The organism is Streptomyces sp. URMC 127 (assembly GCF_051386535.1).
In the GTDB taxonomy this organism is placed as follows: Bacteria; Actinomycetota; Actinomycetes; order Streptomycetales; family Streptomycetaceae; genus Streptomyces.
Window position 1 is genome coordinate 1 of record NZ_JBPQTW010000016.1, and the last position, 56,515, is coordinate 56,515.

Here is a 56,515-nt window from a genome sequence, read left to right on the forward strand (position 1 = left end):
CCCTCCCCCCCCACGCAGAAAATAAGGAGACCTCCGTGGCTCTCAAGGCTGTGACCGACAAGACCTTCGACGAGGACGTTCTCAAGAGCGACAAGCCCGTTCTGGTGGACTTCTGGGCCGAGTGGTGCGGCCCGTGCCGCCAGATCGCCCCCTCCCTGGAGGCGATCGCGGCCCAGTACGGCGAGAAGCTCGAGATCGTCAAGCTCAACATCGACGAGAACCCCGCCACCGCCGCCAAGTACGGCGTGATGTCGATTCCGACCCTCAACGTCTACAAGGACGGCGAGGTCGTCCAGACGATCGTCGGCGCCAAGCCGAGGGCCGCCCTGGAGCGCGAGCTGAGCGAGCACATCCACGCGTAAGCAGGAAGCACCATGCACCGGCCGCCCGGCGTTTTACGAGTACGCAAGGACGCCGCGGGCTACAACGGCCTCAGTGCGGGCTCCTTCTGCACCGCCCCCAGCAGACGGTCCAGCGCCAGCTCGACGTCCTCCTTCCAGGAGAGCGCCGTCCTGAGCTCCAGGCGCAGCCGCGGATAGCGGGGGTGCGGGCGCACCGTCTTGAAGCCCACCGCCAGGAGATGGTCGGCCGGCAGCACACAGGCCGGCTCCTTCCAGCGCGCGTCGGCGAAGGCTTCGATGGCCTTGAACCCCCGGCGCAGGACGTCCTTGGCCACGGTCTGCACCATGACCCGGCCGAGCCCCTGGCCCTGGAAGCCGGGTGTGAGCCAGGCCGTCATCAGCTGCACCGCATCGGCGGCGACGGGGCTGGTGGAGAAGGCGGCGGAGCGGGGTACGTAGGCGGGCGGCGCGTAGAGCACGAAGCCCACCGGCACCTCGTCCACATAGACCACACGGCCGCAGGATCCCCACTCCAGGAGGACTCCGGAGATCCAGGCCTCCTTCTCCAGCTCGGGCCGGCCCGCCTTCAGCGCGGCCTCACCGCTGACAGGGTCTAGTTCCCAGAAGACGCAGGAGCGACAGCGCTGGGGGAGGTCCGGGAGATTGTCCAGCGTGAGCGGTACGAGCCGACGCCCCATGGAGCCAGTTCCTCACTTCCCTCGTGTGCCATACCCCGGGAGGCGCTCAATGCGCTCCGATCCCGAAGGAGACTGCCGACGAATCCGCCGACTGCTCCCAGGCCGAAGCCTGTTGCCATCAGTCCGGTCCGGCCCACCCATCGCATGGCCCCGCCCCTCCGCGAACTGTGTCAACGTGGTTGCGCCATACCCCAACGCATCGTATCCGGGCAGGGATTGAGCGAACAGCGCGACAAGGCAAAGGGCGGGTGGTGTTTCACGTGAAACACCACCCGCCCTTTGCCGTCGGACCGGCTCAGTCCTCGTCGTCGGTGGAGAGCTTCTGCCCCAGGACCCGGCCCTCGCCCGGGGCGAGCGTGCCCAGGATGCGCTCCAGATCCTCCATCGAGGCGAACTCCACGACGATCTTGCCCTTCTTCTGGCCCAGGTCCACCTTCACCCGGGTCTCGAAGCGGTCCGACAGCCGGGTGGCCAGATCGGTCAGGGCCGGGGAGACGCGAGCGCCCGCGCGGGGGCCCTTGCTCTTGGCCTTGGCCTTCGTCTCCCGCTTCAGCAGGGTCACGATCTCTTCCACGGAGCGCACCGACAGCCCCTCGGCCACGATGCGCTTGGCGAGCTCGACCTGCTCCTCGGGGTCCTCGACCGACACCAGAGCCCGGGCGTGGCCGGACATCAGGACGCCGGACGCGACCTTGGCCTGCACCTCGGGAGAGAGCTTGAGCAGCCGCAGCGTGTTGGACACCAGAGAACGCGACCGTCCGATGCGGTCCGCCAGCTCCTCATGGGTGCAGTTGAAGTCCTTGAGCAGCTGGTCGTAGGCAGCAGCCTCCTCAAGGGGGTTCAGCTGCGCACGGTGCAGGTTCTCCAGGAGGGCGTCGAGGAGGAGCTTCTCGTCCTCGGTCGCCCGGACGATGGCCGGGATGGCCTTCAGGCCGGCCTCGCGGCAGGCCCGCCAGCGGCGCTCGCCCATGATGAGCTCGTAGCGCTCGGGACCCGTGCGCCGTACGACCACGGGCTGGAGCAGGCCCACCTCGCGGATGGAGTGGACCAGCTCGGCCAGGGCATCCGGATCGAAATGGTCCCTGGGCTGCCGCGGGTTGGGCGTGATCGCGTCCAGCGGCAGCTCCGCGAAGTAGGCCCCGGCTTCCCGGAGCTCCGCTTCCCGGAGCTCCTCCGCACCCGTTTCACGTGAAACGGCGACGTCCTTCACCGGCAGCGGCGTCACCTTGGCCGCCGCCACCCCCCGCTCCGGCGTGAGAACCGGCACCGCGGCGGGGGACGTGGCACCCGGCCCCACGGCCGGGCCGGCGCCCTCCGATGCCTTCGGCGCCGCTGGAATCAGGGCACCGAGCCCACGGCCCAGTCCTCTACGTCGATCGCTCACTGCAGCCCCTCCGACATGCTGTGCTGGTCTTGCTGTTGTTGGCGGCCCACCAGGTGAGCCCTACTGCCGTCGTAACGTACGCCCACCCCCCGCAGTGCGATCTCCCGGGCTGCCTCCAGATAGGAGAGCGCTCCGCTGGAGCCCGGGTCGTACGTCAGCACCGTCTGCCCGTAGCTCGGCGCCTCCGAGATGCGGACGGAGCGGGGAATGCTGGTCCGCAGCACCTCGTGGCCGAAGTGCGTGCGCACCTCCTCGGCCACCTGGGAGGCCAGCCGGGTCCGGCCGTCGTACATCGTCAGGAGGATCGTCGAGACATGGAGCTTGGGGTTGAGGTGCCCCCGCACCAGCTCGACGTTGCGCAGCAGCTGGCCGAGACCCTCCAGGGCGTAGTACTCGCACTGGATGGGGATCAGCACCTCGGCGCCGGCGACCAGTGCGTTCACCGTCAGCAGGCCGAGCGAGGGCGGGCAGTCGATGAGGATGTAGTCCAGCGGCTGCTCATAGGCCTTGATCGCACGGTCGAGCCGGCTCTCGCGGGCGACGAGCGACACCAGCTCGATCTCCGCACCCGCCAGGTCGATCGTGGCGGGCGCACAGAAGAGGCCCTCCACGTCGACAACCGGCTGCACCACATCGGCGAGCTTCTTGTTGTCCACCAGGACGTCGTAGATCGACGGGACCTCGGCGTGGTGGTCGATGCCCAGCGCCGTGGAGGCGTTGCCCTGGGGGTCGAGGTCGATGACCAGGACACGGTTGCCGTGCAGCGCCAGCGAGGCCGCCAGGTTCACGGTCGTGGTGGTCTTGCCCACGCCGCCCTTCTGGTTGGCGACCACCATCACCCGGGTCTGCTCCGGCCTGGGCATCGGGGGCGGCGTTTCACGTGAAACCGAGCTGGAAACGAGCTCGCCCCCCACGGGCAGGGACCCGGGATCAGCCAACGGTTGGGGGTCGGCGGGGCGGGGACCGGGGACCGGGTCGGCCATCGGCCCCGCGATATTGGCGTCGGACCGCAAGGATTCACTCTCCTCGACATCAGGCTCGCAATGGACAGAGCCTGCCATGCTTTCGGGGCTGTGAACCAGCGAGGCCCGTTCTCCTGTGGATGAATCCAGCGTTCCTGTGGATACACCGGGGTCACCGGCGCGCTCGGCCGTCCGCTGGCCGCGCGGTACGGCCGCGCGGCCCCGGTCGATGATTCCCTGCAGCAAGGAGCGTCGTTTCACGTGAAACACGATGCAGCGCACGCTCTGCGCCGCGATGACGACACTCCGCTACGGGTAGGTTTGGCAGGTTGTATGGAGCATCGTGCTGCTCCGGAGGGGTGAGTCCGGCGCTCAGCGCCGACGGCGCGAGCGGCCCGCCGCCTTGGCCCGCTTGGCGGCGAAGCGCACACCGCCCGGGCTCTCCCCCACCTCGACCCGGACCACCGTGGACAGCGGGTCCACGATGCCCTCGCCGACCTGAAGGATCGAGGTCCGGACGACGCCGAGCTTGCTGAGCGCCGCACGGGCCCCCTTCAGCTCCTCCTCCGCGGTGTCGCCCTTGAGGGCGAGCATCTCGCCGTACGGACGCAGCAGGGGCACGCCCCAGCCCGCGAGCCGGTCCAGCGGAGCCACGGCGCGGGCGGTGACGACGTGCACCGGCTGCACCTTGCCGAGCATCTCCTCGGCGCGGCCACGGACGACCGTGACGTGGTCCAGGCCCAGCAGCTCGACGACCTCCTGCAGGAACGTCGTACGGCGCAGCAGCGGCTCCAGGAGGGTGATCTGGAGGTCCGGGCGGACCAGGGCCAGCGGGATGCCGGGCAGGCCCGCTCCGGAGCCCACGTCGCACACGGAGACGCCGTCCGGGACGGCCTCGGCGAGCACCGCACAGTTCAGCAGGTGCCGTTCCCACAGCCGCGGAACCTCGCGGGGACCGATGAGACCACGCCGCACGCCCGCGTCCGCGAGCACCTCGGCGTACCGAACGGCCTCCGGCAGGCGGTCACCGAATACCTCCCGTGCCTCCGGGGGCGCCGGGGGGAGCTCCGCTGCCTCATCCACGGGAAACCGTCCTTCCGTACGACGTCTCTCTGAGAATCACTGAAAATCAGAGTCTGAATATCAGGCTGACAAGGATCGGCCCCGCCTGCGAGCAGACGGGGCCGGACACACCTAGAAGTGGGATCGGGAAAGCCGGGGGGACGCCTCAGGCCGGGAGGACGACGACGAAGCGCTGCGGCTCCTCGCCCTCGGACTCGCTGCGCAGACCCGCGGCGGCCACGGCGTCGTGGACGACCTTGCGCTCGAAGGGCGTCATCGGGTCCAGCTTGACCGGGCTGCCGGTGCTGCGGGCCTCGGCGGCCGCCCGGGCGCCGACCTTCGCCAGCTCCTCGCGCTTGCGGGCGCGGAAGCCGGCGATATCCAGCATGAGCCGGCTGCGGTCGCCGGTCTCCCGGTTCACGGCCAGCCGGGTGAGCTCCTGGAGCGCCTCCAGCACCTCGCCGTCACGGCCGACGAGCTTCTGCAGGTCACGGCTGGTCGAGTCGCTGATGATCGACACCGCGGCGCGGTCGGCCTCGACGTCCATGTCGATGTCGCCGTCGAGGTCGGCGATGTCGAGCAGACCCTCGAGGTAGTCGGCCGCGATCTCGCCCTCCTGCTCCAGGCGGGACAGGGTGTCGGTGCCCTCGGCGGCAACACCGCTGGTCTGGCGCTGCGTGTCGGTCACGGTGGACTCCTTCATCACTTCTTGGAGGGGTGCTTGGGCCGCTGCGGGCCGCCGCTCTTGCGCTGCCCGGGCTTGCCGCCCGCCTTGGCGTCCTTGGTGCCGCCGGCGGCCTTGGCGTCCGCTCCGCCCCCGTCGCCCTGCTTCTTCTCCAGCGACGGCTGCTGCTCGCCCGTGGCAGCGGCCGTGGAGCCGGCCACCTGGCGCTTGGCCTTGGTCTGGCGCTTGGGCTGCTGACGCTTGGCACGGGCGGCCTCGGCGGCCTGGCGCGCCTCGACCTCGGCCGGGTCCTCCTTGAGCTTGCCCTTGGCCCGCAGGCGCTCCTGGCGCTGCTTGAAGGCGAGGCTGCCCGGGGTGGGGTTGCGGCGGATGACGAACATCTGCTGGCCCAGGGTCCACACGTTGGTGGTCAGCCAGTACAGGAGCACACCCACGGGGACGTTGATGCCGATGACCGCGAAGATCACGGGGAACACGTACATCAGCATCTTCTGCTGCTGCATGAACGGCGTCTTCACCGTGAGGTCGACGTTCTTCGTCATCAGCTGGCGCTGCGTGTAGAACTGCGACAGCGACATCAGGACGATCATGATGATCGTGACGACGCGGACGTCGGTCAGCGTGGCGCTGAGGCTCTCCACCTTGGAGGCGGAGTCGAGGAACTTCACCGACAGCGGGGCGCCGAAGATGTGCGCCTCACGGGCGCTGGCCAGCAGCTCCTGGTCGATGAAGCCGACCGTCTTGCCCTGGGCGATGTGGTTCAGGACCTGGTACAGCGAGATGAAGAAGGGCGACTGGGCCAGGATCGGGAGACAGCTCGAGAGAGGGTTGGTGCCCGTCTCCTTGTAGAGCTTCATCATCTCTTCGGACTGGCGCTGCTTGTCGCTCTTGTAGCGCTCCTGGATCGCCTTCATCTTGGGCTGGAGCGCCTGCATGTTCCGCGTCGCCTTGATCTGCTTCACGAAGAGCGGGATCAGGCAGATGCGGATCAGGACCACGAGGGAGACGATGGACAGCCCCCACGCCCAGCCGCTGTTCTTGTCGAAGACAAGGCTGTACAGCGAATGAAACTGGACGATGATCCAGGAAACTGCGTAATAGAGGGGACCGAGGATCGTGTCCACGAATCAGGCTCCTTGGGCGTTGGGCTGAGTCTCGGGCTGTGCGGCGGGCCCCGCGAGGGGGTGCCCGCCCAGTCGGCTCCTCAGCCGCTGGTGCCAGACCGGACGCTTCCGGGGAGGAACGTGGTCGACGCCACCGAGCGACCACGGATTGCAGCGCAGGATGCGCCAGGCCGTCAGCGCCGTTCCCTTGACCGCGCCGTGCACGTCAATGGCGGTGTACCCGTAGTGCGAGCACGACGGGTAGTACTTGCAGACCGGGCCCAGGAGCGGGCTGATGGTCCACTGGTAGAGCTTGATCAACCACAGCAGCGGATACTTCACCGTGCGCTCCCTCCTTGGCTGGGGCCAAGGTCCCTGGGGGTCTCCCCGGGGGGATCGGAACGGCGCGGCGCCCCTCCCAACAGCCGCTGCAGTGCGGTGTCAAGATCACGGGCCAGCTCATCGTGGTCCGCCTCGCCCGAGCCGGGCAGGGCCCGTACCACCACCAGGCTACCGGCGGGCAGCTGATCGAGCCGGTCACGCATCAGGTGGCGAAGCCTGCGCTTCACCAGATTGCGGACTACTGCGACGCCGACGGCCTTGCTGACGACGAAACCCGCACGCACCGGGGGAACACTCTCCCCAGGTGTGTGCGGGTCCGTTGTACCGCTACGGAAATGGACGACGAGGAGCGGGCGGCCGGCCCTGCGTCCTCGGCGTACCGCGGTCGCAAAGTCCTCGCGCCGCCTCAGCCGATTGTCGGTAGGCAGCACGGCATGGACCTATTGGTCGTCAGGCTGCTCAGGCCGACAGGCGGGCGCGACCCTTGCCACGGCGGGACGCGAGAATCGCGCGGCCGGCACGGGTGCGCATGCGCAGGCGGAAGCCGTGGGTCTTCGCGCGACGGCGGTTGTTCGGCTGGAAGGTGCGCTTGCTCACTCGGGGGCTCCAGAAATGAATCGGTGGTGGCGGGACATCGCCTGGCTGTCACCGTGCGCCCACGAGAAGCTCGCAACGCCCGAGTGCACCGCTTCTTGACCACGTACAGATTCGACGCGATCTTTGCCCATCGGAGGCAGGCGGCAGCAGCCATCGACAACTCGACCTGGTCACGGTACGCGCGGCTACGCCATTCGGTCAAACCGGCAGCGCACCAGGGACAACCGTAGCCCGCCGCGGGCCGGTGGGACGACACGGCTCGCGCCATGGCACATTTGTACACACCCTGTGGACAACGACTTGAACCACGCACCGCGGGCTGACTACCGTGGCTGAACTCCGAATCCTTCCCGCCCGTCCCGAGAACCACACATTCGTGGGACTCACGGGGCGCCCCCAGTAACCGAGAGAGCGTGCCTCGTGGCTGACCTGCCTGCCGATCTTGCCGCAGTGTGGCCGCGCGTGCTCGACCAGCTCCTCGGCGAGGGCCGGGACAAGCGCGGCCAGGGCGTCGAGACCAAGGACGAGCACTGGATCAAGCGGTGCCAGCCGCTGGCCCTGGTCGCGGACACCGCCCTGCTGGCCGTGCCCAACGAATTCGCCAAGGGCGTGCTGGAGGGCCGGCTCGCGCCGCTCGTCAGCGACGCGCTCAGCCGCGAGTGCGGCCGCCCCATCCGGATCGCGATCACGGTCGACGACTCCGCGGGCGAGCCCCCGGCCGAGCGCCCGCAGGCCCCGCAGCAGTCCCGCTACGAGGAGCCGGGCCGCGGCGGCGGCCAGGGCCGCGACGCCTACGAGTCCCGGGACGGCTACGAGAGCTTCGACAACGGCGCCTACGAGGGCCGCGAGAGCTACGGCCGCCAGGCCGGGGCCGACGAGCTGCCGTCCGTGCGCCCCGCCTACCCCGACTACCAGCAGCAGCGCCCCGAGCCCGGTGCGTGGCCGCGCCACTCGGCCCCCTCGGGCCCCCCGGTGCCGCCCCCGGGCGACCGGGGCGACTACGGCTGGCAGCAGCAGCGTCTTGCCGGCTTCGCCGAGGGCGAACGCGATCCGTACGCCACGCAGCACTCCGGCGGCTACGAGCCCCAGGGCTCCGACTACCGCACGCAGCCGTCCGAGCGCATGCCGTACGAGCAGCAGCGCCACGACGTGCCGGGCCGCGAGGGCCCCGGCCGGGACGTGCCCGGCCGGGAGCTGCCGGAGAGCCACCCGCGCGGCGGCGAGCGCCCCGACCGGCCCTCGTCCGGCGGCGCCCCCGGCCCGCTCGCGGCGAAGCCGTCCCCGGCGCCGGGCCCGGGTGAGCCGACCGCCCGCCTGAACCCGAAGTACCTCTTCGACACGTTCGTGATCGGTGCCTCCAACCGCTTCGCGCACGCCGCCGCGGTCGCGGTGGCCGAGGCTCCGGCGAAGGCGTACAACCCCCTCTTCATCTACGGCGAGTCGGGGCTGGGGAAGACCCACCTGCTGCACGCCATCGGGCACTACGCGCGCAGCCTCTACCCCGGCACGCGCGTGCGCTACGTGAGCTCCGAGGAGTTCACCAACGAGTTCATCAACTCCATCCGCGACGGCAAGGCGGACGCGTTCCGCAAGCGCTACCGCGACATGGACATCCTGCTGGTCGACGACATCCAGTTCCTCGCGAGCAAGGAGTCGACGCAGGAGGAGTTCTTCCACACCTTCAACACCCTCCACAACGCCAACAAGCAGATCGTGCTGTCCTCGGACCGGCCGCCCAAGCAGCTGGTGACCCTGGAGGACCGGCTCCGCAACCGCTTCGAGTGGGGCCTCATCACGGACGTCCAGCCGCCCGAGCTGGAGACCCGTATCGCGATCCTGCGCAAGAAGGCGGTCCAGGAGCAGCTCAACGCCCCGCCGGAGGTCCTGGAGTTCATCGCCTCCCGCATCTCGCGCAACATCCGCGAGCTGGAGGGCGCGCTGATCCGGGTGACGGCCTTCGCGAGCCTGAACCGGCAGCCGGTGGACCTGGGCCTGACCGAGATCGTCCTCAAGGACCTGATCCCGGGCGGCGAGGACGCCTCGCCGGAGATCACGGCGCCGGCCATCATGGCCGCGACCGCCGACTACTTCGGGCACACCGTCGAGGACCTGTGCGGGGCCTCGCGCAGCCGCGTGCTGGTGACGGCCCGGCAGATCGCCATGTACCTCTGCCGCGAGCTCACGGACCTGTCGCTGCCGAAGATCGGTGCGCAGTTCGGCGGGCGGGACCACACGACCGTCATGCACGCGGACCGGAAGATCCGCGCGCTGATGGCCGAGCGGCGCTCCATCTACAACCAGGTGACCGAGCTGACCAACCGCATCAAGAACGGCTGAGGACACCGCACAGGACGCCCGAGGGCGCTCCGGGAGGCTTCCCGGAGCGCCCTTTTCGCGGTCCTGGGGCCGGTTGCGGCGTCTGCTTTCGCGGTCCTGGAGCCGTCGCGACGGCCCGCTTTCGCGGTCCTGGGGCCGCCCGCGGCGGTCGGCCGGCCGCATCCGGCGTCATCCGGCGTCCACAGCCGTGGACGGCTCTGTTCGAATTCGCGCCGCGTACCGGGGGTTCTCCACAGATTCCCTGCCGACCGGCCGTCCACACCCTGTGGGCTGCGAAGTTGTCCATACGCCGTCCACAGCGCAGGCTGTTGATAGCCCATCAGGCGAGGTCACGGGCGTGTGGATTTGTGGCTGACGGTCTTCCACAGGCTGTGGACAGACTAATCACCCACAAGGCCCCTTCGGCGTTGTCCACCGGTCGCCCACAGGGGAGTGGATGTTGTACACAGTCTTTCCACACCCCTGTCCACTGTTCGGCAACGAAACGCCCGGACTCACCGCACCGAGTGAAAGGCGTCACACCAAGGTGCCGGATTGGGCTGTGGGGAACCTGGGTAAACCTGGGGACAGGCCTGGGGAGAAGTGCGCCCTGCCTGTGCACCGCCTGTGCAGAACTTTCCGCGGTCCACAGACCACCCCGCTTATCCACTGCCCCCGCCCACAGGCCCGGTGGACAAAAAACCGGCGCTGACCTGCGCGAAGAGGGTTTTCCACGGTTTCCACAGGCCCTACTACTACGACCACAGAGATCAAGCGGGGAACTCGTTTCGAAGTGGGTCCTGTGCACAACTCGGCCGCGGGCCGCGCCACGCCCTCCGACCCGACTTGACCCCGAGACGCACCAGCTGTCAGCGGCGTGCGTCAGACTGGTCTCCGGCAAGCAGCCGACGAAGAAGCCAGCAGGGCGAGCCAGCAACAAGCAGGAGGCGGTTCCGGTGAAGATCCGGGTGGAGCGCGATGTACTCGCGGAGGCAGTGGCCTGGGCGGCCCGCAGCCTCCCGGCCCGTCCGCCGGTGCCCGTCCTCGCGGGCCTGCTGCTGAAGGCCGAGGACGGCTCCCTGAGCCTGTCCGGCTTCGACTACGAGGTCTCCGCCCGCGTCTCGGTCGACGCCGATGTGGAGGAGGACGGCACCGTCCTCGTCTCCGGCCGCCTCCTCGCCGACATCTGCCGCGCACTTCCCAACAGGCCTGTGGAAATCTCCACCGACGGTGTGCGCGTCACCGTGGTCTGCGGCTCCTCGCGATTCACACTCCACACCCTGCCTGTGGAGGAGTACCCGGCCCTGCCGCAGATGCCCACCGCCACGGGCACCGTCCCGGCCGAGGTCTTCGCCGCCGCCGCCGCGCAGGTCGCCATCGCCGCCGGCCGTGACGACACGCTGCCGGTGCTCACCGGTGTGCGCATCGAGATCGAGGGCGACACCGTCACCCTGGCCTCCACCGACCGCTACCGCTTCGCGGTCCGCGAGTTCATGTGGAAGCCCGAGACCCCGGACATCTCCGCGGTCGCCCTGGTCCCCGCCAAGACCCTGCTGGACACCGCCAAGTCCCTCAGCGGCGGTGACACCGTGGCGCTGGCCCTGGCCGGCTCCGGCGCGGGCGAGGGCCTGATCGGCTTCGAGGGCGCCGGCCGCCGCACGACCACCCGCCTCCTTGAAGGCGACCTGCCGAAGTACCGCACGCTCTTCCCCACCGAGTTCAACTCGGTCGCCGTCATCGAGACCGCCCCGTTCGTCGAGGCCGTCAAGCGCGTGGCGCTCGTCGCCGAGCGGAACACCCCGGTGCGGCTGAGCTTCGAGCAGGGCGTGCTGATCCTGGAGGCCGGCTCCAGCGACGATGCACAGGCTGTGGAGCGGGTGGACGCCCAGCTCGACGGCGACGACATCTCGATCGCCTTCAACCCCGGCTTCCTGCTGGAGGGCCTGTCGGCGATCGACTCGCCGGTCGCGCAGCTATCCTTCACGACGTCCACGAAGCCGGCGCTGCTCAGCGGCAAGCCGGCGCTCGACGCCGAGGCGGACGACGCGTACAAGTACCTGATCATGCCGGTTCGCCTGTCCGGCTGAGGATGACGGCGAAGGGCTCGCGGCCGGTCATCCGGCCGCGAGCCGTCGGCGGCCGGTCGCGCCCGCGCGGCGGAGCCGCGGAGCGGCACCTCCGTGACCCTTTGAGCGCCGTATCCCCACAGGTGTGCAGCGCCTCCCCGGCGTAGGCTCGGACCCAGGTACGAACCCACTCAAGGCATAGAGGATCACCCATGGAGCTCGGTCTCGTCGGTCTCGGCAAGATGGGCGGCAACATGCGCGAGCGCATCCGCCGCGCCGGCCACACCGTCATCGGATACGACCGCAACCCTGACCTCGCGGACGTCGGCAGCCTCAAGGAGCTCGTCGACTCCCTCCAGGGCCCGCGCGTCGTGTGGGTCATGGTCCCGGCCGGTGCCGCCACCCAGTCCACCATCGACGAGCTCGGCGAGCTGCTCTCCCCGGGCGACATCGTGGTCGACGGCGGCAACTCCCGCTGGACGGACGACGAGAAGCACGCCGAGGAGCTGGGTGCCAAGGGCATCGGCTTCGTCGACTGCGGCGTCTCCGGCGGCGTCTGGGGCCTGGAGAACGGCTACGCCCTGATGTACGGCGGTGACCCGGCGAACGTCGCCCGCGTCCAGCCGGTCTTCGACGCCCTCAAGCCCGCGGGCGACTTCGGCGCGGTGCACGCGGGCAAGGTCGGTGCCGGCCACTTCGCCAAGATGGTCCACAACGGCATCGAGTACGCCATGATGCAGGCCTACGCCGAGGGCTGGGAGCTGCTGGAGAAGGTCGACTCCGTCACCGACGTGCGCGAGGTCTTCCGCTCCTGGCAGGAGGGCACGGTCATCCGCTCCTGGCTGCTCGACCTGGCCGTCAACGCCCTGGACGAGGACGAGCACCTCGACAAGCTGCGCGGTTACGCCGCCGACTCCGGCGAGGGCCGCTGGACGGTCGAGGCCGCGATCGACAACGCCGTGCCGCTGCCCGCGATCACCGCTTCGCTCTTCGCGCGCTTCGCCTCCCGGCAGGACGACTCGCCGCAGATGAAGATGATCGCCGCGCTGCGCAACCAGTTCGGCGGCCACGCCGTCGAGAGCAAGTAACACCCCACACCACAGCAGCACCTGCAGTATCAGCAGTAACAGCGGAAGAGGTCGGCGCACCATGCATGTCACGCATCTGTCGCTGGCCGACTTCCGTTCGTACGCCCGGGCCGAGGTCTCCCTCGACCCGGGCGTCACGGCGTTCGTGGGCCCGAACGGCCAGGGGAAGACCAACCTCGTCGAGGCGATCGGCTATCTGGCCACCCTCGGCAGCCACCGGGTCTCCTCCGACGCCCCGCTGGTCCGGATGGGCGCCGAGCGCGCCGTGATACGGGCCGCGGTGGTCCAGGGCGAGCGGCAGCAGCTGATCGAGCTGGAGCTCAACCCGGGCCGCGCCAACCGGGCCCGGATCAATAGATCGTCCCAGGTCAGACCGCGTGACGTGCTCGGCATCGTGCGCACCGTGCTGTTCGCCCCCGAGGACCTGGCCCTCGTCAAGGGCGATCCCGGCGAGCGCCGCCGCTTCCTGGACGAGCTGATCACCGCGCGCACCCCGCGCATGGCGGGCGTCCGCTCCGACTACGAGCGGGTCCTCAAGCAGCGCAACACCCTCCTCAAGAGCGCGGCGATGGCACGCCGCCACGGCGGCCGCGGCCTGGACTTGTCCACGCTCGACATCTGGGACCAGCACCTGGCCCGGGCCGGAGCCGAGCTGCTGGCCCGGCGGCTGGACCTGATCGGCGCCCTGCGCCCGCTGGCCGACAAGGCCTACGAGCAGCTGGCCCCCGGCGGCGGCCCGGTCGCCTTCGACTACCGCGGACCGGCCGGCGCCGAGGGCGCCCACACCCGCGAGGAGCTCTACGAGGCGCTGCTCGCGGCGCTCGCCGAGGCCCGCAAGCAGGAGATCGAGCGGGGCGTGACGCTGGTCGGCCCGCACCGCGACGACCTCCTTCTCCGGCTCGGGCAGCTGCCGGCCAAGGGCTACGCGAGCCACGGCGAGTCCTGGTCGTACGCGCTGGCGCTGCGCCTGGCCTCGTACGAGCTGCTGCGCTCCGAGGGCAACGAGCCGGTGCTCGTCCTGGACGACGTCTTCGCCGAGCTGGACGCCCGGCGCCGGGAGCGGCTGGCGGAGCTGGTGGCCCACGGCGAGCAGGTGCTGGTCACCGCGGCGGTGGACGACGACGTGCCGGAGGTCCTCACCGGGGCCCGGTACGCGGTTTCCGGCGGCAAGGTCGAGCGCGTATGAACACGCCCCCCGCACCCTCCGAGCACCCGAAGCCGCCCGAGCCCTCCGGCGTGGACCTGGCGCGGGTCGCGCTGCGCGCGGCCAAGGAGCAGGCGCGGGCGCGGGGCGCGGCGGCCCAGCAGAAGAAGCAGGCCCGCCGCGGCGGCGGGCTGCGCTCCGGTGCGCGCGCCGACGGCCGCGACCCGCTGCCGCTGGGCGCCGCCATCAACCGGCTGATCACCGAGCGGGGCTGGGAGAAGCCCGCGGCGGTGGGCGGGGTGATGGGCCGCTGGCCGCAGATCGTGGGCGACGCGCTGGCCCTGCACTGCACCCCGCAGGGCTTCGACGAGGACTCGCACGTCCTGACGGTGCAGTGCGACTCGACGGCGTGGGCGACGCAGCTGCGCCTGATGGCGTCGCAGCTCGTCGCCCGGCTCAACGACGACCTCGGGCAGGGCACCGTACGGGCGATCAAGGTGCTGGGCCCGGGCGGTCCCGGCCGCCGCTACGGCTCGCTGCGCGCGCCCGGCAGCACGGGCCCGGGGGACACGTACGGCTGATCGCGGAGCCGGCCGCGGAGGGGTGCGGGACACGGGTCGACCCACGGGACGGGTGAGCCGGCGCTGAGACCCCGCTCACGGTAGCGGGCGGTTGACAGCCCGAAGCGCTGAGTGCCGCTGTGAGCCTCTCGGAGCCCGGGGGCGCATATAGGGAGTCGGCTGATGCCGGTTCAGGGCGGCACGTGCAGGCTCAGGCACCGCCAAACCCCCATTCATGTCAGCGCTACCGGTAGACTGGTGGCAATCCCGCCGGCTTGCGGGACTCGTCGACCAACGCAGAACGACGCAGCCGCTCCTGCCTGCCTCGGGTGGGGTCTCCCCGCCGCAGTCGGGGATGGCCTGTGCTGTGCCAGAAAGGGCGCTTCGTGGCCGATTCCGGCAACCCCAACGAGAACACCACCCCTGCTACGGACGGTGCGGCGGAGGCCGCACCCGGCGCCACGTCCTACGACGCCAGCGCGATCACCGTCCTCGAGGGACTGGACGCCGTCCGCAAGCGGCCCGGCATGTACATCGGCTCGACCGGTGAGCGCGGCCTGCACCACCTCGTCTACGAGGTCGTGGACAACTCCGTCGACGAGGCCCTCGCGGGCCACGCGGACACCATCGACGTGACGATCCTCCCCGACGGCGGTGTCCGCGTCGTGGACAACGGCCGTGGCATCCCGGTCGGCATCGTGCCCTCCGAGGGCAAGCCCGCCGTCGAGGTCGTCCTGACCGTCCTGCACGCGGGCGGCAAGTTCGGCGGCGGCGGCTACGCCGTCTCCGGCGGTCTGCACGGCGTCGGCGTCTCCGTCGTCAACGCCCTGTCCACGCGCGTCGCGGTCGAGGTCAAGACCGACGGCTACCGCTGGACGCAGGACTACAAGCTCGGCGTCCCGACCGCCCCGCTGCAGCAGAACGAGGCGACCGACGAGCACGGCACCTCGGTCACCTTCTGGGCCGACGGCGACATCTTCGAGACCACCGAGTACTCCTTCGAGACGCTCTCGCGGCGCTTCCAGGAGATGGCGTTCCTCAACAAGGGCCTGACCATCTCGCTGACGGACGAGCGCCCGGCCCACGTGGACGAGGACGGCAAGCCCCTGACCGTCCGCTACCACTACGAGGGCGGCATCTCCGACTTCGTCCGCTACCTCAACTCGCGCAAGGGCGAGGTCATCCACCCCACGGTGATCGACTTCGACGCCGAGGACAAGGAGCGGCTGCTCTCGGTCGAGATCGCGATGCAGTGGAACACCCAGTACACCGAGGGTGTCTACAGCTTCGCCAACACCATCCACACCCACGAGGGCGGCACCCACGAGGAGGGCTTCCGCGCGGCGCTCACCGGTCTGATCAACCGTTACGCGCGCGACAAGAAGCTGCTCCGCGAGAAGGACGACAACCTCACGGGCGACGACATCCGCGAGGGCCTGACGGCGATCATCTCCGTCAAGCTGGGCGAGCCGCAGTTCGAGGGCCAGACCAAGACCAAGCTGGGCAACACCGAGGCCAAGACCTTCGTGCAGAAGGTCGTCCACGAGCAGCTGACGGACTGGCTGGACCGTAACCCCAACGAGGCCGCGGACATCATCCGCAAGTCCATCCAGGCCGCCACCGCGCGCGTCGCGGCCCGCAAGGCCCGTGACCTCACGCGCCGCAAGGGCCTGCTGGAGACGGCGTCGCTGCCGGGCAAGCTGTCCGACTGCCAGTCGAACGAGCCGGCCAAGTGCGAGATCTTCATCGTCGAGGGTGACTCCGCCGGCGGCTCGGCCAAGTCCGGCCGGAACCCGCAGTACCAGGCGATCCTCCCGATCCGCGGCAAGATCCTCAACGTCGAGAAGGCCCGGATCGACAAGATCCTGCAGAACCAGGAGATCCAGGCGCTGATCTCCGCCTTCGGCACCGGTGTGCACGAGGACTTCGACATCTCGAAGCTCCGCTATCACAAGATCATCCTGATGGCGGACGCCGACGTCGACGGCCAGCACATCAACACCCTGCTGCTCACCTTCCTCTTCCGCTTTATGCGTCCGCTGGTCGAGGCCGGGCACGTCTACCTCTCCCGCCCCCCGCTCTACAAGATCAAGTGGGGCCGGGACGACTTCGAGTACGCCTACTCCGACCGCGAGCGCGACGCCCTGATCCAGCTCGGCCGGGAGAACGGCAAGCGGATTAAGGACGACTCGGTCCAGCGCTTCAAGGGTCTCGGCGAGATGAACGCCGAGGAGCTGCGCGTGACCACCATGGACGTCGACCACCGCGTCCTCGGCCAGGTCACCCTGGACGACGCCGCGCAGGCGGACGACCTGTTCTCGGTGCTCATGGGCGAGGACGTCGAGGCGCGGCGCTCCTTCATCCAGCGCAACGCCAAGGACGTCCGCTTCCTCGACATCTGAGCCTGTCGGCCCACCCCGAGACAGCCGCAGCGCGAAAGGACTTTGAACAGCAATGGCCGACGAGACCCCTGAGACCCCCACCGCCCCCGTGCCCGAGGTGACCCCCGAGGGCGCGCCCGCCCCGCTGGAGGGCGTGGGCCTGCGCGTCGAGCCCGTCGGGCTCGAGACGGAGATGCAGCGCTCCTACCTCGACTACGCGATGAGCGTGATCGTCTCGCGTGCGCTGCCCGACGTGCGCGACGGCCTCAAGCCGGTGCACCGCCGCGTGCTCTACGCGATGTACGACGGCGGCTACCGCCCCGAGAAGGGCTTCTACAAGTGCGCCCGTGTCGTCGGTGACGTCATGGGTACGTACCACCCGCACGGCGACGCCTCCATCTACGACGCGCTCGTCCGCCTCGCCCAGCCCTGGGCCATGCGGATGCCGCTGGTGGACTCCAACGGCAACTTCGGTTCCCCGGGCAACGACCCGGCCGCCGCCATGCGGTACACCGAGTGCAAGATGGCGCCGCTGTCCATGGAGATGGTCCGGGACATCGACGAGGAGACCGTCGACTTCCAGGACAACTACGACGGCCGCAACCAGGAGCCGACGGTCCTGCCGTCGCGCATCCCCAACCTGCTGGTCAACGGCTCCGCCGGCATCGCGGTCGGCATGGCGACCAACATCCCGCCGCACAACCTCCGCGAGGTCGCCGAGGGCGCCCAGTGGTACCTGGCCAACCCGGAGGCCACGCCCGAGGAGCTGCTGGACGCGCTCATCGAGCGCATCAAGGGCCCCGACTTCCCGACCGGCGCCCTCGTGGTGGGCCGCAAGGGCATCGAGGAGGCCTACCGCACCGGCCGCGGCTCGATCACCATGCGCGCGGTGGTCGAGGTCGAGGAGATCCAGAACCGCCAGTGCCTGGTGGTCACCGAGCTGCCCTACCAGGTGAACCCGGACAACCTCGCGCAGAAGATCGCCGACCTGGTGAAGGACGGCAAGATCGGCGGCATCGCCGACGTCCGCGACGAGACCTCCTCCCGCACCGGCCAGCGCCTGGTGATCGTCCTCAAGCGGGACGCGGTCGCCAAGGTCGTCCTGAACAACCTCTACAAGCACACCGATCTGCAGACCAACTTCGGCGCCAACATGCTGGCCCTGGTCGACGGCGTGCCGCGCACCCTCTCCCTGGACGCGTTCATCCGCAACTGGGTGACGCACCAGATCGAGGTCATCGTCCGGCGCACCCGCTTCCGGCTGCGCAAGGCCGAGGAGCGCGCCCACATCCTGCGCGGCCTGCTCAAGGCCCTGGACGCCATCGACGAGGTCATCGCGCTCATCCGGCGCAGCGAGACCGTCGACGTCGCCCGCGAGGGCCTGATGGGCCTGCTGCAGATCGACGAGATCCAGGCCAACGCGATCCTGGAGATGCAGCTGCGCCGGCTGGCCGCCCTGGAGCGGCAGAAGATCGTGGCGGAGCACGACGAGCTCCAGGCGAAGATCAACGAGTACAACGCGATCCTGGCCTCGCCGGAGCGGCAGCGCCAGATCATCAGCGAGGAACTCACGGCGATCGTCGAGAAGTTCGGCGAGGACCGGCGCTCGGCGCTGGTGCCCTTCGACGGTGACATGTCCATCGAGGACCTGATCGCCGAGGAGGACATCGTCGTCACGATCACGCGCGGCGGCTACGTCAAGCGCACCAAGACCGACGACTACCGCTCGCAGAAGCGCGGCGGCAAGGGCGTACGGGGCACGAAGCTCAAGGAAGACGACATCGTCGACCACTTCTTCGTCTCCACCACGCACCACTGGCTGCTCTTCTTCACCAACAAGGGCCGGGTCTACCGCGCCAAGGCCTACGAGCTGCCGGACGCCGGGCGTGACGCCCGCGGCCAGCACGTGGCCAACCTGCTGGCCTTCCAGCCGGACGAGAAGATCGCCCAGATCCTCGCCGTCCGCGACTACGAGGCCGCGCCGTACCTGGTGCTCGCCACCAAGTCCGGCCTGGTGAAGAAGACCCCGCTCAAGGACTACGACTCCCCGCGCTCGGGCGGCGTCATCGCCATCAACCTGCGCGAGACCGAGAGCGGCGCCGAGGACGAGCTGATCGGTGCCGAGCTGGTCTCCGCCGCGGACGACCTGCTGCTGATCAGCAAGAAGGCGCAGTCCATCCGGTTCACCGCTACGGATGAAGCCCTCCGTCCGATGGGCCGGGCCACCTCCGGCGTCAAGGGCATGAGCTTCCGCGAGGGCGACGAGCTGCTCTCCATGAGCGTCGTGCGCCCGGGGACGTACGTCTTCACCGCGACCGACGGCGGCTACGCGAAGCGGTCGAACGTGGACGAGTACCGCGTTCAGGGTAGGGGTGGCCTCGGTATCAAGGCGGCCAAGATCGTGGAGGATCGGGGCTCGCTGGTCGGCGCGCTGGTGGTCGAGGAGACGGACGAGATCCTTGCCATTACGCTCAGCGGCGGCGTGATCCGCACACGGGTCAGCGAGGTCAGGGAGACGGGCCGTGACACCATGGGCGTCCAGCTGATCAACTTGGGCAAGCGCGATGCCGTCGTGGGCATCGCGAGGAACGCCGAGGCCGGTCGCGAGGCTGAAGAGGTCGACGAGTTGACCGACGCAGCCGAGGGCGACGGGGTCCAGGGCGCCGAGGGCGCATCCGCCCCGGCAGGAAACACCGAGGAGTAAGTCGTGAGTCGAGCCACGGGCGCCGCGGCAAGCGGTGCAGGTGCCGAGCGCAGCACTACCGCCGCACCTGCTACCGATCAGGCCGGCGCCCGTGGCTCCGCCGCGGACGCCGACTCCCGAGGGGGCACGTTGACGGAGACCCGAGAGCCGAAGCCGTATCACCCGCCGCAGGCCTACGAGCCTCCGGCCGGTGCGGCGGGCGCCGCTGCGGCCGAGGCCGGTAAGCCGGCCAAGGGGACCAAGGCGGAGAAGGCCGCGGGCTCCAAGACGACGCAGTCCGAAGACGTGAAGCCCGCCGGGGCGGGGAAGGCTGCATCCGTGGCAGACGAGGCCGAGAGCGCAGACGCCGGGAGCAACGGAAGCAAGCCCGTTGCCAAGAGCGCGGCGAAGGGTTCCACGGCCGACCCGCGGAACGCGGTCAAGGCTCCGCCCCGGGTCCCCGGCCAGAGCGGCTCCAAGCCCGCTGCGGGCGCCCTCAAGAAGGGTGCGCCCAAGGCGTCCCAGGCGGTCCGCACGGCCCCGCAGGAGGCCGGGAAGCCCAGCGGGGCTGCCGGCTCCGTGCCGGGCCCGGCAGCCCCGCAGGGCGCCGCGCCGCGCCCGGCCGCGCGGCCCGCACCCCGTTCGCGCACCGCGCGGCTGCGGGTGGCCAAGGCCGACCCGTGGTCGGTGATGAAGGTCAGCTTCCTGCTGTCGATCGCGCTGGGCATCTGCACGATCGTCGCGGCGGCCGTCCTGTGGACGGTCATGGACGCCATGGGCGTCTTCTCGACCGTCGGCGGGACGATCAGCGACGCCACGACCTCCAGCGACGGCGGCGGCTTCGACCTGCAGTCGTTCCTGTCGCTGCCGCACACCCTGCTCTTCACGTCCGTCATCGCCGTGATCAACGTGGTCCTGGCGACCGCGCTGGCCACGCTGGGGGCCTTCGTCTACAACCTCTCGGCGGGCTTCGTGGGCGGCGTGGAGCTGACCCTCGCCGAGGACGAATAGCCGGGCGCGGGGGCCCGGCCGGGCAGGATTTTGGTCCCGGGCCCCAAGTGCGCTAATCTTTCGGTGTCGCGCGGGGCTATAGCTCAGACGGTTAGAGCGCTTCCCTGATAAGGAAGAGGCCACAGGTTCAAGTCCTGTTAGCCCCACCGCACGATCGGCCCGGACGGAGATTCTCCGCCCGGGCCGATCTGTTTTCCCGGGGGCGGTTTCCCCGGGCGGTTTCGCCAGGTGGTTTCCCCAGGTGGGCAGTTGGGTGCGTGACCGGCCGGCGAAGGCGCCGCGGAACCGGGCGCCGCACAGGTCACCGATCGGTATCGGCCGGTGTGTATCATCGGCCACCAGAGGTCCCCTTACGTCAAGGAAAGACGAGGTCGCGCGGTGAAGAAGCTCCTCCTGGTCGCACTGGCCGCCATCGGCGGGCTCCTCGTGTACCGCCAGATCCAGGCGGATCGCGCCGAGCAGGACCTGTGGACGGAGGCGACCGACTCCGTGCCCGCAGGTTCGGGTGTGTGAGACAAACGAGTCCTGAGCAGGGCCCCGGCCGACACGGCCGGGGCCCTGCTATTTTCATACGCAAATGATTTATTTGCGGAAGCAATCTAGCCGGCGCTGAGCGCCCAGATGCCGATCCCCAGGCAGAGCAGCGCGACGATCAGCACGGGCACGGCCACCTTCGCGGGCGGCCCCGCCGGTGGCCGCGCGGGCTGCGGAAGAGACCGCGGCAGGGGCTGCTGCAGGGGCTGCGGAAGACCCCCTGCGAGGGGCTGGTGAACGGGCTGCTGCTCGTACGGCTGCTGCCCGTACGGCGACGTGTACGCGCGCGTAGGGACCGGCTGGAGCGTCTGCGGCACGGGAGACGCCGGAGGCGCCGGAGGCGGCGGATAGGCCGGCAGCAGCGGCGGTACCGGCTGGGCAGGGCGTTGCGGGCCGTCCGGGCCGAAGCCGGCGGGCAGTGGCCCGAGCTGGTCGAAGACCTCGATGGGCTCCTCGTCCGCGCCGGGCGGGCCCAGCATCTCCACGGCGGCGGCGAGCGCCTTGCGCGCGCCCGTGGCCGTACGGAAGCGCAGCCCCGGATCGGGCTGCAGGAGGCCCGCGATCACGTGCCAGAGGGGCTCGGGGACCTCGTCCGGTGCCCCGGGCGTGCCGTGCTCGGCGAAGCGCTCCACGAGCGCCTCGGCGTCGGGTTTGCGGCCGGTGAGGAGATACAGCGCGGTGAGGCCGACGGCGTAGAGGTCGGCGGGGAAATCGGGCTCGTCGCCCAGCATTTGCTCGGGGGCGAAATAACCGGGGGTGCCCATCACGAAGTTGGTGTCCGTCAGGCGCGGCTCCCCCTTGCGCATGGCGATGCCGAAATCGGAGAGCCGGACGTGGGGCCGGCCGGTGCCGGTCGCCTCCAGGAGGACGTTCGCGGGCTTGATGTCCCGGTGCACCACGCCCTCGGCGTGCACCGCCGCGAGGCCGGACAGCAGCTGGTCCAGCAGGACGCACACGTAGTGCGGCGGCAAGGGCCCGTAGTCGCCGATGAGATGGGCGAGCGAGCCGCCGCTCACCACGTCCATGGTGAACAGGACCTTGTCGTCGTCGGCGGCCCAGCTCATCGGTGCCACCACGTGCGGGTGGTCGATCCGTAAGCCCTGCTCGCGGACGAACCTCAGCAGGGTGTGGGCGTCGCTCTGCTGGAGGACCTTGGCCGCCACGTAGCGGCGCCGGCGCCGGTCCCAGGCGCGCCAGACGGCGCCCACCCCGCCGCGGCCGATCGGGTCCACCAGCTCGTAGCGCCCGGCGAAGAGCTCACCCATCGCGTGCGCGCGGTCAGCTCTGGTGGGCCTCGTAGTGCGCGACCGCCTCGGCGGTCCGCCCGGCGCCGTACACCCGCAGGAACTCGGCGAGTTCGGGATGGGTTGGGGCGAGGCTCTGGGCGGCCTCGATGATGTCGCCCGCCCCGGCGACGGAGCGCAGCAGGGACTGGATCTCGCGGACCACCCGGCGCACGGTCGGCGCGCCGCTGCTGGCCGTCGTCTGCGTGGAGTTGAGGACGGAGCCGCCCGAGCTCTTCTTGACCTCCTCCATCCGGTCGGCCGCCTCGGCGGCGCTCACCGTGCCGTCGGCGACCTGGCGGGAGAGCTCCTGCAGCGCCTGGACCCGCTGGACCACGGCGGGGTTGCCGATCTTCGCGCGCTGGCCGCTCATCAGCTGGGAGAGCATGGGGGCCGACAGGCCGAGCACGGAGGCGAGCCGCGCCTGGTTGAGGCCGAGGTCGTCGATGAGACGGCGGAAGAGCGCCCCCAGCGGCTCTCCGTACCAGCTCCGCTGCAGCTCCCGTGCGCGGGCGGTGGCTTCCTGCTGTGCTGCGTCCATCTCGCTCTCCCCTTCGCTTCGCTGCAGCGAATCTTGCGGTGCATCCTACGGAGAGTGCTGGGCCCCGGCGATACCCGGTCGGAAAAGACCGCGGGCACCGGGTAGTCTGGTCGGCGACGGGGCCTTAGCTCAGTTGGTAGAGCGCTGTCTTTGCATGGCAGATGTCAGGGGTTCGACTCCCCTAGGCTCCACGGATATCCCCTCCGACCTGCGGAAACGCAGACCGGAGGGGATTTTTTCATGAGCCGGTGGCACACGGTCCGGCGCTCGGCCGCAGCGCCTCAGCCGTCCAGCAGACCGGCGCGGCGGGCGTAGCTTCCCGCCTGGAAACGGCTCTGTGCGCCGAGCTCGGCGCACAGCTCGGTGACGTGGCGCCGGTAGGTGGTGACCGACATGGCGAGCCGGCGGGCCGCCATCCCGTCCTTCATGCCGGACTCCAGGAGTTCGAGGACGGAGCGGCGCAGTTCGTCCCTGGCCGGAGCATCGCCGGACGTCCCGGTGAAGGGCCGCGCGGACTCCCAGGCGCTCTCCCAGGAGCGGTGGAGGAAGCGCACGAGCGAGGGGTCGCGTACGGCGAGCGCGCCCTTGCCGTCGCCGGGGGAGCTGCCGTGGTCGGCGAGGACGGCGGTCGCGGCGTCGAAGAAGAGGACCCGGTCGGGCACGTGGGCGGTGGTGCGGACCTCGGCGCCGAGCGCCACCATCCGGCACAGGTGCTGCCGCACGCGGGCGTGGGTGAGGACGGAGTGGGGATAGAGGGTGCGCACGCGCGCGCCGCGGCCGAGCGCCTCGGTGGTGCGCCGCAGCCCCTCTTCCAGGGCCGCGGGCGCCGGCACGTCGGGGTGGGCGGCGGCGATCTCCGTGCGGGCGGCGGCGGAGAGGCGTTCGAGGGTGGAGCGGACGGCGTCGGGCAGGGTGAGGTACTCGATGGGCGTCCGGGCGGATTCGCCCTGCCAGGACTCCTCGAACACCGGCTTCATGGCCAGCACATGACTGCTCATCCGCTCCGACTCGCGGTGCAGCTGCTGGATCCTCGCCTCGATCGGGCCGGTCACGTGGGTGACGGCGGCGTCGGGGCTGCGGGCGGTGTACTCGGTGTCGAGGCCGGCGCCGGCGGGGTGCTCGCCGGGGGACCGGGCGGGGCGGTGCCCGTCCTCCGCGGGGTGCAGCAGGTGCAGGCGGGAGAGGTCGGCCACGGCGGCGCTGACGTCGGCGCCCGGGACGTCTAAGCGGCGGGCGGCCGCCGACGGCCGGAGCCTGCCCTGTTCGAGTGCCATGCGGTAGAGCAGCACATGGAGGTCACCGAGAGGCGAGAGCGACGGCGCCTCCGTAGCGATTTTTTCCATTCTCTTCTCATTCGTCGGGCCTGGTGGGGGGTGCCTGACGCGCCACCGCATAACCGGGGGGATTTCACATGAATTTCAAGTCCGCTTTTTGTTTCCCCATCGTCTCTCCCGGTATTGCCCGGGCGGCCGGACCGGGTCCGGCCCCTGCGGGGCAACGGCTGCGCGTCGGCAACACGGGGGCTGCCGCCCATGGAAACGAAGGCGAGGGTGCGTCATGACCCCGCCAATCAGCCTTCTCGAACTCTACCGGCGGTGTTTCCGAAAAGGAATGGCAATATCCTGCGGGTAACCGCCGCCGCTCTTTGAGTAACGGGCTCCGCTTACGTGCCGCAGCGGGCCCGGCCGACCGGATTCCCATTCCCGGGAAGTGGCCGGAAAACACGTCCGCGCCGGGCCCGGGAGGGCTCGGCGCGGACGTGGGAAGGGGTGCCGGCGCTGCTTACGGGCGCCGGCGCTGCTTACGGGGCCGCTACGGCCGGTCGCCGCCGGAGCCGTCGTTGTCCGGAGAGGACTCGGCCTCGGCCTGCTTGGCCTGGACCTCCGGGTCGAGCGGCGAGGACGAGCTCTCGGGCCCCGTGCCGTCGACCGACGTCAGCGGAGGCCGGTCCCGGACCTCCGTGGCCTCGGGCGGCTCGACCAGCCAGTCGGGGTTGGCCTGCTTGTCCCACCACTTCCAGGCGGCGTACGCGCCGCCGGCGATCAGGCCGGCCAGGGCGAAGCGGCGGAGCATCCGCCCGGCCCGGCAGCGCCGGTCGCGCCGGGCGACCAGCTTCTCGATGTCCTTCGGGCTCACCTGGCCGCGCAGCGCGGCCAGGGCGGCGGCGCTGCGCGCGACGGCCTCGTCGCGGACCGGCTCGACGGCCGTGCGGGCCCGCACGGCGGCCTGGTCGATCTTCGGCGGCAGGGCGCCGCGGGCGTGCTCGATCCGGGGCTGGAGATGTGCGTCGTACTGGGAGCGGGCCTGGTGCGCGGCCAGGTGCGCGGCCTCCGCGACCTTGGGGGCCAGTCGCGTACGGGCCTCATGCGCATAGTGCACGGCGGTGTCCTTGGCCGTGCCGGCGTAGGGCGCCACCACTTCCGCGGCGTGCCGGACGCTGTCCTTCGCCGAGCCGGCCGCGGCGCGCACGCTGTCCTTGCGGGTCACGAGATCCTCCTCCTCGGTGGCGTATGTTTTGTCGCCTTTCCACCCAGTGAAAAATCATGCCTGTGGACGGGCGGTCCGGCATGTGCGGGCGGGCATCCGGGTCATCGGGACATGAGCGAGGGGTGAACGGGGCATGAGCCCCGGGTCGACCATGCCACGGTTTCGCGCGGCGCGCGGGCGTTTGTCCGCTACTCGCCGCCAACCCGTACGTGCAAGGATCGTTAGCCGTCAGTGAGGACTAGGGAAGGTAGACCGTGGCAGAGCAGCTTTACGCCACCCTGAAGACCAGCCAGGGCGACATCGAGATCCGGCTCCTTCCGGACCACGCCCCGAAGACGGTGAAGAACTTCGTGGAGCTCGCGAAGGGCGAGCGCGCCTGGATCAACCCGGAGACGGGCGAGAAGACCACCGACAAGCTGTACGACGGCACGGTCTTCCACCGCGTCATCGAGGGCTTCATGATCCAGGGCGGCGACCCGCTGGGCAACGGCACGGGCGGCCCGGGCTACAAGTTCGCCGACGAGTTCCACCCCGACCTGGCCTTCAACAAGCCCTACCTGCTGGCCATGGCCAACGCCGGCCCGGGCACCAACGGCTCGCAGTTCTTCATCACCGTCTCGCCCACCGCGTGGCTGACGGGCAAGCACACCATCTTCGGCGAGGTCGCGGACGAGGCGTCGAAGAAGGTCGTGGATGCCATCGCCACCACCGACACCAACCCGCGCACCGACCGGCCGGTCCACGACGTGGTCATCAAGTCGGTCGTCATCGAGACCCGCTGACGGCAGGACTTCACCTCTGACGGCAGGACTTCACCTCCCTCGTCCGCGCGAGAACCGCGTGAGACCCGCGTGAGGGAACCCGGCGCCCCGCTCGTCCGTATATGACGGGCGGGGCCGCGCGTCCCGGACAGGCCCGCCCGACACCGGCGCAAGGGGAACGCATGAACGACCAGGCCGTGGGCTGCTACCGGCATCCCGACCGGGAGACCGGCATCCGCTGCACCCGCTGCGAGCGGCCGATCTGCCCGGAGTGCATGGTGAGCGCATCCGTCGGGTTCCAGTGCCCGGCCTGCGTCGCCGGCGGCTCCGGCACGGGGCATCCGCCGCAGGCCACGGCGCCGCGCACCCTCGCGGGCGGCACACAGGCCGCCGACCCCCGGCTGGTGACCAAGGTCCTGCTCGCGGTCAACGTCGCCCTGTGGATCGCGGTCATGGCCACCGGCGACGGCCTGCTCGACGAGCTGGAACTGTTCGGCCGCGCCGTGCTCGCGGGCGAGCCGCAGGGCGTCGCCGAGGGCCAGTGGTACCGGCTGCTGACCTCGATGTTCCTGCACCAGGCGCCAATGCACATCGCCTTCAACATGCTGTCGCTGTGGTGGATCGGCCCGCCGCTGGAAGCGGCCCTGGGCCGGGCCCGCTACCTCGCGCTGTACCTGCTGTCCGGCCTCGGCGGCTCCGCGCTCACCTTCGTCGTCGCCGATCCGCGCCAGCCCTCGCTCGGCGCGTCCGGCGCGATCTTCGGCCTGCTGGGCGCCACCGCGGTGATCATGCGCCGGCTGAACTACGACATGCGGCCGGTCGCGGCGCTGCTCGTGCTCAACCTGATCTTCACGTTCACCTGGCACAACATCGCCTGGGAGGCCCACATCGGGGGGCTGGTGGTGGGCGCTGCCGTCGCGTACGGGATGGTGCACGCCCCCCGCGAGAAGCGGGCGCTCGTCCAGGGCCTCACGTGCGGCGTGACCCTGGCGGTGATCGTCGCGGCGGTGATCGTGCGGACGGCGACGCTGCCGGAGCTCTTCGCGTTCCCCGGCTGACCGGCAGCTGCCCGGCGGCTGACCGGCTGCCCGGCGGCTGACCGGCGGGTTTGCCCCACGGGCTCCGCCCATCGGCGCGGTCCGCCGGCTTGTGGTCAGGCTCTGTCAGCCTCTGTCCACCGGCTTTGTCCACAGCGCGTACAAGATCTTGTGCACGTCGTGGGGAACACGTGTCCGCGCTCGTACAAAGCTGCGTTTCCGCTGGTGGACGGGGCCGCCAAGCGGCCCCACGCGCTTGTGATCAGTCACACCGGCGTCAACGCCGGGGAAGTTATCCACAGATCTTCTGAGTTTTTCCCCACTGTGGACGAGGGTGTGGATAACTCCCCGGAAGGCTCCCCGGAGGACTTGCTACTTCCACTGTGTGGAGACTACGAACCCCGCCGCGATGAAGCCGAAACCGACCACGATGTTCCAGTTATGGAGGGACTCGATGGGCATGTCGCCGCTGGTCACGTAGAAGACGACGATCCACGCCAGCCCGATCAGGAACATCGCCAGCATCAGCGGCGCCACCCAGCCACGCCCACTGCTCAGCTTGATGCTCTGCTGCTTCGCCGGCGGCGGCGTGAAGTCGTCCTTCTTGCGGATCCGTGACTTCGGCACGAGGAACTCTCCTGTCGATGCGCTGCGTGACCGCGCTGGGGCTGCATGGGGCGGGACAAAAGGCTGGTCCGAGGCGGCGAGCGGCAGGAACGCCACCTTCGCTCGGGCGTCCGTTAGCGTAGTGCTTCCGTGGCGCCGGAGAGGATAAGGGTACGTTGAGTAATTCTGCGGACTCCACCAGCAGGCCTTCCCGGCGCTTCAAGCCCGTCCGGCTGCTCACCGGGGGCGTGTTCGCGCTGGCCGGCCTCATCTTCTGGATGAGCTTCAACACCGCCCACGGCACCAACATCCGCACCGACGACTCCATGCTCCGGCTCTCCGACCTCATCCAGGAGCGCAGCCGCAAGAACGCCGACCTGGACGAGAGCGCCGCGGCCGTCCGCTCCCGGGTCGACGCCCTCGCCCGGCGCGACAACGGCAACACCGCCGCGCAGAACAAGAAGCTGGCCGACCTCGCGGCGGCCGCCGGCACGCAGAAGCTCAGCGGCCCCGGCCTGACCGTCACCCTCACCGACGCCCCGCCGAACGCCACGGCGAAGATCCCCGGCGTCCCCCAGCCGCAGCCCAACGACCTGGTCATCCACCAGCAGGACCTGCAGGCCGTCGTCAACGCCCTCTGGCAGGGCGGCGCCAAGGGCATCCAGGTCATGGACCAGCGGCTGATCTCCACCAGCGCGGTCCGCTGCGTCGGCAACACCCTGATCCTGCAGGGCCGCGTCTACTCCCCGCCGTACAAGGTGACGGCCGTCGGCGACCGCGGCGCGCTCCGCAAGGCCGTCGACTCCTCCCCCGCGATCCAGAACTACCTCCAGTACGTCAACGCGTACGGGCTCGGCTGGAAAGTCGACCAGCACGACGCGCTGACTCTTCCGGGCTACTCGGGCACAGTGGACCTCCACTACGCCAAGCCCGTGGACTAACGCCGCGGGCGCGCCCCGGAGTCACGCCCGGAGGAGGCCAACGGTGAGGCCGAGGACCGTCGTCCGCACGCTCAGCGAACTGTGCGTCACCACCGGCGCGCTGCTCGTCCTCTTCGTCGTCTACGTCCTCTACTGGACGGGCGTGCGCGCCGACCGCGCCATGGACGAGGAGCTCGGCCGGCTCCAGGAGCGCTGGTCGAGCGGGGCCGTGGGCGCGGCCGCCGCGCCGGGGGAGCCGGGAGAGGCAGCATCGGAGCCGCAGCCCGGGGATGCGCCGCCCGGGCCCGGCGCACCGCCCGGCCGGCCGGGGGCCCCTTCGGCCTCTTCCGCCCCTTCCACCCCTTCCGCCCCGGCACAGCCCGGAGCTCCCTCCCGCACCGCGCCCCGCACGGGCGCCGCGGGCCAGGCGCCCCGGGCCGGCCGGGCCTTCGCCGTCATGTACGTCCCCCGCTTCGGCGCCGGCTGGGCCAAACCCGTCCTCGAAGGCACCGGCACCGAGCTCCTCAAGAAGGGCCTCGGCCACTACGAGGGGACCGCCCGCCCCGGCGCGCCGGGCAACTTCGCGGTCGCCGGCCACCGCCGCACCTACGGCGACCCCTTCAAGGACCTCGACGAGCTCCGCGCGGGCGACGCGGTGGTGATCAACGACGGCACCACCTGGTTCACGTACCGCGTGGACGGCCGCCCGTACCGCACCCGGCCCGACGACACGGGCGTCATCGACCCCGTGCCCGCCGCCTCCGGCTTCCGCGGCCCCGGCCGCTACCTGACCCTCACCACCTGCGAGCCGGAGTGGGGCCACAGCCACCGGCTGATCGTGTGGGCGCATCTGGACGCCACCTCGCCCGTCGCACAGGGGCGGCCCGGCGCTTTGTCCGGCTGACCCCCTCGGACCGTGCCCGCCCCTTACTCTGGTGCTGCAATTTCGACTACGTCATCGGCAAGTGGGGACAGCATGTACGGCTGGATCTGGCGGCATCTGCCGGGCAACGCGTGGGTACGGGCACTGATCTCGCTGGTGCTCGTCCTGGCGGTCGTCTACGTCCTCTTCCAGTACGTCTTCCCCTGGGCGGAACCGCTCCTGCCGTTCAATGACGTGACGGTCGACAACGGAATGGCGGTCAACCAGTGAGTGCGCGCATCCTCGTCGTGGACAACTACGACAGCTTCGTCTTCAACCTCGTCCAGTACCTCTACCAGCTCGGTGCCGAGTGCGAGGTGCGGCGCAACGACGAGGTCGAGCTCGGCCACGCCCAGGAGGGCTTCGACGGCGTCCTGCTGTCCCCCGGGCCGGGAGCGCCCGAACAGGCCGGTGTCTGCATCGACATGGTGCGGCACTGCGCGCAGCACGGCATCCCCGTCTTCGGCGTCTGCCTGGGCATGCAGTCGATGGCCGTCGCGTACGGCGGCGTGGTCGGCCGGGCGCCCGAGCTGCTGCACGGCAAGACGTCGCTGGTGACGCACGAGGGCGCGGGCGTCTTCCAGGGCCTGCCCTCGCCCTTCACGGCCACCCGCTACCACTCCCTGGCCGTCGAGCGGGAGAACTGGCCGGACGAGCTGGAGATCACCGCCTGGACGGAGTCGGGCATCGCCATGGGCCTGCGCCACCGCGACCTGCCGGTCGAGGGCGTGCAGTTCCACCCCGAGTCCGTGCTCACCGAGTGGGGGCACCGGATGCTCGCCAACTGGCTGGTCGCCTGCGGTGACGCCACGGCGGTGGAGCGATCGGCGGGCCTGGCCCCGGTGGTGGGCAAGACCGGGGCGGCCGGGGCGTGACCACGCCCCCGCGGGTCGTGTCGCAGCCCCTGCCGCCCGAGGACCGGGCGACGATGGAGCTGCGCAGGGTGGAGGTGCCGTCCGAGGCGGCGCCCCGGCCCGTACGGACCGGGGGCCGCGCCGCACGGCGCCAGGCGGCGCGGAAGGCGCGGCGCAGCAGCGTGGGCGTGCTGTTGTGCCGTCTGACGGGCGAGCTGTTCATCACCGCGGGCCTGGTGATGCTGCTCTTCGTCGCCTACCAGCTGTGGTGGACGAACGTCCGCGCCCTGCACCAGGCGGGCGGGGCGACCCACCACCTGCAGAGCCGCTGGGACGAGGACGGCCAGGGCGCCGACCGGGACGCGGGCGCGTTCTCGCCGGGCGAGGGCTTCGCGATCCTCTACATCCCGTCCCTGGACGTGAAGGCCCCCATCGCCGAGGGGGTGGGCAAGCAGAAGGTGCTCGACCACGGCATGGTGGGCCACTACGGAGACGGTGGCGCCGCTGCCCTCAAAACGGCGATGCCGTGGGACAAGGAGGGCAACTTCGCGCTCGCCGCCCACCGCAACACCCATGGCGAACCGTTCCGCTACGTCAACCGGCTGAAGCCCGGCGACAAGATCGTCGTCGAGACGCGGAGCGCCTTCTACACGTATGAGATGACGAGCCGTCTGGACCAGACGTCACCCGCGAACGTCGCGGTCATCGCCCCCGTGCCGGCCGGTTCGGGCTTCCGCGGCCCCGGCCGCTACATCACCCTCACCACCTGCACCCCCGAGTTCACCAGTACCTACCGTCTGATCGTGTGGGGCAAGATGGTCGACGAGCGGCCCCGGAGCAAGGGAAAGCCGGACGCGCTCGTCAACTGAGACACGCGGGAACAGTGAGCGGGGTACGAACGTCAGTGGCACGGACTGACCGGGGACGGGGGCGCCTCGCCGTCGCCGTGGGCGTCATCGGCGAACTGCTGATCACAGCGGGCCTCATCCTGGCCCTCTTCGTCGTCTACTCCCTGTGGTGGACGAACGTCCTCGCCGACCGCGAGGCGAAGCGGCAGGGCCACCAGGTGCGCGACCGCTGGGCCAAGGGCCCCTCGGGCCCCGGCGCCCTGGACACCAAGGACGGCATCGGCTTCCTGCACGTGCCCGCCATGAAGAACGGCGAGGTCCTGGTCAAGCGCGGCACCGGCACCGACGTCCTCAACGAGGGCGTCGCCGGCTTCTACACCTCCCCCGCGAAGTCCGCCATGCCGTGGGACAAGGAGGGCAACTTCACGCTGGCCGCCCACCGCGACGGGCACGGCGCGAAGTTCCACAACATCGACAAGGTGAAGACGGGGGACCCGGTCGTCTTCGAGACCCGCGACGTCTGGTACGTCTACAAGGTCTACGCCGAGCTGAAGCAGACCTCGAAGTACAACGTCGACGTCATCGACCCCGTCCCGAAGGAGTCCGGCAGGACGAAGCCGGGCCGCTACCTGACCCTGACGACCTGCACGCCCGTCTACACCTCCGACTACCGCTACATCGTGTGGGCGGAGCTGGAGCGGATGGAGAAGGTGGACGCGAAGCGGACGCCTCCGGCGGAGTTGCGGTAAAGCCCTTTCCTTCCGCCGCGACGGCGCGCAGCCGGCGCGGCGGATTCCGGCGGTGCCGAGCCGGGCGGAGGCGAGTCCGGCACCGCCGGGAGACGCCGTTTCGGTTGCTCGCCGCTGCGGCGGCAGTGTGTTCCGCCGCGACGGCGAGGTACCAGAACGGCGAGGGTCCGGCGGAATGTGTTTCCGCCGGACCCTCGCCGTTGTTTGCTGTCTGACCGCCGGAGGCGCTAGTGGCGGCGACCCCCGATGAAGCCGCCCCCGATGAAGCCCGTGTTGCCCGTCGCGCCCTGGTCGCCGCCCGTGGCGGTGCCGGGGTTGCCCGTGTCGGAGCCGGGAAGGCCCGCCGTGGTCGTCAGGTCGACCGCGGAGCCCTTGGCGACCTGGTTGCCCGGGAGCGGGTTGGTCGTCTGCACGACCGCGTTGTCGTCCTGCGGGCCGATGACGTTGCCGACCTTCAGGCCGGCGCCCTCGATCTCCTTCTTGGCGTCCTTCAGCTTGTGCGTCAGGACCGGCGGCACGGTGACGTTCTGCGGGCCCTTGGCGACGGTCAGGGTGACCATGGAGCCCTGGGCGGCCTGGGTGTTGCCGTCGGGGCTCTGCTTGGTGACGGTGCCCGGAGGCTGCGTGGAGTCCTCCTCCGTCACCGACACCTGGAAGCCGTTGTCGGACAGCTGCTTCTTCGCCGCCTCGACGTTCTGGCCCACCACGGACGGCACCGTCTTGGTCGGCTTGGCCGTGGCGACGGTCAGCGTGACCTCGGAGCCCTTCTCGGCCTTCGAGCCGCCCTTCGGGTCCTGGTCGGTGACCGTGTCGGGCGCGACGCCCTCGGCGGCCGGCTTGGCCTTGGTGTTCACCTGGAAGCCCTTGGCCTCCAGGATCTGCCGGGCGCTGTCGAGCTTCTTCTCGGTGACGTCCGGCACCTCGACCTTGGCCGCGCCCTCGGAGAGCTTGACCTTGACCTCGCCGCCCCGGTCGATCTTGCCGCCGCCCTGCGGGTCCTGGCTGCAGATCTTGCCCTTGGGCTGCTCGCAGGTCTCCGTGCCGTTCTGGACGACCTTGAAGTCGCCGTTGACGCCCTGCTGCTGGGCGTCCTTCAGCGTCTGCCCGACGAGGTTCGGCACGGACACCTTGGAGGCGTTGCCGCTGCCGCTGAACAGCGACTTCCCGATGAAGATCGCACCGACCAGCACCAGGACGCCCGCGACGACCAGCAGGATCGTCGACAGGTTGCTCTTGCGGCCGCCGCCCCCGCCGCGCCGCCGGCCGTTGCCGTCGTCGTAGCCGCCGTACCCGCCGTCGTCGTCCCGTACGGGCGGCAGCATGGACGTCTGCCCCGGGCCCTGGGGGGCCTGGGGACGGAGCATGGCGGTCGGGGCGTCGGCGCCGTAGCCGACGGCGTTCAGGGAGGCCGTGGCGGCGACGGGCTGGCCCTCCAGGGCCGCCTCGATGTCGGCGCGCATCTCGTCGGCCGACTGGTAGCGGTAGTCCGGGTCCTTGGCCAGCGCCTTGAGGACGATGGCGTCCATCTCGGGCGTGATCTCGGGATCGTGGACGCTCGGCGGGTTCGGCTCCTCCCGCACGTGCTGATAGGCGACGGCCACCGGCGAGTCGCCCACGAAGGGCGGCCGGACCGCCAGCAGCTCGTAGAGCAGGCAGCCGGTGGAGTAGAGGTCGGAACGCGCGTCGACCTGCTCGCCCTTGGCCTGCTCCGGGGAGAGGTACTGGGCGGTGCCGATGACGGCCGCGGTCTGCGTCATCGTCATGCCGGAGTCGCCCATCGCGCGGGCGATGCCGAAGTCCATGACCTTGACCTGACCGGTCCGGGTCAGCATGACGTTGGCCGGCTTGATGTCGCGGTGGACGATGCCGGCCCGGTGGGAGTACTCCAGCGCCTGCAGGACGCCGATGGTCATCTCCAGCGACCGCTCGGGCAGCAGCTTGCGGCCGGAGTGCAGCAGCTCGCGCAGCGTCGACCCGTCCACGTACTCCATGACGATGTACGGGATCGAGACGCCGTCGACGTAGTCCTCGCCGGTGTCGTACACGGCGACGATCGACGGGTGGTTGAGCGAGGCGGCCGACTGGGCCTCACGGCGGAACCGGGCCTGGAAGGACGGGTCGCGGGCGAGGTCCACCCGCAGCGTCTTCACGGCGACGGTGCGGCCGAGCCGGGTGTCGTGGGCGAGGTAGACCTCGGCCATGCCACCGCGGCCGAGCACCGAGCCCAGTTCGTACCGGCCGCCGAGGCGACGCGGCTCTTCCATAGCTCCAGCCCTTCCGTTTTCCTGACCGCACCTTCACTACGTCCGGCGGTGTGCTGTCCGGCATACGGTACCCGGCACGTCACGCCCCTTCCGGCCGCGACGGCCACCTGATACACGACCGGTACCGACATCCGCGGCGCCGGACGGCGAAGGTGAGCCGCGTCACTTCGCCGTGCTGAGCACCGCCTCCATGACCTTCTTCGCGACGGGCGCGGCGAGGGCGCCACCGGCGATGTCGTCACGCAGCGTGTCCGAGCTCTCGATCACCACGGCGACGGCGACGGGCGAGCCGTCGGTGCCCTTGGCGTAGGAGATGAACCACGCGTACGGGTTCGCGCTGTTGTCGACGCCGTGCTGGGCGGTTCCGGTCTTGCCGCCGACGGTGACGTTCGGGATCTTGGCCTTGGTGCCCGTGCCCTCGTTGACCACGGTCTCCATGATCGACTGCAGCTTGCGGGCGTTGTCCCGCGAGACCGGCTGGGACATCTCCTTCGGCTGGTGCGTCTCGATCACGTTGAGGTTGGGGGCGCGCACCTTGTCGACCATGTACGGCTCCATGAGCTTGCCGTCATTGGCGATCGCGGCGGCCACCATGGCCATCTGCAGCGGCGTGGCGCGGTTGGAGGCCTGGCCGATGCCGTCCATGGCGTTCTGCGGACGGTTGTCCTTGGGGTAGACGCTCGTCGCGGCGCGGACCGGCGTGTCGACCTTGTCGTTGTTGAAGCCGAACTTCTGCGCCTCTTCCATCATCTTCTTGTTGCCCAGGTCGGCGCTGACCTTGCCGAAGACGGTGTTGCAGGAGTACTGCAGGGCCACCCGCAGCGAGGCGTCCTTGCAGGGGATGTTGCCCTCGTTGTCGAGGGTGACCCGGGTGTCCGGCAGCGTCCACGGCAGCGGCGAGTCGGTCTTGGAGTCGACGTCCTTGTACAGGCCGTTCTCCAGCGCGGCGGCGGCCGTCACGACCTTGAACGTGGAGCCCGGGGGGTACGTCTGGCGCAGCGCCCGGTTGAGCATCGGCTGGTTCTTGTCCTTGTCCAGCGTCGTCCACTCCTTGCCGTCGTTGGCACCCGCGATCTTCGACGGGTCGTACGACGGGGTGGACGCCAGGGCGAGGATCTTGCCGGTGCGCGGGTCGATGGCCGCGACCGCGCCCTTCTTGTCGCCCAGGCCCTCGAAGGCGGCCTTCTGGGCCTTGCTGTTCAGGGTGGTGATCACGTCACCGCCCTTCTTGCCCTTGCCCGTGATCATGTCGACGGTGCGGTTGAAGAACAGGCGGTCGTCGTCGCCGATGAGGACGCGGTCGTAGAGCTTCTCCAGCTGGGTCGCCCCGTAGACCTGCGAGGAGCGGCCGGTGACCGGCGCCCACATGGGGCCGTCCACGTACGTCCGCTTGTACTTGAAGTCCACGCCGCCGGTCTCGACCGAGCCGGTGATGGCCTGGCCGTCGACGATGATGTTGCCGCGGGGCTGGCTGTAGCGGGCGATGTCGACGCGGCGGTTGTTCTTGTGCGTCTTGAGCTCGTCCGCCTGGACGAACTGCAGCCAGTTGTCCCGGAGCAGCAGGGCCAGAACGAGGAGGCCGCAGAAGATCGCGATCCTGCGTACGGGCTTGTTCACGGGCGGACCACCTGGGTCATCTCGGCGTCGGTGGACGGTGCGGGGGCCGGGGCCGGGCGCCGTGCCGTGTCACTGATCTTTATCAGGATGGCGATGAGCGCCCAGTTGGCGATCACGGACGAGCCGCCCTGCGCCAGGAAGGGCATGGTCATACCGGTCAGCGGGATGAGGCCCATGACGCCGCCGGCCACGACGAAGACCTGGATGCCGAAGGCGGCGGCGAGGCCGGTGGCGAGCAGCTTGCCGAAGGGGTCGCGGGCGGCGAGGGCCGTCCGCATGCCGCGCTCCACGATCAGGCCGTAGATCAGCAGGATCGCCATGGCGCCGGCCAGGCCGAGCTCCTCGCCGTAGGAGGCGAAGATGAAGTCGGAGTTGGCGGCGAACTGGATCAGGTCGGAGGCGCCCTGGCCCCAGCCGGTGCCGAAGACGCCGCCGGAGCCGAAGGCGAACATGGCCTGGGCGATCTGCTCGGTGGTGGCCCAGGACGGGCGCGGGTTGTCGTAGACCGCGAAGGGGTGCAGCCAGGCCATCACACGCACCTTGACGTGCGGCTCGACGGAGCCGACGACGGCCGCGCCGCCCGCCGACATCAGCAGGCCGAAGACGATCCAGCTGGTGCGCTCGGTGGCGACGTACAGCATGACGACGAACATGCCGAAGAACAGCAGCGAGGAGCCCAGGTCGGTCTCGAAGACGAGGATGACGAGGCTGAGCGCCCAGACGGCGAGGATCGGGCCGAGGTCGCGGCCGCGCGGCAGGTACAGGCCCATGAAGCGGCGGCTGGCCAGGGCCAGGGCGTCGCGCTTCACCATCAGGTAGCCGGCGAAGAAGATCGCCAGGATGATCTTCGCGAACTCACCGGGCTGGATGGAGCCGAGGCCCGGGATCGTGATCCAGATCTTGGCGCCGAACTTGCCGGGGAAGAACACCGGGGCGACCAGCAGGATCAGCGCGACCACCATCGAGATGTAGGTGTAGCGCTGCAGGATGCGGTGGTCCTTGAGGAAGATCACCACGCCGACGAACAGCGCGATGCCCAGGGCGGAGAACATCAGCTGGTTCGGGGCGGACGCCTGGAACGTGAAGCCCTGGGCCTTGGCCAGCCGCGCCAGCCGCTCGGACTGGTCGAGCCGCCAGATCATCACGAGGCCGAGGCCGTTGAGCAGGGTGGCCAGCGGCAGCAGCAGCGGGTCGGCGTACTTGGCGAACTTGCGCACCACCAGGTGGCCGACGCCGCCGAGCAGGCCGAGGCCGAGGCCGTAGCCGAGCATTCCGGAGGGCATCTCGCCGTTGAGCGCGAGGCCGACGTTGGCGTACGCGAAGCACGGCAGGATCACCGCGAACGCGAGCAGCGCCAGCTCGGTGTTGCGCCGGCTGGGCGGGCCCACGGTGCTGATCGTGGTCGTCGCGGTCGTGCTGCTGCCCGCGCTGGATGGCATGGATGGCATGGCTGACATGAGTTGATGGCCCCCTACGGCTTTACTGCTGAGCGCTGCACTGCGGGACCAACTTCTGCTCTTCCTCGGTGAGGGTGGGGCCCGGGCTCGGCACCGGGGTGGCTTGGGCGGCGAGACCGGAGGCGCCCGGCTTGGCGTCGCCCGCCTTCGGGTCCTTCGGATCCTTGGGGTCCTTGGGCAGGTCGCCCACGGAGCCCACCCGGTCGCCGTTCTGCTTCTCCTTGTCCCGCTGCGCCTGCTCGGCCTTGCGCCGCTCGTCCTCCTTCTTGCAGGCGCCGGCGAGGAGGCCGAGGTCCCTGGCCTTCTGCTCCGCCTTCGCGCGGCTGTCGAGCGCGATGGTGTCCTCGACCCGGCTGCGCTGGTCGACGGGAAGGTACTTGAGTTCGATCTCGGGGTGGTCCTGGTAGAGCTTGCTGAGGCTCACCCACGCCAGGTCCTGGTTGATGCCCTGGTAGACCGCCACGTGGTTGTTGTCCTTGGCGCCCACGTAGTACTGCGTCTGGGTCCAGCTGTAGCCGCCGTAGAGGCCGCCCGCGACGACGCCGAGGACGAGCCCGAGGATGAGCGTCCGCTTGAGCCACCGGCCGCGCCGGGGCTCCTTGACGAAGTCCTCGTCCATGAAGGCGCCGAACGAGCCGTCCGGGGTGCCCGTGCCGTCGCCGCTGCCGGGCGGGCCGAAGGCGCCGCCGGGGGCCTGCGGGGGCACCGGCCGGTTGGCGCGGGCGTGCTCGGCGGCCCGGCCGGCCGGGGTCTGCATGGCGCCGTCGACGCCCAGCTGCAGCTGGTTCTCGGCGACCGCGCCGACGATCACCGGCGTGTCGTTGAGCTGCTGGGCGAGGGTGTCGCCGCCGTCCACGTCGAGGACGTCGGCGACGATGCAGGTGATGTTGTCGGGGCCGCCGCCGCGCAGGGCGAGCTGGATCAGCTCCTGGACCGTCTCGTGCGGGCCCTGGTAGCTGGCGAGCGTCTCCTCCATCGTCTGGTGGCTGACGACGCCGGAGAGGCCGTCGGAGCAGATCAGATAGCGGTCGCCGGCCCGCACCTCGCGGATGGACAGGTCCGGCTCGACGTGGTCGCCGCTGCCCAGCGCGCGCATCAGCAGGGAGCGCTGCGGGTGGGTGGTGGCCTCCTCCTCGGTGATCCGGCCCTCGTCCACCAGCCGCTGCACCCAGGTGTGGTCCTGGGTGATCTGGGTGAGGACGCCGTCGCGCAGCAGGTACGCGCGGGAGTCGCCGACGTGCACGAGGCCGAGGCGCTGGCCGGTCCACAGCAGGGCGGTCAGGGTCGTGCCCATGCCCTCCAGCTGCGGGTCCTCCTCGACCATGACGCGCAGCTGGTCGTTGGCGCGCTGCACGGCGGAGCCGAGGGAGGTGAGGATGTCCGAGCCGGGGACGTCGTCGTCGAGCTGGACGAGGGTGGAGATCACCTCGGAGCTGGCGACCTCGCCCGCGGCCTGGCCGCCCATGCCGTCGGCGATGGCGAGCAGGCGCGGGCCGGCGTAACCGGAGTCCTCGTTGCCCTCCCGGATCATGCCCTTGTGCGATCCGGCGGCGAAGCGCAGTGACAGACTCATGCGCACCTCGCCCGTCGGCTCCGGGTACAGCCCCTTCCCAGCCACGCTGCCCACCCTCCGGTCGTCATGGTCCTACTACTTCCGCAGCTCGATGACGGTCTTGCCGATGCGGATCGGCGCGCCGAGCGGGATCGGGGTCGGGGTGGTCAGCCGGGTGCGGTCGAGATACGTGCCGTTGGTCGAGCCGAGGTCCTCGACGATCCACTGGCCGTCGCGGTCCGGGTAGATCCTGGCATGCCGGCTGGAGGCGTAGTCGTCGTCCAGCACGATCGTGGAGTCGTGGGCACGGCCCAGCGAGATGGTCTGGCCCTGCAGGGCGACCGTGGTGCCCGCGAGGGAGCCCTCGGAGACCACGAGCTTGGTGGGGGCGCCGCGGCGGCCCCGGTCCGCGCGCCGGTCGGCCCGGCGGCCGCCCGTCTGCTGCTGGCGCTGCTGCGGGGGCGCGGCCTGGGCCTGCGCGCGCTGCGGCCGGCCCTCGCCGCCGCCCCGGCGGGAGCCACGCTGGGTGACCCGGGTGCCGAAGAGATCACTGCGGATGACCTGAACGGCCACGATCACGAACAGCCACAGTACGGCGAGGAAACCCAACCGCATGACCGTGAGGGTCAGCTCTGACATTGCCCCCGCTTCACCCTTCGGCTTGCCGATAAACGATGGTGGTGCTGCCCACGACGATCCGTGAGCCGTCGCGGAGCGTAGCGCGAGTGGTGTGCTGTCCGTCCACCACGATGCCGTTGGTCGACCCCAGGTCCTGGATGGTGGCGGGGGTGCCGACCCGGATTTCGCAGTGCCGGCGGGAGACGCCGGGGTCGTCGATCCGTACGTCCGCCTCGGTGCTGCGGCCCAGCACGAGGGTGGGCCGGGAGATCTGGTGGCGGGTGCCGTTGATCTCGATCCAGCGCCGGGTCTGGGCACCGGGCACGCTCGCGGGACCGCCCGCGCCCGCGCGCGGCGCGGGCCGCCCGGGGGGCGCGGAGGGCGGCGGCGACGCGGGCATGGGCGGCAGCCCCGACGGGGGCGCCGGATAGCCCGCACCGTGCGTGACGGGGCCGCCCGGGCGCGGGCTGCCGGGGCGCTGGCTCGGCTGGCCTTGGTGGTCCTGCGACTCGCTGGCGGCGAGGGTGCGGCTGCGCACCCGGTACAGGCCGGTGTCGAGGTCGTCCGCCTTCTCCAGATGGACCTTGATGGTCCCCATGAAGGTGTACCGCTGCTGCTTGGCGTAGTCGCGGACCATGCCGGACAGCTCGTCGCCGAGCTGGCCGGAGTACGGGCTGAGCCGCTCGAAGTCCGGGGTGCTCAGCTCCACGATGAAGTCGTTCGGGACGACGGTGCGGTCGCGGTTCCAGATGGTGGCGTTGTTGTCGCACTCGCGCTGGAGCGCGCCGGCGATCTCGACCGGCTGCACCTCGGACTTGAACACCTTGGCGAAGGTGCCGTTCACGAGACCCTCGAGACGCTGCTCGAAGCGCTTCAGTACTCCCACGGGGCACCTCCTTCCCTCAGTGACGTTCCTGATGCTCGGTGTCGTTCCTGATACTGCTTACTGATCGTATCCACGCGCTGGGGAAACGGCCGGTTCCCCTTCGGGGCCAGGAGTGACGAGTGTCGCCCCGGCCCTCCGGCACGACCCTCCCCGTCCCCTTCATAGGGATCGTAGAGGCGGCCGGGAGCCAGTGTCCCGCAACCGGCGGGGTCCCCACCGGTCCCGGCGGCCCGGGCGGGCCTCCTGCGGACCCCGGGGAACCGTCGCGCGCCCTCCGCGGAGCCCTCCGGGCCCCGGCCGGGAAGAACGAGTGTGAAGGCACCCGCCAAGGCGTGCTAATGTTCTCGATGTCGGAAGGCGCACGGCGCAGACACCGGAAGGGCAAGCCCCCCGGAAGAAGCCCGGAAGCCCGAGGACGACACCCATGCGCGGGTGGCGGAATAGGCAGACGCGCTGGATTCAGGTTCCAGTGCCCGCAAGGGCGTGGGGGTTCAACTCCCCCCTCGCGCACAGTGAGGACAGACCCCTCTCGGTGACTTCGGTCACTGTGAGGGGTCTGTCTCGTTTTGCCGTGCTTGCCCTGCTTATCCGGTGCGACTTCGGGGCCCACGTGGCCCTTGTGCTCCCCTGAGCTTGGCCGGAACCTGGCGCGCCGTAGTGGCTGGAGTGGGAACATCATTCCGTAGTCGCACCGGGGCGCTGTGTGATCCGGAATGGGGGACGCGGGGTGGCTGGTGACCAGACGTCCGTTTTTTCGGAATGGATCCTGCCCGCCCTCGTCTGCGCGCCCGTGACCTGGGTATGCCTGGTGCACCGCTTCCGCGGGCAGGGAAGGCTGCTGGGGACGGTGCGCTCGGCCGCGTCGGCGCTGGCCGTGGTGGTGTGGACGGCCGGGATGGCGGCGCTCGCCAGCGGTCTGCTGTTACCGCACGCCTCCGCGGTGCCGCCCGCGGCGGTCGGCATCGTCGCGGGGGCGGGCCTGGTGCCCAAGCGGCGGACCGAGCAGGCCGAGCATCCCGTGATGGCGATTCTCACACTCGGCCATTCCCTGCTGATCAACAACCTGATGGACCGCCTGCAGACGGACCGGGCCGAGTGGTGCGCCCGGCTGGCCGACGGCTTCGACAACTGCTGGGAGCTGGATGTCTTCGCCGACCGGGTTGCGCGGCACCTGAAGTCGCGGGTCGAGGTCCCCGGGCGGCCGGCCAGGGGCAAGAGCAGCCCGGCGACCTCGATCGAGACGCGTTACGAAGAGGTGCGGGCCGCGGTGCAGCGGGCGGACACGCTGGAGACCGAGATCGAGAAGGCCTGCTCGGTCGAACAGCGTGCGCGCACGCGCGAGGAGATCGGCCGGACGCTGCGGGCGTTCGGCGAGGCCGAGCACCTGTGTGCGCGGCTGCTGGAGCTGGCGCACGCACACGGCAAGCGCAGCGACGACAAGAAGATCCTCGCACTGCGGCAGCAGCCTCTCTACGGCGCGCCGGCTCAGTGAGCGGGCTCAGTGGGCGGGCCCAGTGAGCGGGCGCGCGGGACGTCAACTCAGTGATACGTCTTGGCCAACGCTCTGTGTGCGGGCTGTTCCCGGCATTCGGCGGAAGAGGTCTCCGTGAACGAGATCTCCATCTTGACGTCGAGCGCATCGGCCACGGCGGCGAGCGAACGCATGGTCAGATTCTCGTCGCCGGAGAGGATTTGACTCACCCTGCCCGGGGAGACGCCCATGCTCTCCGCCAAGTCCTTGCGGCTCATGCCGCGTTCGGCGAGGAGACCTGCCAGGGATGCCGTCGCGTGGCGTGCCAGCCGGCCTCCGGCCTCGTCGGCCGTCCGTCCATGATCGCGTCTGTCGCGCCACGTCATCGCTACCCCCTGGAACCAAGAACTCGCGGTGCCCTTGGACACCTTCCTCTCACAGGATGCCACCTTTAGGGCTAACTAAAAGCTCGCATCCGGCTAAAGAATGCCGGCTCAAGGGCGAGTTCACCTTTTGATCAATCTGTGACCAGGAGTGATGAGGCAATCGGTCGAATCCGGCCAACGTTTTTATCTGTCCGTTACGGGGGCCTCCGTCCGGTCGGCGGGCGCCCGCGGTGTGCGCCCCGGGGTGCGGTGTGCGCCCCGGGGGCTGCGGGGCCGGACCGGGACCGCGGCGGGGCGTGGGTGCTGCAACGTTCAAGCATCAATAGAAACCACGCGGTCGGTTTGGTACGGTCGGGCGCCAGTCCGGTAGCCAGGCAGCCAGCTCGTGGGGAGATCCGATGGACGTCAGATCCGCGCAATCCGGCCCGGTGCCCAGCCGGGCGACGGCCCTCGCCGACCGCTGGGACGTGGAGCCGGAGCTGTTCGCCTCCCTCGCGCGGAACGACCAGCGCCGGATGGCGGAGCAGTACGTGCGCGGCCTGCTGGCGGCCGAGGGCCGCAAGACCCTGCGCAACGTCGCGGAACAGATCGGCGGGAAGGCGCTCCAGCAGAGCGTTCACCACTTCATCACCGCGTCGTCCTGGAACTGGGCGCCCGTGCGGGGCGCGCTGGCGCGCCTGGCGGACGAGGTGGTGCGCCCCCAGGCGTGGGTGGTGAACTCCACGGTCATCCCCAAGGCGGGCATCCACTCGGTCGGCGTCGACCAGCAGTTCCTCCCCCACCTGGGGCAGACCGTCAACGGGCAGCGGGCGTTCAGCGCGTGGAGCGCCTCGGAGCGGATGAGCGTGCCGTTCAACTGGAGCCTGGTGCTCTCCAGGAACTGGCTGGAGGACCCGGCCCGGCGCAGCCGCGCGCACATACCGGCCGCCAGCCGCGTCGTCTCCCTGGAGGAGCACGCCGGGTCGGTCGCCGTGGAGGCGGCCGACGCCTGGGGCCTGCGCAGGCGCCCCGTCGTCGTGGACGTGGACGGTCTCGACGCGGGCGCGACCGTGGGGCGCTTCGCCCGGGCGGGCGCCTCCCTGATCCTGCGCATCGACGGCGCGACGCCGCTGCGGGTCGACGGCTCCCTGCTGCAGGGGTACAGCGACAAGGAGGTGCCCGCGGTGAACCTGATCTCCTCGATGAAGCGGATGCGCCGCCAGGTCGAGTGGTCGGACGTGACGGGGAGCCGGGTCCACTTCGGCGTGGTGAGCGCCATCCCCGTGCTGCTGGCGTGCCAGGCGCCCGGCGGCGGCAACGCGGCCGTGCACCACCGGCCGATGCTGCTCATGGGCGACTGGCGTTCCTCGGACCGGTGGCCGTCCCGCCTGTGGCTCACCGACGCCCGGCGGCTGCCACTGATCACCCTGCTGCGGCTGACCCGCCTCACGGACGTCGTCGAGCGGGACTTCGCGGAGATCTCCGAGCACACCGGCATCCGGGACTTCGCGGGCCGCTCGTTCCAGGGCTGGCACCGCCACATCACTCTGGCCTCGGTCGCCCACCTCGTCGCCGCGCGGGCGGGGGCGCGCCGGTACGCGGCGCGGAGGCGGCGCGCGGCGGGGTCCGTCACGCCTCTGTGCGCGTGAGCTGATCCGGGCGCGGGAGCCGTTCCGTGCGCCCGGAGCGTTCGGTGTTTTCGGAGCGTTCGGTGTGCTCGGGCCGGGTTCTGCCGCGCCTCTACGGTGACGGGTCCGCGGGCGCGCCCCTCTGTCTCGTGCGCGTGCCGCGCCGGTAGGTTCTCGGCATCGATCGCCGCGCGCGGTGCGGGTGGCGTTGTACGACGGTGTACGAAGGGGGAGGTGGGCGCGATGCCGCGACTGCCGTACGTGCCGGGGTTCGCCCGCCCTGCCGGGTCCGCGGGGGCGGCCGCGTCGCCGAAGGCGGAGGGCAAGGCGCTGCGCGAGCGGGTGCCGCGGTCCGCGCACGCGCGGTGGGCCGCCGGGCCGGACCGGCCGGACGCGGTCGCCGCCGTCGAGGCCTCGAACGCGGGCCGGCTGCCCGAGCTCACGCCGATACGGGTCGGCCGGATGGCCGCGTCCCCCTTCGCCTTCCTGCGCGGGTCCGCCGGGCTCATGGCGTACGACCTGATGGACACCGCCGTGACCGGGGCCGGCGCCCAGATCTGCGGTGACGCCCACGCCGCCAACTTCGGGCTCTACGGCGACGCGCGCGGCGAACTCGTCATCGACCTCAACGACTTCGACGAGACCCTGCACGGGCCCTGGGAGTGGGACGTGAAGCGGCTCGCCGCCTCGCTGGTGCTGGCCGGGCGGGAGGCGGGCGCGGACGAGGCCACTTGCCGGGCCGCGGCGCGCGACGCCGCGGGCTCGTACCGGCACACCATGCGGCTGCTCGCCGGCATGCCCGTCGCGGACGCCTGGAACGCCATCGCCGACGAGCGGCTCGTCTCCCACGCGGACGCCCGTGACCTGACCGGCACCCTGGAGCGGGTCGCCGGGAAGGCCCGGCGGAACACGAGCGCCCGCTTCGCCGCCAAGGCCACGGAGAAGACGGACGGCGGCCGGCGCTTCGTGGACGCCCCGCCGGTGCTGCGCCGCCTGCCGGACGGCGAGGCGGCCGCGGTCGCCCGGGGGCTGGAGGGCTACCTCGGCACCCTCCCGGAGGAGCTGCTGCCGCTGCTCGCCCGCTACGAGGTGCAGGACGTGGCGTTCCGCATCGTCGGCACCGGGAGCGTGGGGCTGCGCTCGTACGTGGTGCTGCTCCTGGACCACCGCGGGGAGCCGCTGGTCCTCCAGGTGAAGGAGGCCCGGCCCTCGGCCTTGCTGCCGTACGCGGAGAAGGCCGGTTTCGCGGCGGCGCCGGAGGGGCACGAGGGGCGGCGGGTCGTGCTCGGCCAGAAGCGGATGCAGGTCGTGAGCGACGTGCTGCTGGGCTGGGCCACGGTCGAGGGGCGGCCGTACCAGGTGCGGCAGTTCCGCAACCGCAAGGGCAGCGTCGACCCGGCGGCCCTCGCCCCCGCGGAGCTCGACGACTACGCCCGCCTCACCGGCGCGCTCCTCGCCCGCGCCCACTCCCACACCACGGACCCGCGCCTCATAGCGGCCTACTGCGGCAAGTCCGAGGCCCTGGACGAGGCGGTGGCCGCGTTCGCCCGCACCTACGCGGACCGCACGGAAGCCGACCACGAGGCGCTGGTCACTGCGGTCCGCGCGGGGCGGGTACGGGCGGAGGCGGGGGTCTAGCCCCCGCTCCTGGGTGGCGCGCCCGGCCGTCTCTGCCGGGGTCGCCTCGCTGCGGGGCAGAAAGCCCCCGCCGCAGCGGCGAGCAACCACTACGGCGCGCCCCGGCGGTGCCGGAACGGCCTCACCCCGGACGTGCCGGGAACCCCTCCGGGAGGGAACTACGCTGGGTGGGTGATGAATCCGGAAGCAGACACTTCCCGCCTGGAGCAAGCCGTCCGCACGGCCGAGACCGCGCTGATCGAGTTCGAGATCGCGGTGGAGACGTTCCGTGTGGAGGTGGAGAACTTCTCCCGCCTGCACCACCAGCGCCTCGGCCCCGTCTACGCCCGCCTCGAGGAGCTGGACGCACAGATCGCCGAGGCCGTCGCCGCCCGCAGCGGTGACCCCGAGGACCTGCGCAAGGCCCGTGAGGCCCGCGCGCTGGTGCAGCCGTTGCCCGGGGTGGAGGAGCTGTTCGGCGGCTGGCTGGACTCCGACGGGTTCTCGCCGGAGGGCATGGCGATGCTCACGGAGAAGCCGGTCCGTCCGCCCCGCCGGGTGCGCCCGAGCGACGAGGCCCGCCGGGCCTTCCGGGAGCTGGTCCGCGAGGCCCACCCGGACCTGGCGCGGGACGAGGACGAGCGGCTGCGCCGCGAGGCGTTCATCGTGCGCGTCAACGCCGCCTACGCGGACGGTGACGAGGAGCTCCTGGGCGCCCTGGCCGCGGAGTGGGCGGCGGGACCGGCGCCGGAGCCGCGGCCCCTGGACCGCGCGGAGGAGCTCTACGCCCGCCTGGAGTGGCTGGCGCAGCGCAAGGAGATGCTGGCCGGGCTGGCCGCCGAGCTGGAGGGTTCGGCGATCGGCTCGATGCTGCGGATGGCGCCGGAGGACCCCGACGGCCTGCTGGAGGAGATCGCCGAGGGGCTGCGCGCCCAGGTCGCCGAGCGCGAGGCGCATCTTCGGGAACTGGTCGGGTAGCGTCGTGGGCATGAGCTTTGGTTCCGGGATTCCCACGGTCGGCGTCGACGCGCTCTCGTCCGACGACTTTCTGCTGGATGTGCGCGAGGCCGACGAGTGGGCGGCCGGCCACGCGGAGGGCGCTCTGCACATCCCGATGAGCGACTTCGTGGCCCGCTTCGGCGAGTTGACGGAGAAGGCGCCGGACGGCGGCCGGATCAACGTCATCTGCCGCTCGGGCGGCCGTTCCGCGCAGGTCACCGCCTATCTGGTGCAGCAGGGCATGGACGCGGTGAACGTCGAGGGCGGCATGCAGGTCTGGGAGGCCGCGGGCCGTCCCGTCGTGGACGGCAACGGCGCTCCCGGGACCGTGATCTAGCCGAAGCCGAAGCCGAGGCCGGAGCCGGAGCCGAAGCCGAGGCCGGAGCTAGCCCTCGGGTGCGTGGGCGGCCAGCAGGTCGCCCAGTGCTTCCTCGTGCGCCGCGGCCGGGCCCAGGGACAGCTCCAGCTGCTTGGCCCAGGCGTGGTACCGGTGCAGGGCGTATCCGGTGTCGGCGCCGAAGCCGCCGTGCAGGTGCTGCGCTGTCTGCACCGCGCGCCGCACCCCTTCCGAGGCCCACACCTTCGCGACGGCGAGGTCCGCCTCGGCCGGGAGGTCCCCGTCCGCCCCGGTTTCCAGGCGCCACGCGGCCTGCCAGAGCGTGGCCTCCATGGCCCGCAGGTCGATGTAGCGGTCCGCGGCCTGGACGGCCACCGCCTGGAACGTGGCCAGCGGGAAGCCGAACTGCTCCCGCTTGCTCGTGTACGCGCTGGTCATACGGCACACCGCCGTCGCGACCCCGAGCGCGAGCGCGCACGTCCCGGTGGTGAGCAGGGCGCGCAGCCGCGGCCAGGCTCCTTCGGCGGTGACGACCTGCGAGCTGCCGAGCCGTACGGCGTCGAGCCGTACCTCCGCGTACCGCTCGCCGTTCGTCGACACCTGCGGGCCCAGGGCGACCCCTGGGTGATCGCGGGGGACGAGCCCGAGCACGCTCCGGCCGTCCGCATCGCACGCCGGGACGACGATCAGGTCGGCGTACGGCGCCCACGGCACGGCCGTCTGCACGCCGTCGAACACCAGGTCCTCCCCGGCCGCCGGACGTGCGGTGACCGAGAGCTCCGCCGCGTCGTGCCCGGTCCGCCCGCTGGAGGCGACCGTGACGGACAGCTCCCCCCGCCCGAGCGCGGGCAGGATCGGAGCCCCTGCCGCACCGCCGTGCGTGCTCAGCGCGAGCGCCGTGGCGCCGGTCTCCAGCAGCGGCACCCGGGCGAGGACCTGGCCGGCCTCGCGCAGCACCAGGCACAGGGCGATCGGCCCGAGTCCCGCCCCGCCGTGCCGGGCGGCGACGGTGAGGCTCAGCAGATCCGCCGCGGCCAGTCTGCGCCACAGCGCACGGTCGAAGTCCTCCGCGACCGGGCCCCGCGAGAGCACGGGGCTGGGCACGGCGTCGGGGGAGACCCCGGAGAACACGGCCCGCGCCGCCTCGGCGGCCGCCTGCTGTTCCTCGCTGAAGGTGAAGTCCACTGGCGCCGTCCTCCCGCACCCTTGCCGGTCCGGTCCGGATCGGCCCGTACCGGCAACACTGGAACTGACGGTCCGTCAATGTAGGGCGGGGTGAAGCAATTGGGAACGCCTCCGGCGGTGCGACCGGTAACTCCCTCAGCGGTCGAAGTCGATATCCACCTCCTCCGTCACCGGGTGCGACTGGCAGGCCAGCACGTGGCCGCCCTCGACCTCTTCCGGCTCCAGGGCGAAGTTCCGGTCCATCCGCACCTCGCCCCGGACCAGGAACGCCCGGCACGTCCCGCACACCCCGCCCTTGCAGGCGTAGGGCGCGTCGGCGCGGTTGCGCAGGACCGCCTCCAGCAGCGTCTCCCCTTCCTGCACCGGCCAGCTGCCGCTGCGCCCGTCCAGCGTGGCGGTGACCGTGCTGTGCGCGGGGGAGGCCGGGGCCCGCTCTCCGGCGCCGCCCGCGGCCCGGGCGGAGGACGGGGCACCGGATCCCAGGCCTGCTTCTACGCCGGATTCCACGTGGAAGATCTCCTGGTGGATGCGGTCCCGCCCGACGCCCAGGGCGCGCAGCGCCCGTTCCGCCCCCCGCACCAGCCCGTAGGGCCCGCACAGGAACCAGCCGCCGATCTCCCCGACCGGCACCAGGGCGGGCAGGAGCCGGGTCAGCCGCTCCTCGTCCAGCCGCCCGGAGGGCAGCCCGGCCTGCTGCTCCTCGCGGGAGAGGGTCTGCACCAGCTGGAAGCGGTCGGGAAAGCGGTCCTTGAGGTCGGCGACCTCCTCCAGGAACATCGTGGAGGCCGTGCTCCGGTCGCTGCGTATGAGGCAGAACCGGGCCTTCGGCTCCCGCTGCAGCAGCGTCGCGGCGATGGACAGCACGGGTGTGATGCCGCTGCCGCCCACGACGGCCGCGAAGTGCCCGGGCCGCGGCTCCAGGACGAACCGCCCGGTCGGCGCCATCACCTCCACCGTGTCACCGGCGGCCAGCTCCTTGAGGGCGTACGTCGAGAACTCGCCGCCGTCCACCAGCCGGACACCCACCTTCAGCTCGGCGGGCCCGGGCTCCCCCGGGGCGGGCGGGGGCACGCACACCGAGTACGTACGGCGGATCTCGGTGCCTTCCGGGGTGGTGCGGCGCAGGGCGATGTGCTGGCCCGGTGCGTAGCGGTAGGTCTCCCGCAGCGCGGGCGGCACGGCGAAGGTCACGGCGACCGAGTCGTCGGTGAGCGGGTCGACGGCCGCCACCCGCAGGGGGTGGAAGGCGCCGTGGCGGGCCGCAGCCATCTACAACTCCTTGAAGTGGTCGAAGGGTTCGCGGCAGGACTCGCAGCGGCGCAGTGCCTTGCAGGCGGTGGAGGAGAAGCGGCTGAGCAGCGATGTCTCGGTGGATCCGCAGTGGGGGCACCGGATGGCCAGGCCGACCATGACGGGCCCGGCCGGGCCCGTGGGCCGGGGCGGCGCTATGCCGGACTCCTGCAGCTTGCGGCGCCCTTCGGCCGTGATGTCGTCGGTGGACCAGGCGGGGGAGAGCACCGTGCGGACGGAGACCTCGGCCTGGCCGTGCTCGTGGAGCACGCGCTCGATGTCCGCGGACATCGCCTCCACCGCCGGGCAGCCGGTGTAGGTGGGGGTCAGCTCCACCTCGACCCGGCCGGGGCCGGTGACGTGCAGGCCGCGCAGCACGCCGAGCTCGGCCAGGGTGAGCACGGGCAGCTCGGGGTCGGGGACGGCTCCCGCCAGGGCGCGGAGCTCCTCTTCGAGCCGGGTGGGGCCCTGGGCGGCTGCGGCCCGGGAGGACGGGGAGGCGGTCACCATGACGCCCCCGGGTGGCTGCGGTGCAGGTGCTGCATCTCGGCGAGCATCCGCCCGAACGGCTCGGTGTGGATGCCCTGGCGGCCCGCACCGGCCGCCCACGCGCCGCCCTGCGGGCCCTCCGGCATCCTCAGCGTGGCGCGCTCGACGACCTCGGTCACGGCGGCCAGCCATCCTTCGCGCAGGGCCGCCCGGTCGGCGGTCAGGCCCTCGACGGGCTCGAAGAGCTCGCCCGTATACCGCCAGAGGGCGTCCAGGGCGCGCTGCATCCGCGAGCGGCTCTCCTCCGTGCCGTCGCCGAGGCGCAGCGTCCACTGCTCGGCGTGGTCGCGGTGGTAGGCGACCTCCTTGACGGCCTTGGCGGCCAGCGGCGCGAACGGGCCGTCGCCGGCGGCCAGCTGCCCGTACAGCAGGTGCTGGTAGACGGAGAAGTACAGCTGGCGGGCGATGGTGCGGGCGAAGTCGCCGTTGGGCTGCTCGACGAGCTGGGTGTTGCGGAAGGCGCGCTCCTCCCGGAGGAAGGCCAGCTCGTCCTCGTCGCCGACGAGGGAGAGCAGGGCGCGGGCCTGGCCGAGCAGGTCCAGGGCGATGTTGGCGAGGGCGACCTCCTCCTCCAGCACGGGCGCGTGCCCCGCCCACTCGCCCAGCCGGTGGGAGAGCACCAGGGCGTCGTCGCCGAGCGCCAGGGCGGCGGTGGCCGGGGAGGTCTCCGGGGTGGTCGCGGGTGCTCCGCTCACAGGTGCTTCACCCCTTCCGGGATCTCGTAGAAGGTCGGGTGGCGGTAGGGCTTGTCGGCGGCCGGCTCGAAGAAGGGGTCCTTCTCGTCGGGCGAGGAGGCGGTGACCGCGGCGGAGGGCACCACCCAGATGGAGACCCCTTCGGAGCGGCGGGTGTAGAGGTCGCGCGCATTGCGCAGGGCCATCTCCGCGTCCGGGGCATGGAGGCTGCCCGCGTGGGTGTGGGCGAGCCCGCGCCTGCTGCGCACGAAGACCTCCCACAGCGGCCAGTCAGCGTTCGTCATGCCGTCGCCTTTCCGTGCTTGGCCGCATACGCGGCGGCTGCTTCGCGCACCCACGCGCCCTCCTCATGGGCGCGCCGGCGCTGACCGATCCGCTGGTCGTTGCAGGGGCCGTTGCCGCGGAGCACCTCCTGGAACTCGGTCCAGTCGATGGCGCCGAAGTCGTGGTGGCCCCGCTCCTCGTTCCACCGCAGGTCGGGGTCGGGGAGGGTCAGGCCGAGGGAGGCGGCCTGCGGAACGCAGATGTCCACGAACCGCTGGCGCAGCTCGTCGTTGGAGTGCCGCTTGATCTTCCAGGCCATGGACTGCGCCGAGTGCGCCGACTCCGCGTCGGGCGGGCCGAACATCATGAGGGAGGGCCACCACCAGCGGTCCACGGCGTCCTGCGCCATCGCGTGCTGGGCCTCGGTGCCGCGGCTGAGGGCCAGCAGGAGCTCGTACCCCTGGCGCTGGTGGAAGGACTCCTCCTTGCAGATGCGGACCATGGCACGGGCGTAGGGGCCGTAGGAGCAGCGGCACAGCGGGACCTGGTTGGTGATCGCGGCGCCGTCCACCAGCCAGCCGATGGCGCCGACGTCGGCCCAGGTCAGGGTGGGGTAGTTAAAGATCGAGGAGTACTTCTGGCGGCCCGAGTGGAGCTTGTCGAGCAGCTCGTCGCGCCCGGTGCCCAGGGTCTCGGCGGCGCTGTAGAGATACAGGCCGTGGCCGGCCTCGTCCTGCACCTTGGCCATGAGGATCGCCTTGCGCCGCAGCGAGGGGGCGCGCGTGATCCAGTTGGCCTCGGGCTGCATGCCGATGATCTCGGAGTGGGCGTGCTGCGCTATCTGGCGGACGAGGGTGGCGCGGTAGGCGTCGGGCATCCAGTCCCGCGGCTCGATGCGCTCGTCGGCGGCCACGGCGGCGTCGAAGACCGCCTCCAGGGCCGTGGTGTCCTGGGCTCCTGCGTCCGGCGCCATCGTCGTCATGGCATTGCCCCCTGCCTCTCCGCCCGCTTCGCGACCGGCCCGACCGACCGATCGTTCGGTTCAATGGTGCGGGCGGCCGCGGGAGGGTGTCAAGCCTGTGGATAACCCCCCGGGCGCTGTGCCCGGCAAGGTGACCTCGGTACCGTTCGGGTGCACAGCAGAGGGCCGACGCAGGAACGGGGCGGGTATGGAGTCGGATGACGGGCACGAGCGGGCCGGCGGCCCGGCGGGGCTGTCCCTGCCCGCGCGCCTCGTCGTCGCGGCGGGCGCGGCGGTGATCGCGGTGACGGCGGCCGTCCACCTCGGGATGGTGTTCCTGCACGTGGCGCCGTCGAACACGGTCACCAAGCAGAACGCCACCGCGATAGACGACTACATCTACCCGGAGTACGAGCAGAACTGGAAGTTCTTCGCTCCCAACCCGCTCCAGCAGAACGTCGCCGTCCAGGCGCGCGCCGAGCTCCGCGCCCCCGACGGCCGGACCACCGTCACCGGCTGGACCGACCTCACCGCCCGGGACGGCGCCGAGATCCGCCACAACCTCCTCCCCAGCCACACGCAGCAGAACGAACTGCGCCGCGCCTGGGACTTCTACACCAGCTCCCACGACGTCAAGGAACAGCCCAACGGGCTGCGCGGCGCCCTCTCCGAGCAGTACGTCCGGCGCATCGTCGTCGGCCGGCTCGGCGCCGGGCAGGACGGGCGGACCGTCCAGCGCGTCCAGGTGCGTGCCGTGACCACCCTGGTCGCGCCGCCGTCCTGGAGCGACGAGAAGAACGAGCCCAAGCCCTCCTACCGGGTGCTGGGCTGGTGGCAGGTCACCGCCGCCGACCGTACGGAGGCGAAGAACCGATGAGCACGTCCCTGCCGCTCGGCGACCGGCTCTCGCGCGGCTTCGACCGCGTCACCGGCACCGCCCTCGGGGCCCACCAGGCGGCCGTGATCCGGATAGGCCTGTCCTTCACGTGGATGGTCTTCCTGCTGCGCGAGTGGCCGAACCGGCACGAGATGTACGGCCCCGACGGGCCGTGGAGCTGGGAGATGGCCCGCCGGCTGACGGCCGACAACCACGCCTTCACCGCCCTGCTCTGGTCCGACGGCGGCCTGTGGTTCGAGGCCGTCTACGCCTTCGCGATCGTCACCGCCGCCCTGCTCGCCCTCGGCTGGCGGACCCGGACCATGACCGTCCTCTCCATGATCGGCGTGCTGTCGCTGCAGAACCGCAGCGTCTTCCTCGGCGACGGCGGCGACAACGTCATCCACCTGATGGCGCTCTACCTGATCCTCACGCGCTGCGGCCGCGTCTGGTCCCTCGACGCCCGCCGCGCGGCGAAGCGGGCGGGGCAGCCGGCAGGCCTCGACCTGACGGGCATCGTGCTGTGGGCGGGCTGCGGACTGGCCCTGGCCGCGGCGATGATCCTCGGCGACACGCGGATGTCGTGGACCGGGCACGGGCCGCTCCCCGGCGTCGGCTGGGCGAGCGCCCTGTGGGCCTTGTGGCTGGTGCAGGGCCTGTGGTGGGTCGCGGAGCGGCACGGCTCGGGCGAGCCGCGCGCCGTCCTCGACGCCCTGGCCAATCTGCTGCACAACGCCGGACTTCTGGTGATCATGGCCGAGGTCTGCCTGATCTACGCCACGGCCGGCTGGTACAAGATCCAGGGTTCCCGCTGGCAGGACGGCACCGCCCTGTACTACCCGCTGCACCTCGACTACTTCTCGCCCTGGCCCGAGCTCTCCCACGCCCTCGCCGGCAGCGGGCTGCTCGTCCTGCTGCTCAGCTACGGCACCGTGGCCGTGCAGGTCGCCTTCCCCTTCACCCTGCTGAACCGGCGGGTCAAGAACGTCCTGCTCGCCGTGATGATGATGGAGCACCTCGGCATCGCCCTCCTGCTCGGGCTGCCGTTCTTCTCCCTGGCGATGATCGTGGCCGACGCGGTCTTCCTGCCGACCTCCTTCCTGCGCCGCCTGGGCTCCCTCGCCGGCCGCGCCCGCGACCGGCTTCTGCCGGCCCGCACGCAGCAGTCCCCGGTGCAGGCCGAGGACGACGAGGCGGCCACCAGGACTCTCGTAGGCTGAGGGCATGACCGAGGACGAAGCCGCTGCCGCAGTCCGGCAGTGGGGCGAGCTCGCCCCTGACGCCGTACTGCTCGACGGCTTCCATGCCCTGAAGCACGCGCTGCGCTTCGGCGCGGATGTGCCGCTCGCGGTCACCAGCGACAAGGAGGCGGCGCTCACGCTGGCCGAGGCCCTGGCCGACGACCTCACCGCGACGCTCGCCGAGCGCCTGGTCGAGATCCCCGCCGGGGACCTGCGCGAGCTGGTGCCCAGGATCCACCCCACAGGGGTGGCCGCCCTCGCCGTGCGGCCGCGGCGCACGGCGAACCTCGACGCGCTCTCGCGGGCGCCCCGCAAGGCCCCCGTCGTCGTGCTCGACAATCCGCGCAACCTCGGCAACGTGGGCGCCGTGATCCGGCTCGCCGCCGGATTCGGCGCCACGGGCGTCGTGACCACCGGGGACATGGACCCCTGGCATCCCAACGCCGTGCGGGCCGGGGCCGGCCTGCACTACGCGACCGCCGTCGAGCGGCTGCCCCTGCCCGAGCTCCCGCCCGGGCCGCTCTACGCCCTGGACCCGGAGGGCGACGACATCCGCTCCGTGCGGCTGCCCGACGACGCGCTGATCGCCTTCGGCTCCGAGCGGCACGGCCTCTCGGCCGAGCTGCGCGAGAGGGCGACCCGGCTGGTCGCCCTCCCCATGCGCCCCCAGGTCTCCAGCTACAACCTCGCCACGAGCGTTGCCATGGCGCTGTTCCACTGGGGCGGCCCCGGCCCGGGCCGGGGCTAGGCCGGCCTACGCGGGGCGGCGCACCTCGACCGTGCGGAAGCGGTTCGCCACGAACGCGCCGTCGCACAGGGCCGCGTTCGCGGCGGGGTTGCCGCCGGAGCCGTGGAAGTCGGAGAACGCCGCCGTCTGGTTCACGAAGACCCCGCCGGTCAGGTTGAGGGACAGCTGGGCGCACTCCTCCAGGCAGGCCTCCTCCACCAGCCGCTCGACCTCCGCCGACGTGGTGTACGCCCCCACCGTCATCGCGCCCTTCTCGCGCACCGTGCGGCGCAGCAGCTCCACGGCCTCCGCCGCGGAGTCGACGGCGACGGCGAAGGACACCGGGCCGAAGCACTCCGAGAAGTAGGCCGCCTCGGCGTCGGGCTTGGCGCCGTCCAGCTTCACGATCACCGGGGTGCGGACGGTCGCGCCGGGGAAGTCGGGGTTCTCCACGGCGCGGGAGGCGAGGGCGACCTCGCCGAGCCGGCCCGCGGCCTCGATCCGCTCCTTGACCTGGTCGTTGACGATGGCGCCCAGCAGGGCGTTGGCCCGGGCGTCGTCGCCCAGCAGGCCCTGCACCGCGGCGGCCAGATCCGCCACCACCTCGTCGTAGGACTTGGGTCCGGCGTCGGTGGTGATGCCGCCGCGGGGGATCAGGAAGTTCTGTGGGGTGGTGCACATCTGGCCGCTGTAGAGGGAGAGCGAGAAGGCCAGGTTGCCGAGGAGGCCCTTGTAGTCGTCCGTGGAGTCGATGACGACCGTGTTGACGCCGGCCTTCTCCGTGAACACCTGGGCCTGACGGGCGTTGGCCTCCAGCCAGTCGCCGAAGGCGGTGGAGCCGGTGTAGTCGATGATGCGGATCTCGGGGCGCACGGCCAGCGTCTTGGCGATGCCCTCGCCGTCCCGCTCGGCGGCCAGGGCCACCAGGTCGGGCGAGAAGCCCGCCTCGCGCAGCACCTCGCGGGCGATCCGCACGGTCAGGGCCAGCGGCAGCACCGCGCGCGGGTGGGGCTTGACGAGGACGGCGTTGCCCGTGGCGAGGGAGGCGAAGAAGCCGGGGAAGCCGTTCCACGTGGGGAAGGTGTTGCAGCCGATGAGCAGGGAGACGCCCCGCGGCACGGCCGTGAACTCCTTGCGCAGCTCCAGCGGATCGCGCTTGCCCTGCGGCTTGGACCAGTCCGCCGAGCCCGGGGTGCGGATCTGCTCCGCATAGGCGTAGGCGACGGCCTCCAGGCCGCGGTCCTGGGCGTGCGGGCCGCCGGCCTGGAAGGCCATCATGAAGGCCTGGCCGCTGGTGTGCATGACGGCGTGCGCGAACTCGTGCGAGCGGGCGTTGATCCGGGCGAGGATCTCCAGGCAGACCGCGGCACGCGCCTCCGGGCCCGTCTCGCGCCACTGCGGCATCGCCGCGCGCAGGGCCGGCAGCAGCTCCTCGACGGCCGGGTGCGGATACTCGATGCCCAGCTCGATCCCGAACGGCGACACCTCGGCGCCCGCCCAGCCGTCGGTGCCCGGCTGGTCCAGCTCGAAGCGCGCGCCGCGCAGCGCCTCGAAGGCAGCCCGGCCCTCGGCTGCGCTCAGGCTGCCGGGCACGGACCCCTCCGCGCCGTACGCCTTCGGGTGCTCGGGGAAGGGGGACCAGTAGGCGCGCGTGCGGATGGCCTCCAGCGCCTGATCCAGGGTGGGGCGGTGCTTCTCGGTCAACTGAGCGGTGGTGAGTCCGGCGGTCACGGCTGACCAACTCCTTGTCGAGCGGGGCTCCGATACGGGGGACCAGACGCACCCCCGGTGGATACAGTAACCGAACGATCGGTCGGGGCAAGGGGGCCCGGCGAAGCTGTGGACAACACTTCGGGGAGGATCACTGCCATGACCCCAATCGACCCCGCCGGGACCGTCGCCGTCGTCGGCGCCGGCACCATGGGCCAGGGCATCGCCCAGGTCGCCCTC

General features: G+C 71.2%; 54 protein-coding genes, 3 tRNA genes and 1 pseudogene (1 of these 58 cut by a window edge). 30 read left to right on the forward strand and 28 right to left on the reverse strand.

Annotation, left to right across the window (positions count from 1 at the left end; genetic code table 11):
- Positions 1-35: 35 nt before the first annotated feature.
- Positions 36-362, forward strand: a complete 327-nt coding sequence (gene trxA / locus ACSNOH_RS06220; RefSeq protein WP_436720178.1) for a thioredoxin — start codon at positions 36-38, stop codon at positions 360-362.
- 59 nt (positions 363-421) lie between these two features.
- Here trxA and ACSNOH_RS06225 read toward each other — a convergent pair whose 3' ends face one another.
- From ACSNOH_RS06225 to rpmH, 9 genes and pseudogenes are all read right to left on the reverse strand, one after another.
- Complete coding sequence (locus ACSNOH_RS06225) at positions 422-1,039, reverse strand: GNAT family N-acetyltransferase (protein ID WP_030366837.1); 618 nt, start codon at positions 1,037-1,039, stop codon at positions 422-424.
- Positions 1,040-1,334: 295 nt separating this feature from the next.
- The gene (locus tag ACSNOH_RS06230; RefSeq protein WP_436720179.1) at positions 1,335-2,423 is read right to left on the reverse strand and encodes a ParB/RepB/Spo0J family partition protein; all 1,089 of its coding nucleotides are present in this window, start codon (positions 2,421-2,423) and stop codon (positions 1,335-1,337) included.
- Positions 2,420-3,484 carry a ParA family protein gene (locus tag ACSNOH_RS06235; protein WP_436720180.1) on the reverse strand — a complete coding sequence of 355 codons (1,065 nt, stop codon included), beginning with the start codon at positions 3,482-3,484 and terminating at the stop codon, positions 2,420-2,422. Before ACSNOH_RS06235 ends, ACSNOH_RS06230 begins: the two co-directional genes overlap by 4 nt.
- Positions 3,485-3,757: 273 nt before the next feature.
- The gene (gene rsmG, locus ACSNOH_RS06240) at positions 3,758-4,468 is read right to left on the reverse strand and encodes a 16S rRNA (guanine(527)-N(7))-methyltransferase RsmG (RefSeq protein ID WP_436720181.1); all 711 of its coding nucleotides are present in this window, start codon (positions 4,466-4,468) and stop codon (positions 3,758-3,760) included.
- A gap of 145 nt (positions 4,469-4,613) precedes the next feature.
- On the reverse strand, positions 4,614-5,135 hold the full coding sequence (locus tag ACSNOH_RS06245) for a protein jag (protein ID WP_436720182.1): 522 nt from the start codon (positions 5,133-5,135) through the stop codon (positions 4,614-4,616).
- A gap of 14 nt (positions 5,136-5,149) precedes the next feature.
- Positions 5,150-6,256 carry a membrane protein insertase YidC gene (gene yidC, locus ACSNOH_RS06250; protein ID WP_436720183.1) on the reverse strand — a complete coding sequence of 369 codons (1,107 nt, stop codon included), beginning with the start codon at positions 6,254-6,256 and terminating at the stop codon, positions 5,150-5,152.
- A gap of 3 nt (positions 6,257-6,259) precedes the next feature.
- The gene (gene yidD / locus ACSNOH_RS06255) at positions 6,260-6,577 is read right to left on the reverse strand and encodes a membrane protein insertion efficiency factor YidD (protein ID WP_436720184.1); all 318 of its coding nucleotides are present in this window, start codon (positions 6,575-6,577) and stop codon (positions 6,260-6,262) included.
- 62 nt (positions 6,578-6,639) lie between these two features.
- Positions 6,640-7,008, reverse strand: a pseudogene (gene rnpA, locus ACSNOH_RS06260) (ribonuclease P protein component); the annotation flags it as partial.
- 28 nt (positions 7,009-7,036) lie between these two features.
- Positions 7,037-7,174, reverse strand: a complete 138-nt coding sequence (rpmH, locus tag ACSNOH_RS06265; RefSeq protein ID WP_003949374.1) for a 50S ribosomal protein L34 — start codon at positions 7,172-7,174, stop codon at positions 7,037-7,039.
- Positions 7,175-7,594: 420 nt separating this feature from the next.
- On the opposite strand from rpmH, the gene dnaA reads away from it, so the two are divergent.
- The 10 genes from dnaA to ACSNOH_RS06315 all read left to right on the forward strand — a co-directional run bounded on the left by dnaA (position 7,595) and on the right by ACSNOH_RS06315 (position 20,936).
- Positions 7,595-9,511 carry a chromosomal replication initiator protein DnaA gene (gene dnaA / locus ACSNOH_RS06270; RefSeq protein WP_436720185.1) on the forward strand — a complete coding sequence of 639 codons (1,917 nt, stop codon included), beginning with the start codon at positions 7,595-7,597 and terminating at the stop codon, positions 9,509-9,511.
- A 935-nt stretch (positions 9,512-10,446) separates the two neighbouring features.
- Positions 10,447-11,577 carry a DNA polymerase III subunit beta gene (gene dnaN, locus ACSNOH_RS06275; protein ID WP_436720186.1) on the forward strand — a complete coding sequence of 377 codons (1,131 nt, stop codon included), beginning with the start codon at positions 10,447-10,449 and terminating at the stop codon, positions 11,575-11,577.
- 191 nt (positions 11,578-11,768) lie between these two features.
- Positions 11,769-12,644, forward strand: coding sequence for a phosphogluconate dehydrogenase (NAD(+)-dependent, decarboxylating) (gene gnd, locus ACSNOH_RS06280; RefSeq protein ID WP_436720187.1), 876 nt, complete (start codon positions 11,769-11,771; stop codon positions 12,642-12,644).
- A gap of 61 nt (positions 12,645-12,705) precedes the next feature.
- A complete protein-coding gene (recF, locus tag ACSNOH_RS06285) occupies positions 12,706-13,830 on the forward strand; it encodes a DNA replication/repair protein RecF (RefSeq protein ID WP_436720188.1) in 1,125 nt (374 codons plus the stop codon).
- A complete protein-coding gene (locus ACSNOH_RS06290) occupies positions 13,827-14,369 on the forward strand; it encodes a DUF721 domain-containing protein (protein ID WP_436720189.1) in 543 nt (180 codons plus the stop codon). The genes recF and ACSNOH_RS06290 overlap by 4 nt, the downstream gene beginning before the upstream one ends.
- A gap of 341 nt (positions 14,370-14,710) precedes the next feature.
- Positions 14,711-16,750, forward strand: coding sequence for a DNA topoisomerase (ATP-hydrolyzing) subunit B (gene gyrB / locus ACSNOH_RS06295; protein ID WP_436720190.1), 2,040 nt, complete (start codon positions 14,711-14,713; stop codon positions 16,748-16,750).
- 52 nt (positions 16,751-16,802) lie between these two features.
- Positions 16,803-19,433: a DNA gyrase subunit A gene (gene gyrA, locus ACSNOH_RS06300; RefSeq protein WP_436720191.1), complete on the forward strand. Its 2,631-nt coding sequence runs from the start codon at positions 16,803-16,805 to the stop codon at positions 19,431-19,433.
- 129 nt (positions 19,434-19,562) lie between these two features.
- Positions 19,563-20,423: a DUF3566 domain-containing protein gene (locus ACSNOH_RS06305; protein ID WP_436720192.1), complete on the forward strand. Its 861-nt coding sequence runs from the start codon at positions 19,563-19,565 to the stop codon at positions 20,421-20,423.
- A 72-nt stretch (positions 20,424-20,495) separates the two neighbouring features.
- Positions 20,496-20,569: transfer RNA gene (locus tag ACSNOH_RS06310), tRNA-Ile, on the forward strand.
- A 232-nt stretch (positions 20,570-20,801) separates the two neighbouring features.
- Positions 20,802-20,936: a DLW-39 family protein gene (locus tag ACSNOH_RS06315; RefSeq protein ID WP_003958712.1), complete on the forward strand. Its 135-nt coding sequence runs from the start codon at positions 20,802-20,804 to the stop codon at positions 20,934-20,936.
- A gap of 86 nt (positions 20,937-21,022) precedes the next feature.
- Here ACSNOH_RS06315 and ACSNOH_RS06320 read toward each other — a convergent pair whose 3' ends face one another.
- Positions 21,023-22,222: a serine/threonine-protein kinase gene (locus tag ACSNOH_RS06320; protein ID WP_436720193.1), complete on the reverse strand. Its 1,200-nt coding sequence runs from the start codon at positions 22,220-22,222 to the stop codon at positions 21,023-21,025.
- A 13-nt stretch (positions 22,223-22,235) separates the two neighbouring features.
- Positions 22,236-22,781: a helix-turn-helix domain-containing protein gene (locus ACSNOH_RS06325; protein ID WP_030366854.1), complete on the reverse strand. Its 546-nt coding sequence runs from the start codon at positions 22,779-22,781 to the stop codon at positions 22,236-22,238.
- 118 nt (positions 22,782-22,899) lie between these two features.
- Here ACSNOH_RS06325 and ACSNOH_RS06330 point away from each other — a divergent pair.
- Positions 22,900-22,972, forward strand: a tRNA-Ala gene (locus tag ACSNOH_RS06330).
- A gap of 90 nt (positions 22,973-23,062) precedes the next feature.
- Here the strand turns inward: ACSNOH_RS06330 and ACSNOH_RS06335 are convergent.
- Together ACSNOH_RS06335 and ACSNOH_RS06340 are read right to left on the reverse strand one after the other, a co-directional pair.
- Positions 23,063-24,124, reverse strand: a complete 1,062-nt coding sequence (locus ACSNOH_RS06335) for a hypothetical protein (protein WP_436720194.1) — start codon at positions 24,122-24,124, stop codon at positions 23,063-23,065.
- Positions 24,125-24,593: 469 nt separating this feature from the next.
- Positions 24,594-25,268, reverse strand: coding sequence for a DUF5324 family protein (locus tag ACSNOH_RS06340; protein WP_436720195.1), 675 nt, complete (start codon positions 25,266-25,268; stop codon positions 24,594-24,596).
- 254 nt (positions 25,269-25,522) lie between these two features.
- Between ACSNOH_RS06340 and ACSNOH_RS06345 the strand changes: the two genes are divergently transcribed.
- Entirely contained in the window at positions 25,523-26,050 is a 528-nt protein-coding gene (locus ACSNOH_RS06345; protein ID WP_436720196.1) for a peptidylprolyl isomerase, read from the forward strand.
- Positions 26,051-26,211: 161 nt separating this feature from the next.
- Entirely contained in the window at positions 26,212-27,087 is an 876-nt protein-coding gene (locus tag ACSNOH_RS06350) for a rhomboid family intramembrane serine protease (protein WP_436720197.1), read from the forward strand.
- Between the two features lie 351 nt (positions 27,088-27,438).
- On the opposite strand, the gene crgA is transcribed toward ACSNOH_RS06350, so the two are convergent.
- Positions 27,439-27,693 carry a cell division protein CrgA gene (gene crgA / locus ACSNOH_RS06355; RefSeq protein WP_436720231.1) on the reverse strand — a complete coding sequence of 85 codons (255 nt, stop codon included), beginning with the start codon at positions 27,691-27,693 and terminating at the stop codon, positions 27,439-27,441.
- A 155-nt stretch (positions 27,694-27,848) separates the two neighbouring features.
- Here crgA and ACSNOH_RS06360 point away from each other — a divergent pair, with 155 nt between their 5' ends.
- The 6 genes from ACSNOH_RS06360 to ACSNOH_RS06385 all read left to right on the forward strand — a co-directional run bounded on the left by ACSNOH_RS06360 (position 27,849) and on the right by ACSNOH_RS06385 (position 31,965).
- Positions 27,849-28,613 (forward strand): DUF881 domain-containing protein, encoded by a 765-nt coding sequence (locus tag ACSNOH_RS06360; RefSeq protein WP_436720198.1) that lies wholly within the window; start codon positions 27,849-27,851, stop codon positions 28,611-28,613.
- Between the two features lie 43 nt (positions 28,614-28,656).
- Positions 28,657-29,496: a class E sortase gene (locus ACSNOH_RS06365; RefSeq protein WP_436720199.1), complete on the forward strand. Its 840-nt coding sequence runs from the start codon at positions 28,657-28,659 to the stop codon at positions 29,494-29,496.
- A 72-nt stretch (positions 29,497-29,568) separates the two neighbouring features.
- On the forward strand, positions 29,569-29,745 hold the full coding sequence (locus ACSNOH_RS06370) for a hypothetical protein (RefSeq protein ID WP_179081707.1): 177 nt from the start codon (positions 29,569-29,571) through the stop codon (positions 29,743-29,745).
- Positions 29,742-30,389 carry an aminodeoxychorismate/anthranilate synthase component II gene (locus ACSNOH_RS06375; RefSeq protein ID WP_436720200.1) on the forward strand — a complete coding sequence of 216 codons (648 nt, stop codon included), beginning with the start codon at positions 29,742-29,744 and terminating at the stop codon, positions 30,387-30,389. The genes ACSNOH_RS06370 and ACSNOH_RS06375 overlap by 4 nt, the downstream gene beginning before the upstream one ends.
- Positions 30,386-31,237 carry a class E sortase gene (locus tag ACSNOH_RS06380; RefSeq protein WP_436720201.1) on the forward strand — a complete coding sequence of 284 codons (852 nt, stop codon included), beginning with the start codon at positions 30,386-30,388 and terminating at the stop codon, positions 31,235-31,237. Before ACSNOH_RS06375 ends, ACSNOH_RS06380 begins: the two co-directional genes overlap by 4 nt.
- Before the next feature lie 35 nt (positions 31,238-31,272).
- Positions 31,273-31,965, forward strand: coding sequence for a class E sortase (locus tag ACSNOH_RS06385; RefSeq protein ID WP_436720202.1), 693 nt, complete (start codon positions 31,273-31,275; stop codon positions 31,963-31,965).
- A gap of 227 nt (positions 31,966-32,192) precedes the next feature.
- Here ACSNOH_RS06385 and pknB read toward each other — a convergent pair whose 3' ends face one another.
- From pknB to ACSNOH_RS06415, 6 genes are all read right to left on the reverse strand, one after another.
- Positions 32,193-34,229 (reverse strand): Stk1 family PASTA domain-containing Ser/Thr kinase, encoded by a 2,037-nt coding sequence (gene pknB, locus ACSNOH_RS06390; protein ID WP_436720203.1) that lies wholly within the window; start codon positions 34,227-34,229, stop codon positions 32,193-32,195.
- A gap of 162 nt (positions 34,230-34,391) precedes the next feature.
- A complete protein-coding gene (locus tag ACSNOH_RS06395) occupies positions 34,392-35,846 on the reverse strand; it encodes a peptidoglycan D,D-transpeptidase FtsI family protein (RefSeq protein ID WP_436720204.1) in 1,455 nt (484 codons plus the stop codon).
- Positions 35,843-37,285, reverse strand: a complete 1,443-nt coding sequence (locus ACSNOH_RS06400; RefSeq protein WP_436720205.1) for an FtsW/RodA/SpoVE family cell cycle protein — start codon at positions 37,283-37,285, stop codon at positions 35,843-35,845. The genes ACSNOH_RS06395 and ACSNOH_RS06400 overlap by 4 nt, the downstream gene beginning before the upstream one ends.
- Before the next feature lie 40 nt (positions 37,286-37,325).
- Positions 37,326-38,876 (reverse strand): Stp1/IreP family PP2C-type Ser/Thr phosphatase, encoded by a 1,551-nt coding sequence (locus tag ACSNOH_RS06405; protein ID WP_436720232.1) that lies wholly within the window; start codon positions 38,874-38,876, stop codon positions 37,326-37,328.
- A 75-nt stretch (positions 38,877-38,951) separates the two neighbouring features.
- Positions 38,952-39,494, reverse strand: coding sequence for an FHA domain-containing protein FhaB/FipA (locus tag ACSNOH_RS06410; protein ID WP_436720206.1), 543 nt, complete (start codon positions 39,492-39,494; stop codon positions 38,952-38,954).
- A gap of 10 nt (positions 39,495-39,504) precedes the next feature.
- Positions 39,505-40,359 (reverse strand): FhaA domain-containing protein, encoded by an 855-nt coding sequence (locus ACSNOH_RS06415; RefSeq protein ID WP_436720207.1) that lies wholly within the window; start codon positions 40,357-40,359, stop codon positions 39,505-39,507.
- Positions 40,360-40,785: 426 nt separating this feature from the next.
- Here ACSNOH_RS06415 and ACSNOH_RS06420 point away from each other — a divergent pair.
- Positions 40,786-40,869: transfer RNA gene (locus ACSNOH_RS06420), tRNA-Leu, on the forward strand.
- A gap of 280 nt (positions 40,870-41,149) precedes the next feature.
- Positions 41,150-41,851, forward strand: a complete 702-nt coding sequence (locus tag ACSNOH_RS06425) for a hypothetical protein (RefSeq protein ID WP_436720208.1) — start codon at positions 41,150-41,152, stop codon at positions 41,849-41,851.
- A gap of 47 nt (positions 41,852-41,898) precedes the next feature.
- Here the strand turns inward: ACSNOH_RS06425 and ACSNOH_RS06430 are convergent, their stop codons facing one another.
- Positions 41,899-42,216, reverse strand: coding sequence for a helix-turn-helix domain-containing protein (locus tag ACSNOH_RS06430; protein WP_436720209.1), 318 nt, complete (start codon positions 42,214-42,216; stop codon positions 41,899-41,901).
- Positions 42,217-42,614: 398 nt separating this feature from the next.
- Between ACSNOH_RS06430 and ACSNOH_RS06435 the strand changes: the two genes are divergently transcribed.
- From ACSNOH_RS06435 to ACSNOH_RS06450, 4 genes are all read left to right on the forward strand, one after another.
- On the forward strand, positions 42,615-43,844 hold the full coding sequence (locus ACSNOH_RS06435; RefSeq protein WP_436720210.1) for an IS701 family transposase: 1,230 nt from the start codon (positions 42,615-42,617) through the stop codon (positions 43,842-43,844).
- A gap of 222 nt (positions 43,845-44,066) precedes the next feature.
- A complete protein-coding gene (locus tag ACSNOH_RS06440) occupies positions 44,067-45,461 on the forward strand; it encodes a DUF2252 domain-containing protein (RefSeq protein WP_436720211.1) in 1,395 nt (464 codons plus the stop codon).
- 174 nt (positions 45,462-45,635) lie between these two features.
- A complete protein-coding gene (locus tag ACSNOH_RS06445) occupies positions 45,636-46,418 on the forward strand; it encodes a hypothetical protein (RefSeq protein WP_436720212.1) in 783 nt (260 codons plus the stop codon).
- Between the two features lie 10 nt (positions 46,419-46,428).
- A complete protein-coding gene (locus ACSNOH_RS06450) occupies positions 46,429-46,776 on the forward strand; it encodes a rhodanese-like domain-containing protein (RefSeq protein WP_436720213.1) in 348 nt (115 codons plus the stop codon).
- A gap of 48 nt (positions 46,777-46,824) precedes the next feature.
- On the opposite strand, the gene ACSNOH_RS06455 is transcribed toward ACSNOH_RS06450, so the two are convergent.
- The 6 genes from ACSNOH_RS06455 to paaA form a co-directional block, all read right to left on the reverse strand.
- Positions 46,825-47,961: an acyl-CoA dehydrogenase family protein gene (locus ACSNOH_RS06455; protein WP_436720214.1), complete on the reverse strand. Its 1,137-nt coding sequence runs from the start codon at positions 47,959-47,961 to the stop codon at positions 46,825-46,827.
- Between the two features lie 135 nt (positions 47,962-48,096).
- Complete coding sequence (locus ACSNOH_RS06460; RefSeq protein WP_436720215.1) at positions 48,097-49,230, reverse strand: 2Fe-2S iron-sulfur cluster-binding protein; 1,134 nt, start codon at positions 49,228-49,230, stop codon at positions 48,097-48,099.
- Positions 49,231-49,761: a 1,2-phenylacetyl-CoA epoxidase subunit PaaD gene (paaD, locus tag ACSNOH_RS06465; RefSeq protein ID WP_436720216.1), complete on the reverse strand. Its 531-nt coding sequence runs from the start codon at positions 49,759-49,761 to the stop codon at positions 49,231-49,233. It abuts the gene before it with no gap.
- Positions 49,755-50,495, reverse strand: coding sequence for a 1,2-phenylacetyl-CoA epoxidase subunit PaaC (gene paaC, locus ACSNOH_RS06470; RefSeq protein WP_436720217.1), 741 nt, complete (start codon positions 50,493-50,495; stop codon positions 49,755-49,757). The genes paaD and paaC overlap by 7 nt, the downstream gene beginning before the upstream one ends.
- The gene (gene paaB / locus ACSNOH_RS06475) at positions 50,492-50,779 is read right to left on the reverse strand and encodes a 1,2-phenylacetyl-CoA epoxidase subunit PaaB (RefSeq protein WP_030366881.1); all 288 of its coding nucleotides are present in this window, start codon (positions 50,777-50,779) and stop codon (positions 50,492-50,494) included. The genes paaC and paaB overlap by 4 nt, the downstream gene beginning before the upstream one ends.
- Positions 50,776-51,741 (reverse strand): 1,2-phenylacetyl-CoA epoxidase subunit PaaA, encoded by a 966-nt coding sequence (gene paaA, locus ACSNOH_RS06480; protein WP_436720218.1) that lies wholly within the window; start codon positions 51,739-51,741, stop codon positions 50,776-50,778. Before paaA ends, paaB begins: the two co-directional genes overlap by 4 nt.
- Before the next feature lie 187 nt (positions 51,742-51,928).
- On the opposite strand from paaA, the gene ACSNOH_RS06485 reads away from it, so the two are divergent.
- From ACSNOH_RS06485 to ACSNOH_RS06495, 3 genes are read left to right on the forward strand one after another with little or no spacing between them, the layout of a single operon-like run.
- Positions 51,929-52,597, forward strand: coding sequence for a DUF5819 family protein (locus tag ACSNOH_RS06485; protein WP_436720219.1), 669 nt, complete (start codon positions 51,929-51,931; stop codon positions 52,595-52,597).
- Positions 52,594-53,817: an HTTM domain-containing protein gene (locus ACSNOH_RS06490; RefSeq protein ID WP_436720220.1), complete on the forward strand. Its 1,224-nt coding sequence runs from the start codon at positions 52,594-52,596 to the stop codon at positions 53,815-53,817. Before ACSNOH_RS06485 ends, ACSNOH_RS06490 begins: the two co-directional genes overlap by 4 nt.
- A gap of 4 nt (positions 53,818-53,821) precedes the next feature.
- Positions 53,822-54,586: a TrmH family RNA methyltransferase gene (locus ACSNOH_RS06495; protein WP_436720221.1), complete on the forward strand. Its 765-nt coding sequence runs from the start codon at positions 53,822-53,824 to the stop codon at positions 54,584-54,586.
- Positions 54,587-54,592: 6 nt separating this feature from the next.
- Here the strand turns inward: ACSNOH_RS06495 and paaN are convergent, their stop codons facing one another.
- Complete coding sequence (gene paaN / locus ACSNOH_RS06500) at positions 54,593-56,296, reverse strand: phenylacetic acid degradation protein PaaN (protein WP_436720222.1); 1,704 nt, start codon at positions 56,294-56,296, stop codon at positions 54,593-54,595.
- 138 nt (positions 56,297-56,434) lie between these two features.
- Between paaN and ACSNOH_RS06505 the strand changes: the two genes are divergently transcribed.
- Positions 56,435-56,515 carry the 5' portion of a 3-hydroxyacyl-CoA dehydrogenase gene (locus ACSNOH_RS06505; RefSeq protein ID WP_436720223.1) on the forward strand. The gene runs 1,440 nt beyond the window's last position, so only the first 81 of its 1,521 coding nucleotides appear in the window; the start codon lies at positions 56,435-56,437; its stop codon lies off the right edge, out of view.

Bases quoted from the DNA above. Each gene is read 5' to 3' on its own strand.
- ACSNOH_RS06225 (WP_030366837.1), bottom strand. From the start codon at position 1,039: ATGGGGCGTCGGCTCGTACCGCTCACGCTGGACAATCTCCCGGACCTC.
- ACSNOH_RS06235 (WP_436720180.1), bottom strand. From the start codon at position 3,484: ATGGCAGGCTCTGTCCATTGCGAGCCTGATGTCGAGGAGAGTGAATCC.
- gnd (WP_436720187.1), top strand. From the start codon at position 11,769: ATGGAGCTCGGTCTCGTCGGTCTCGGCAAGATGGGCGGCAACATGCGC.
- recF (WP_436720188.1), top strand. From the start codon at position 12,706: ATGCATGTCACGCATCTGTCGCTGGCCGACTTCCGTTCGTACGCCCGG.
- ACSNOH_RS06290 (WP_436720189.1), top strand. From the start codon at position 13,827: ATGAACACGCCCCCCGCACCCTCCGAGCACCCGAAGCCGCCCGAGCCC.
- gyrA (WP_436720191.1), top strand. From the start codon at position 16,803: ATGGCCGACGAGACCCCTGAGACCCCCACCGCCCCCGTGCCCGAGGTG.
- ACSNOH_RS06320 (WP_436720193.1), bottom strand. From the start codon at position 22,222: ATGGGTGAGCTCTTCGCCGGGCGCTACGAGCTGGTGGACCCGATCGGC.
- ACSNOH_RS06325 (WP_030366854.1), bottom strand. From the start codon at position 22,781: ATGGACGCAGCACAGCAGGAAGCCACCGCCCGCGCACGGGAGCTGCAG.
- ACSNOH_RS06335 (WP_436720194.1), bottom strand. From the start codon at position 24,124: ATGGAAAAAATCGCTACGGAGGCGCCGTCGCTCTCGCCTCTCGGTGAC.
- ACSNOH_RS06350 (WP_436720197.1), top strand. From the start codon at position 26,212: ATGAACGACCAGGCCGTGGGCTGCTACCGGCATCCCGACCGGGAGACC.
- ACSNOH_RS06370 (WP_179081707.1), top strand. From the start codon at position 29,569: ATGTACGGCTGGATCTGGCGGCATCTGCCGGGCAACGCGTGGGTACGG.
- pknB (WP_436720203.1), bottom strand. From the start codon at position 34,229: ATGGAAGAGCCGCGTCGCCTCGGCGGCCGGTACGAACTGGGCTCGGTG.
- ACSNOH_RS06400 (WP_436720205.1), bottom strand. From the start codon at position 37,285: ATGCCATCCAGCGCGGGCAGCAGCACGACCGCGACGACCACGATCAGC.
- ACSNOH_RS06405 (WP_436720232.1), bottom strand. From the start codon at position 38,876: ATGAGTCTGTCACTGCGCTTCGCCGCCGGATCGCACAAGGGCATGATC.
- ACSNOH_RS06410 (WP_436720206.1), bottom strand. From the start codon at position 39,494: ATGTCAGAGCTGACCCTCACGGTCATGCGGTTGGGTTTCCTCGCCGTA.
- ACSNOH_RS06430 (WP_436720209.1), bottom strand. From the start codon at position 42,216: ATGACGTGGCGCGACAGACGCGATCATGGACGGACGGCCGACGAGGCC.
- ACSNOH_RS06435 (WP_436720210.1), top strand. From the start codon at position 42,615: ATGGACGTCAGATCCGCGCAATCCGGCCCGGTGCCCAGCCGGGCGACG.
- ACSNOH_RS06440 (WP_436720211.1), top strand. From the start codon at position 44,067: ATGCCGCGACTGCCGTACGTGCCGGGGTTCGCCCGCCCTGCCGGGTCC.
- ACSNOH_RS06445 (WP_436720212.1), top strand. From the start codon at position 45,636: ATGAATCCGGAAGCAGACACTTCCCGCCTGGAGCAAGCCGTCCGCACG.
- ACSNOH_RS06450 (WP_436720213.1), top strand. From the start codon at position 46,429: ATGAGCTTTGGTTCCGGGATTCCCACGGTCGGCGTCGACGCGCTCTCG.
- ACSNOH_RS06460 (WP_436720215.1), bottom strand. From the start codon at position 49,230: ATGGCTGCGGCCCGCCACGGCGCCTTCCACCCCCTGCGGGTGGCGGCC.
- paaD (WP_436720216.1), bottom strand. From the start codon at position 49,761: ATGGTGACCGCCTCCCCGTCCTCCCGGGCCGCAGCCGCCCAGGGCCCC.
- paaB (WP_030366881.1), bottom strand. From the start codon at position 50,779: ATGACGAACGCTGACTGGCCGCTGTGGGAGGTCTTCGTGCGCAGCAGG.
- paaA (WP_436720218.1), bottom strand. From the start codon at position 51,741: ATGACGACGATGGCGCCGGACGCAGGAGCCCAGGACACCACGGCCCTG.
- ACSNOH_RS06485 (WP_436720219.1), top strand. From the start codon at position 51,929: ATGGAGTCGGATGACGGGCACGAGCGGGCCGGCGGCCCGGCGGGGCTG.
- ACSNOH_RS06490 (WP_436720220.1), top strand. From the start codon at position 52,594: ATGAGCACGTCCCTGCCGCTCGGCGACCGGCTCTCGCGCGGCTTCGAC.
- ACSNOH_RS06495 (WP_436720221.1), top strand. From the start codon at position 53,822: ATGACCGAGGACGAAGCCGCTGCCGCAGTCCGGCAGTGGGGCGAGCTC.